Below are 56,704 nucleotides of genomic sequence, written 5' to 3'. Positions count from 1 at the left end.
AATATCCTCACTGACCTGGTGTACCGCCTGATCGACCCCCGCATCCGCGCAGGTGCCCGATGAGCACGATGGAGTCTTCGCTCGCGATGGCACAGAAGCCCGTTCCCAGCGTCAGCAAAGTGCCCAAGGCGGTGTCGCCGGCCCGGGCTGCGCTGCACCAGTTTATGAAGAGCCCGTCCGGCGTCGCCGGCGCGATCCTGCTCTTGTTGCTGCTCGCCGGCACCGCGCTCGGTCCGTGGCTGTATCCGGTCGACCCGCTCGATATCGTCGGGCTGCCGTTTGCCGCGCCGGCGGCCGATGCTCCGCTCGGCACCGACTATCTCGGCCGCGACGTGCTGGCCGGGTTGATCTATGGCGGCCGCGCCACGCTGACGGTGGGCGCGGTGGCGGCGCTGATTACGATCGTGATCGGCGTCACCGTCGGGGCGCTCGCCGGCTTCTTCGGCGGCTGGGTCGACGCGCTCCTGGTCAAGATCGCCGAGTTCTTTCAGGTGCTGCCGCCGCTGCTGTTCGCGATGGTGCTGGTGACGCTGTTCGGTCCGAAGCTGTCGACCATCACGCTGGCGATCGGCGCGGTGAGCTGGACCTCGGCGGCACGGCTGACGCGCGCCGAATTCATGCGGCTGCGGGATCTCGATTTCATCAAGGCCTCGCGCGCCGCCGGTGCCGGCAGTCTGCATCTGATCCTGCGGGTGGTGCTGCCCAACGCGCTGCCGCCGATCATCGTGTCGGCGACGCTGGCGATCGGCACTGCGATCCTGTTCGAGGGCGGCCTCAGCTTCCTCGGCCTTGGCGATCCCAACACCATGAGCTGGGGCCTGATGATCGGCCAGAACCGAAACTACGTGCTCGACGCCTGGTGGGCGGTGACGTTCCCGGGCGCCGCGATCTTCCTCGCCGTGCTGGCGGTCAGCCTGGTCGGCGACGGCGTCAACGATGCGGTCAATCCGCGGCTGCGGCGGAGGTGATAATGGCGCCGGTCCTGTCGGTCGAGAATCTCAGCGTCAGCATGACCAATCGCGACGGCGATCTGGTCCCGGTGCTGGAGAATCTGTCCTTCACCCTCGATAAGGCACGCACCGTCGCGCTGGTCGGCGAGTCCGGCTGCGGCAAGAGCATGACGGCGCTGGCGATCATGAGGCTGCTGCCGGAAGGCTTCGTGGTCACCGGCGGGCGTATCATGCTCGACGGCGAAGATCTGCTCACCGCGCGACCGAAGCGGATGCGCGCGCTGCGGGGTGACGCGATGTCGATGGTGTTTCAGGAGCCGATGACGGCGCTGAACCCGCTGTACACCGTCGGCGATCAGATCGCCGAGGTGCTGTATTATCACCGCCGGCTCAGCCGCAGGGACTCCGCTGAGCAGGCCGTGCAGTTCCTGAAAGCGGTGCAGATCCCGGCCGCCGAGCAGCGCGCCAAGGCGTATCCGCATCAGATGTCCGGCGGCATGCGGCAGCGGGTGATGATCGCGATGGCGCTCGCCTGCCGGCCGAAGCTCTTGATCGCCGACGAGCCGACCACTGCGCTCGATGTCACCGTGCAGGCGCAGATTTTCGACCTGCTCGCCCAGCTCCAGGACGAGACCGAAGCCGCGATCGTGTTGATCACCCACGATCTCGGTGCGGTCGCCGAACTCGCCGACGACATCGCCGTGCTCTATGCCGGTCGCTGCATCGAGACCGGACCGGCGCATGAGATCGCGGCGCGGCCGCGCCATCCCTATACGCGCGGTCTTCTCGGCTGCGTGCCGCATCTCACCGTCGGCGTCGCCAAGCCGGAGCAGTGGGTCGATCTCGGCGAAATTCCCGGCATGGTGCCGGCGCTCGGCAATCGCGGGCCGGATTGCGCGTTTCTGGCGCGCTGCGCCAACGCCTCCGAGGCATGCCGGTCGCGGCCGCAGCCGCCGCTCGGGGCGGTCGCGGCCGGGCATGCGGTGTCGTGCTGGCGTGCCGAGGAGATCGCCGCATGATGATCCACGAAGATCTGCGCCCCGCCGACGGCGATCCCTATCTGCTCGACGTCAACGACCTCGTGGTGCATTTCCGCACCGGCCGTAAGCGGCCGTGGGGTAAGCCGTCGTTCGTTCACGCCGTTGACGGCGTCAGCTTCCGCGTCAAGCGGGGCACCACCTTCGGCATCGTCGGCGAAAGCGGCTCGGGGAAATCCACCACCGCGCAGGCGATCATGCGGCTGGTGCAGGCGACCTCGGGGCAGGTGGTGTTTCGCGGCGAAGACATCATGCCGCTCACCGGCGAGCCGCTGCGCAAGGCGCGCAAGCATCTGCAGATCGTGTTTCAGGATCCGTTCTCGGCGCTCGACCCGCGTCGCCGGGCCGGCGACCAGATCCGCGAACCGCTCGATCTGCTCGAGATCGGCAGCCGCAGCGAGCGCGACGCGCGCGTGCGCAAGCTGCTCGCCGAAGTCGGCCTGCCGCCGGAAGCCGCCGATCTGTTTCCGCATCAGTTCTCCGGCGGCCAGCGCCAGCGGCTGTGCATTGCCCGCGCCTTGGCGCCGGAGCCCGAGCTGATCGTCTGCGACGAGGCGGTGTCGGCGCTCGACGTCGCGATCCAGGCGCAGATCCTCAACCTCTTGAAGAAGCTGCAGCGCGAGCGCGGCCTCACCTACATCTTCATTTCGCACGACCTCGGCGTCATCCAGCAGTTCTGCGACGAGATCGCCGTGATGTATCTTGGCAAGATCGCCGAACAGGCACCGGCCTCGGCGCTGTTCACCGAGCCGCGCCATCCCTACACGTGGTCGCTGGTGTCGGCCGCGGTGCCGCCCGGTCCGCTACGCGACGAGCTGAAGGCTAAGTATCTGGTCAAGGGCGAGCCGCCGTCCCCGGTCGATCCGCCGCCCGGCTGCCGCTTCGCGCAGCGCTGCCCGTTTGCCGAGGCGCGCTGCCGGGCGGAGTTGCCGTTCCTCGACGCCGCAGGCCATGAGCATTACGTCGCCTGTCACCGCAAGGACGAGATCGGTATCCCCGATTTCGCCCCGCGCGTGGCGAGCGGGCCGATCGGTTAGTTGCTGCCTCTTGCGTCGTCATTGCGAGCGTAGCGAAGCAATCCAGCCTTCAGTGCACTGAGCTGGATTGCTTCGGTGACTGCGCCGCCTCGCAATGACGGTATGTCAGTCCTACACCTTGGCGTCGAGCAGCGCCTTGCTCATGTCGCGGTCCGCCTTCAGTGAGGCGAGGTTGGCGGTGTAGCTGTATTTCGCGACCATCTGTCCGATGAATTCCTGCGCCAGATCGACGTTCGGCGCCGCCACCATGCCGTCCGCACTGGCGAACGGCGCTTGCGGGTCGGACACAGGCACGGTGGCGGGCGAGGTCGTGCCCAGGCTGGTCTGAGTGCCGCCAGTCGACGTGTCGGTTTGATTGACCTGCAGCGGCTTGTAAGCCTGCGGCGCACCGGCCGGGACGGTGCCGTCGGCGCCCGGCAGCGCGCCGGTCGATTGTTGATTGGCGATGTTGCTGGCCGACACTTCCAGCCGGCGGGTCGCTGCTTTCAGGCCGGAGACGGCAATCGACGAGATGCTGGACATGGACGCGCTCGTTGCGGCGGACAGGTGCGGGCAGAAGACGCCCGCACCTTGCAACGATCCGTGCACAGCTTGGGTGCAATTTGAATGATCCGGCTAAAGCTTTCTTAATCCTGCCGTGCGTCACGCGGATTGCGTCAGGCCGGCTGCGTCGCCGGCTGCTGCGGGCGCCGCCGCAGCTTGCGCCGGGTCCACAGCCAGACGCCGGTGATCAGCAGCCCGAGCAGCACCACCGAGGTGATGACGTTGAGCGTGCCGGACAGCCAGGTCGACCAATTGCCTTCGTGCAGCAGCCGCGGCCAGTTGCGCGGCAGCGGCGTGACGCCATCCGGCGCGAAGGTATAGGCGCGCAGCTCGCCATCTTCGTAGATCCGCGCCATCATCCGTCCGCCGCGATTGGCGATCATCGCCAGGTGCGACACGTCGTGCGATTGCGCGATCTGCTGCACCGCGTCGGACAGCTTGATGGTCATGCGGGCCGGCGGCGGGCCGCTGGAGAACGTCAGGCCGAACGCCATGCACAGGGCGGTGAGGGGGCTGAGCAGCAACAGCGGCAGCGTGAACCAAGCCGCGCCCTTGTGCCAGCCTGCGAGGCTGTTGCGCAGCCGCGGTAGCCCCATCAGTACGCCGATCGTCATCAGCACCGTCATGGCGATGGTCGAGGCGATCACCAGCCATTCGTAGCCGAGCAGGCGCTCATGGGTGCGCCGCGCCCATAGCAGCAGGTCGCCGGTGGCGTCGCTGGCGGCTGCGGCTGCGCCGGTTGCGAGGTCGATCGGTGGTGCATTGACCCCGAGCAGGCGCATTTGCTGGCCGGTGGCATTGATCGTGAGCCCGCGCGCCTGGCCTTGCGGATCGTAGCGTTCGATCAGGCCCGTGAGGCGGGCGGCATCGAGCGTTCCGGCCGGCAAGCCGCGGCCTTGCAGCATCGGCTCGACTGACAAAATGAGTCCGGTGACGATGATGGCGAGCAGCGGCAGCGCGAACACCAGACTGGTCCAGCGATGCAGTTTGAGGAGCAATGCATTATTCATGATGGAACTTCACGGTTGCGATCAGCGGCGAGAAACATGCGGATGCCGTCGTTGATCAGGCTTAAACGTCGCCGGCGGCGTTTGGCATCGGCTCTCCTGCCTTCGTCCGTCTCTTCAGGACTGGCGGAAAGCCTCGATGTGGCGGCGAGTGCTCCGACCTGCTCATGAGGCGGATGGAGCGCAGCGTGTTGTAGGCCCCTGAACCTATCGATTCGCTGACAGATTCTGCAGAGCATCAAGCCCTTGGGGCTGCTCGAATTCTCGTGCCAAGGCCGCATGGTCGCTTCTTGACCCGATTGATGCCGGCAGCAGTGGACCGATCGAGCGAAGTGATTCGGGGCACGCAGCCCTCGTGATGTTCTTGTCCGGGAAATGCCGAATCACTGGCGCATTGCGGACTAGGCGGTCGCCAGCGATGCTCTTCCTTCGTTGTCAGGCCGTCCTGCCCGAATGCGCGCGGGCGGGCGTGTATCGCGTTGCTGCCGCTCCGGCGAGATCGCGATGGCAGATTCGAATGTTCTCCGGAACGGCCGGTCTGTCCGGCAAATCACCAACTCGCGCAGACCGATGAGCGACGGTAACATCGTCACAAGCAGTCGGTCGTGACGGGCCGCGCTGGAAGTTGAGCCGCCGTGACCGGCGTGTCGCCGACGCGCGTTGTGGTGACGATCGCGCTGTGCCGACGTCATCCTTAGTAGCGGTTGCTCTGTCCTTAAGCGTGCTGAAACTTGCGCCTGTTGAAATTCCGAGGCGTTGATAACATGCTGCAGTTGCAAACCGTCTGGTGACAATTCCAACAGGTATGGAGGTAGTATGCGCTCCTCATCGATGATCTTGCTCGGTGCCATCGCGTTCGTTGCCGCGCTGTCGGTGGTGAACCAGGTCGGTGTGCCTCATCCGGCCCTGATCGAACCCGCCGTCGCCGCCACGCCGGTCGCGCCGCCGGTCAGTGCTTTCCGCACCGTGACGTCGTCGACCTGCTCGTCCAACGGCTGCCCGACCTCGTGCGAGGCGGATGAAGCGCTGATCTCCGCGATCTGCATCGGTCCGAGCAGCGCCAAGTTCAGCGACAACCTTTCTCTGGAGAACGGGCAGATGACCGCGAGCTGCGGCCCGAGCTCCTCCACCATCGTGGTGTCCTGCGCCCGCAAGTAACGCAGGCAGTTCGCTTCTGGGAGCCGGCGGCTGATCCAAGCACCCGCGGGCTCCCGTCAGTCTCAAAGGTTCTCTCCGATGCAAAACTGGTTCATCGCACTCGCCGTCGCAGTGCTGCTGCTCATCGGCTTCGCCGCCGGACCGATGTCCGTCGTCGTCGCCTTCCTGGCATTCTGGGTCACGCTGTATCTGGTGTGGGCCCGCGACCTCGGCTTCAAGGACACCTGGTCGCGCTACGGTCTGCAGCGCGTGAAGCCGCCGTTCTGGGCGGCGGAGAACAAGGTCTGGTTCTTCCCGATCTTCGACGACCGCGCCAAGGTGGTGAAGGCCGCCGCGGTGCCGCTGCTGATCATCGCACTCAGCCTGATGCTGCCGACCTCGGTGGTGCGGATCGGCACGCTGTTGGTGCTGGCCTGGTACTGCCTGGAGATCTACCGGTCGCAGAAGGGCATGGATCAGCTCGACCGCGCGCGCTTCAACTAATTCGGCGCAGCGCCGTTTCGGCGGCGCGCGCTCACGACGACATCGGCAACGGCGGGCGTGGCCAGCTCCACGCCCGCCGTTCGCGTGTCGGCGGTTAGGCATCTTTAAATGCTCCGCAGTTAGTACTGGACGGCGCTGCAGATTTTGCGATCATTGTCGCGCGTGAATGGCGTGCACAGGGCTCCGGCCGTGCGGCCATCTGGTGCTTAGGTAGCCGGTGAGCCTCGAGGAGATCGCGATGGCAGACAAGAACTCGTCCGACGTCATCTTGAACGTGATGACCAAGAACCTCGAGCAGGCGCGCGGCGCGATGACCAACTACCTCGAGTTCATCAGCAAGAGCATGTCGGTGGTGCCGATGGGCCAGAGCAGCCAGGCCACCACGCTGAAGGGCTACGTCGACCGCAACGTCCAGGCGACGTTCGATTTCTCGCAGGCGCTGCTGCATGCCAAGGACTTTCAGGACGTGGTCCGGATCCAGACCGAATTCCTGCAGACGCAATTCCGTGTTCTCACCGACCAGGCCAAGGACGTCGTCGAGATGACCAAGCCGACCGTCATCGTTCCGAACGACGGCTAGAAGGTTTTGTCCGCCACCGCCGGTCTGCCAGCGGTGTAGCGGTCGTCATCTGCGACGACCGCTACGGGAACGGTTGCGCACACATCGCATTGATGCAGCTGAACTCGCTCAGCTCTGATTTTGGATACCAAGCATGTTGAAGATCGTCGGTCCGCTTCTTTGCCTCACCCTGATCGCCGGCGCCGCGCAGGCGCAGGAGCGCCGCCCCGACCCTGGCTGCGGCCGGGATGTGTCGCGTCTGTGCCGGGCGGTGATGAACGAGTCCGACGGGGCGATCCTGAACTGCCTGCAGCAGCATCGCGCCAAACTCAGCGCCAAATGCGCCAAGGTGCTGACTGACAACGGTCAGTAATAGGCCGATTCAATCCGTCATCCGTCCTGCCCGTGCCTCGCGGCCACCCGCGTCTTGAGGCTTCGCCAGGAGCTAACTCCAGAAAAGCCAAGGCCGGAATGGCAAAGACACCCCCGACCGTGACGCCGGCCGAGATCGCCCCTATGTCGAACCGCCGCTAACGCCGGCGACCGGCAGTACCTCGGTCGCGGTGGTGCGATCGGGCGATTCCTCTTTCCAGCGCACCGAGCCGAACGGCCGCTCCAGCATGCGCCGCACCCGCACCGGCTCCGGTCCGCGATGAAACGCGATCGCGCGCCGGTGCAGCGCGCGGTCGTCCTGGGTCGAACGGCTGCGCTGGCGCAGATAATCGAGCCAGGTCGGGCAGTGGTAGCGCTCGGTCCATAATTCCGGATCTGCGACGTCGCGGGCGATCGACCAGCCATAGGCGCCGTTGCGCTGGCGGCTGAGCTGCACTTCCTGCATCACGTTATGAAACGCGCGCGCTTCGTCAGCGTCGACCCGGTAGTCGATTTCGATCACCACCGGACCGCTGCGCGATGTCAGAGCCAGTTTCACTTCCGGATCGGCCAGCAGTTCGGCATCCTCGGTGCGGGTGCCGACCGGCGGCATCGGCAGCAGGAAGGCGAGCACTGGAGAAGCCAGCATCGCCAGCCCCGACAGCAGCATCGATGGCGCGACGCCGGACAGATCAGCGACATGGCCCCAGCCCCAGCTGCCGATCGCGATGCCGCCGGAGATCGACGCCTGGAACGCCGCAAGCGAGCGCCCCGCCACCCAGCGCGGCGCCGACAGTTGAACGCCGATGTTGAACAGCGCGATCGCCAGCATCCACACCGCGCCCGCGATCACCAGCGCGGCGGCGGTGAGCAGCGGCGAGCGGCTGATCGCAATCACCGCCATCGCCACGCCCATGATCATCGCGCACAGCCGGACCGCGGCTTCGCTGCTCAAGCGCTGCCGCGCAATGCCGACATTAAGTGCGCCGATCACTGCGCCGATGCCGAACGCGCCGAGCAGCAGCCCGTAGGTCTCGGCGCCGCTGTGCAGTAGGTCGCGTGCCACCAGAGGCATCAGGGCCAGCACCGAGCTGCCGGCGATGCCGGTCACCAGCGTGCGGGTCAGCACGATGCGGATCGCCGGCGAGTTGGTGATGTAACGCACGCCGGAGACGATCGCGCGGTTCAGCCGCTCCGGCGGCAGTCGTGGTGGCTCGCTGTCCCGCCGCCACAGCAGCAGCACGATCAATAGCGGCAGATACAGCACCGCATTGGCGGCGAACGCCGCCACCGCGCCGGCAGCCGCCACCACGATGCCGCCGACCGCCGGGCCGAAGCTGCGCGCGATGTTGTAGCTGATGCCGTTCAGCGCCACTGCGGCCGGCAGGGTTTCGGCCGGCACCTGCTCGGACACCGAGGCCTGCCAGGACGGCCCGAACAGCGCCATGCCGGTGCCGATCACGAAGCAGAACAGCAACAGGGTGTTGGGTGTCACCAGCCCGAGATGCGCCAGCGCCGCCAGCGTCGTCGCGCCGGCGAGGCCGATGCCGAGCGCGGCCAGCGCCACCAGGCGGCGGTCGTACATGTCGGCGATCGCGCCGGCCGGCATTGCCACCAGCATGATCGGCAGCATCAGGGCGGTCTGCACCAGCGCCACCTTGTCGGCGGACGCGGTCATCTGCGTCATCGCCCAGGCGGCGCCGACACCGTTGATCATCAGGCCGAGGTTGGACAGCAGGCTTGCCAGCCAGATCCGCCGGAACAGTGCGTGCCGCAGCGGCGCCGCGATCCCGTCGCCGGAAAACAGCCCGCGCTTCGCCGTGCCCGCCATCTGGGTCTGACCCTCCGCCGTCCTCACCGCCCCGCCGATTCAACGGCGCTGGAAACAGTGATGCCTGCGAAGCGCTCGCACTGTCCAGAGCCAACGTGGCGCAGCTCTCAGGCCAGGGTGCGGCTCACAGGTGCCGGCTTAGATCGGTGATGCTCGGCGCATCGCCATTCAGGGGATTTTGCGGGTCGCGGCTGTAGCGCAGCGTCTCGAACCGCATCGCGCGGGCGTCGATCATCACCAGCCGGCCGACCAAGCCTTCGCCGAAGCCGACGATCTCGCGGATCGCCTCCAGCGCCATCATCGAGCCGAGCACGCCGGCGAGGGCGCCCATCACCCCGGCCTCCTCGCAACTCGGCACGGTGCCGGCCGGCGGCGGTTCGGGAAACAGGCAGCGATAGGTCGGGTTGGGTTCGCCCGCGGCGTTGCGCTCGTGGGCGCGAATCGTGGTCAGCGATCCGTCGAACTGGCCGAGCGCCGCGGTGATCAGCGGCTTCTTGGCCAGATAGCAGGCGTCCGACACCAGATAGCGCGTGGCGAAATTGTCGGAGCCATCGAGCACCAGATCGCAGCCGCCAATCAGCGCCAGCGCATTGGAGCCGTCGAGCCGCACCCGGTGCTGCACCACGCGGACGTTGGGATTGAGCGCGAGGATCCGGCTGGCCGCACTGTCGGCCTTGCGGGCGCCGATGTCAGGCGTGGCGTGAATCACCTGGCGCTGCAGATTCGACAGCGTGACGATGTCGTCGTCGACGATGTCGAGCGTGCCGATGCCGGCGGCGGCCAGATACATCAGCACCGGCGCGCCGAGTCCGCCTGCGCCGACCACCAGCACCCGCGCACCCTTCAGCGCCGCCTGTCCGGGGCCGCCGACATCGCGCAACACGATGTGGCGGGCGTAGCGTTCCAGTTCCTCGGCACTCAGCATGATCGGATGGTATCCTTCACTTCCACGGCCAAACCGGCACCGTCATCTTGAAGACGCGCATCCGGCTCACCCTTTCCTGCGGTCGAAGGTGCGATTTCCGGCGGGCGAGACATTGTGCGCGGTGCCGCGCGTCGAACCGGCGCAGCGTTGGCGCCGACCAAGCGGTTGTGGTTATTTGCGCATGGCGCAACGTTGCTCGGGAATTGTCATGAGATCGATGCTGGCTGCAACCCTGATCGTCGCCGGTGCCGCCACTCTGGCGGCGCATGGCGCACATGCCGCGCCAAAGCAAACCGCGGCCGCACCGCCGGCAGCGCAGACGCCTGCGGAGACGGCTAAAACGCTGGCGCAGGGCGAGCGCCAGGCGATCCAATCCGATCTCGCCTGGACCGGTGACTACAACGGCCTGATCAACGGCGAGGTGTCCGATCGGATGATCGCCGCGATCAAGCAATTCCAGACCAATCAGGGGCACAAGCCGACCGGTGTGCTCAATCCGCAGGAGCGCGGTCAGCTCGCCGAGGCCGCGCGCAGGCTGCAGGCCAGCGTCGGCTGGAAGCTGGTTTCCGATCCGGTCACCGGCGCGCGGGTCGGCGTACCGACCCGGCTGGTGCCGCAACAGGCCTCCGACGCCAACGGCACGCGCTGGAGTTCCGCCACCGGGACGATCCAGGTCGCGTTGTCGCGGCGTAAGGAAGCGGACGTCTCGATCGCCAAGCTCGCCGAGCAGGAGAAGAAAGAGCCTGGCCGCAAGATCGAATACAGCGCGATCAAGCCGGACTTCTTCGTGCTGTCGGGCACCCAGAACCAGAAGAAGTTCTATATCCGCGGCAGCTTCAAGGATGCAGAGGTCCGCATCCTCACCGTGCTGTACGACCAGGCCACCGAAGGCACGATGCAGCCGGTCGTGGTCGCCATGTCGAGCGCCTACAATCCGTTTCCGGGCGGCGTCCAGGCCGGCCCACCGCCGCGCAAGAAGGTCGAATATTCGACAGGCACGATCGTCGGCGCCGATGGCGCGATCCTGGCCGATCGCGAGGCGGTCGAGGGCTGTCTGTCGATCGTTGTTGCGGGTTACGGTCCTGCCGATCTTGCCGATCGCAGCAAGGAGCACGAGCTGGCGCTGCTGCGGATCTACGGCGCGTCCGAACTCAAGCCGCTGCCGATCGGCGGTGGCGCAGCCAAGTCAGGAGCGGTCGAGATCACCGGTGTCGCCGATCCGCAGAGCCAGGCCGGCGGCGCAGCCGTCACCACCGTCAAGGCGCAGCTCACCGCTGCCGGCACCACCGGCGGTTTGGTAGTAACGCCGCCGCCGAGCCTCGGGTTTTCCGGTGCACCGGCACGCGATGCAGAGGGACGGTTCGCGGGGCTGACGACGCTGCGTCTGCCACTTGTCGCAGGAGCGGCGGATGGCGCTGCGGCACAGGCGACGCTGATCACCGCCGACACCGTCCGCAGCTATCTCACCGGCGTCGGCGTGAAGCCGGTCGAAGGTACCACCAAGGATCCCAAAGCGAGCGTCGTCCGCGTGATCTGCGTACGGAAGTAAGCGTCGTGCAGCTCGGATTGCCCAGCAAATTAGGGTTGGTCGGATCGACGCGTCTCATTATCTTCGGCTGATATTTATGAGATTGCTGAAAGCAGAATTCCGTGAAGCCGATCGTCTATTGCGGCGAGGAGATGCCGATTGGTCATCTCGCGCCAATGAGAATTGCGTGCCCCTGCGCGCCGATGAATCGAGAATTGCTGATCGACGTTGGCTTCGCCAATCATTGCTATACTGAGAAGTTTATCCAGGGCATCCACTCGCCCGACCAGATTGTCCTGACTGAAGCGAAAGATCGACACAGAGTGTTCTGTCCGATCCGGTACAAGCTTTCTTTCAAACTCCCAGAGCTGATCGAGGCTCTGCCACGCAGCAAGGTTCACCAGACTTCACAACGTCGCAATTACGTGTACGTCGTTCGGCTCGAACTGGAGAAGCGCCCTTATGAGATCTATTTCATGCTCCAAAGGGCCGCGAACTACGCCGAGGCCGATTTGCGCCTGACGGTCGAAAGTGCCTACCTCGCTGAAGCAGGCTCGAGCTTCAGCAGACGTCCGAACAGCATTCGTTTCGTGATCTTGGCGCACAAGATTTTGGCCAACCAGCCAGTGAAGTTTGCACCGCGTTGAAAAGAAAAAGGCCTCCCCGAAAGGAGGCCTCGTTTCGGTTTCCACTTTGGCCTTTCGGCCTATCTCGCTCACGCGTGGACCAAGAGAACTTGGCGGGGAAGCGCTTTTCCAACCGATCTATCGCTTCATATGCATACAATACCGTACAAGATACTTAGTTTCAACGACAACAGTTTCAAGTCTCGAATGGGCTTGGTCTATATCAAGGCCTTGATCTAGCTAGATTATTCCGATTGGAGTCCATTTAGCCGATGCCGACTACTTCTGGCACTTCGGGCACCAGAACGTCGACCGGCCGTTCTGCACGAAGCGCTGCACCGTGCCGCCGCAGGTCGGGCACGGCTCGCCTTCGCGGTCGTACACCTTGAATGCGTGCTGGAAGTAACCGAGCTCACCGCTGGTCTGGCGGTGGTCGCGGAGCGATGAGCCGCCGGCCTTGATCGCTTCGCCCAGCACCTCGCGGATCGCCTCGGTCAGCCGCACCGCGTGGTCGGTCGGCTCCTCCTTGCGATTGGCCAGGGTCGAGGCTTTGCGCTTCGGCGACAGATGCGAGCGAAACAGCGCCTCGCAGACATAGATGTTGCCGAGCCCGGCAACCACGCGCTGATCGAGCAGGGCCGCCTTCAGGCTGGTCTGCTTGCCGGCGCAGGCTTTCGCCAGCAGGCTGGCGTCGAATGCGTTGCCGAGCGGCTCCGGGCCGAGGCCCTTCAGGTGGGGCTCGGTGTCGATCTCGCTGCGCGGAAACACCTTCATGAAGCCGAACCGGCGCGGGTCGTTGAACACGATGCGGGCGCCGGACGCCATGTCGAACACGACGTGATCGTGGGTACGGTTCTCGCTGCGTGGATAGTGGAACTCGCCCGGCATGGTCTCGCCGTCGGCCTCAATCACCCGGAACGAGCCGGACATCCCGAGATGCATCAGCAGCACGTCGCCGCTCGACAGGTCCGCCAGCAGATATTTGGCACGCCGGCCGAGCCCGGTGACGATCTGGCCGGTGAGCCGGGCGACGAAGTCCTTCTGCAGCGGAAACCGCAGGTTCTCCCGGTGCGCCACCGCGCGGTCGATTCGAAAGCCCTCCATCGCCGGCTGCAGCCCGCGGCGGACGGTTTCGACTTCGGGGAGTTCGGGCATCGGCTCGCTCGGAAGGGCTTTAAGCCACTCGATTGGCTTGAATTTCAGGCATGGCGGCGACAACCCGGCGATTGCGGCCGGCGCCGTCCGTCGTTGCATTCTACATTTGGCGTCAGCCAGTTAAGGCATTCAGGTGATAGCGCCTCCGCACCAAGCGCGCTATATGGTCCGCCGCGGACCGCCGTTTTCGTGTTTCGGGCGGCAATCGGCCTGAAAAACCGTCCGCGCGCAGGAGTTGAAGGCATGACTGAGCCGGGCGAGACCACGCATTTCGGCTATCGCGACGTTCCGCTGGACGAGAAGCAGACGCTGGTCAACGACGTGTTTCACAGCGTCGCCGGCCGCTATGACCTGATGAACGATCTGATGTCGGGCGGCATGCACCGGTTGTGGAAGGACGTGATGATCACGACCCTCAACCCGCCGCGTGACGACACCCCGTTCCGGCTGCTCGACGTCGCCGGCGGCACCGGCGATATCTCGTTCCGTGCCGCCAAGGCCTCGGGCGCTGGCTTTCACTCCACCGTCTGTGACATCAACACCGACATGCTCGAAGTCGGCCGCCAGCGCGCGGTCGAGCGCAATCTCGACGACAAGGTCGATTTCGTCGAGGGCAATGCCGAGAGCCTGCAGTTCGACGACCGCAGCTTCGACGCTTACACCATCGCGTTCGGTATCCGGAACGTGCCGCGGATTGATCTGGCGCTGAAGGAAGCCTATCGGGTGCTGAAGCCGGGCAGCCGCTTCCTGTGTCTGGAGTTCTCGTCAGTCGACGTGCCGGGCCTGTCCAAGCTGTACGATCTGTTCTCGTTCAAGGTGATCCCGGAGATCGGCCGCGTCGTCACCGGCGACGCCGACAGCTATCAGTATCTGGTCGAATCGATCCGCAAATTTCCCAAGCCGTATGATTTCGCCGAGATGATGCGCGACGCTGGCTTTGCGCGCGCCAACTGGCAGGTGATGAGCGGCGGCATCGTCGCGCTGCATTCGGGCTGGCGTTTGTGATCGCAGCACTTACTCATGTGGCGCGGCTCGGCCGCGCCGCCTTCGTGTTCGCGCGCGAGGGCGTGTTCGGCGTGGTCGATCCGGCGTTGATTCCGCCTGCAGGTCAGGTGCCGATCCGGCTGGCGCGGCTGATCGAGCGGCGCGGCGCCAAGTCCGGCCCGCGGCTGTCGCGGGCGCTGACGCGGCTCGGCCCGGCGTACTTGAAGCTCGGCCAATTCCTCGCCACCCGGCCCGATGTGGTCGGCGTCGCGATGGCGCGCGATCTCGAAGCGCTGCAGGACCGGCTGCCGCCATTCTCGCAGGACGAAGCCAACGAGGTGATCGCGACCTCGCTGGAGCGGCCGCTGCGCGATCTGTTCGTCAGCCTCAGCCCGCCGGTGGCGGCCGCTTCGATCGCCCAGGTGCATCGCGGCGAGATCGAGGTCGACGGCGTCCGCAAGCAGGTCGCCGTGAAGGTGCTGCGGCCCAACGTGTCAGCGCGGTTCAAGCGCGACCTGTCGGATTTCTTCTATGTGGCCGACAAGGCCGAGCTGTATTCCGCCGAGGCGCGGCGGCTGCGGCTGGTCGAAGTCATCAACACGATGTCGCGCTCGGTCGCGATGGAGATGGATCTGCGGCTGGAAGCGGCCGCGGCGTCCGAGATGGCCGAGAACACCAAGGACGATCCGGACTTCCGCGTCCCTACCGTCGATTGGGATCGCACCAGCCACAACGTGCTGACGATGGAGTGGATCGACGGCATCCCGCTGAACGATCACGCCCGTCTGAAGGACGCCAACGTCGATACCATCGAGCTCGGCCGCAAGGTGATCCAGAGCTTCCTGCGCCACGCGCTGCGCGACGGCTTCTTCCACGCCGATATGCATCCGGGCAACCTGTTCCTGGATCGCGACGGCAAGCTGGTGGCGGTCGATTTCGGCATCATGGGGCGGCTGCTGCCGAAGGAGCGGCGTTTTCTTGCCGAGATCCTGCTCGGCTTCATCACCCGCAACTATCGCCGCGTCGCCGAGGTGCATTTCGAGGCCGGCTACGTGCCGGCGCATCACTCGGTCGAGAATTTCGCGCAGGCGATCCGTGCGATCGGCGAGCCGATCCACAATCGCACCGCTGAAGAAATCTCGATGGCCAAGCTGCTGACGCTGCTGCTCGAGGTCACCGGCCTGTTCGACATGCGGACCCGGCCGGAGTTGATCCTGCTGCAGAAGACCATGGTGGTGGTCGAAGGCGTGGCCCGGTCGTTCGATCCCAAGCTCGACATCTGGAAGGTTGCCGATCCGGTGGTGCGCGAATGGATCCAGCGCAATTTGGGCCCGATCGGCAAGGTCGAGGGCGCGCTCGCCGGCGCCGGCGAGCTCGGCCACACCCTGACCAGCCTGCCGACCATCGTGTCGCGCGCCGTCACCGTGCTGAATCAGCTCGAGGTCATGACCAAGGACGGCCTGGTGCTGGCGCCGGAGACCATCGCTGCGATCGGCCGCACCGAGCGCGGCCGCACCCGGGGCCGGACGGTGGCGCTCTGGGTGATCGCCGCGACCTTCATCGGCGTTCTGATCGCACTGTCGCGGATGATCTGATCGCATTGCATTCATGTCTTGAATGCAATGCCTGCGTCCGCTAGCTTTTCGTCATGGCCAATCTGACGATCCGCAAGCTCGATGACGTCCTCAAAGCCGAACTCCGTCAACGAGCGGCTGCCAATGGCCGCTCGATGGAAGACGAAGTCCGGGTAATCCTGCGCGACGCCTGCCACAAGCGGCTCGGCTTCGCAGAGCCTTCGTCGGCCGACCTTTCCGTACCCTCGGTCCCGACGCCGGAAGATCCGCCGGAAGGCGCTCGCGCCCAGCCGCAGCAGGGCGGCGCGCGGGTGACGCTGATCGTCGGCGGCGGCATTGCGGCCTATAAGGCGATGGACCTGATCCGCCGGCTGAAGGATCGCGGTGCCGACGTCCGTGTGGTGCTGACCAAGGCGGCCCAGCAGTTCGTCACCCCGTTGACCGCGAGCGCGCTGTCGCATCAGCGCTGCTACACCGATCTGTTCGACCCCTCGAGCGAGTTCGATGCCGGGCACATCCGGCTTGCCCGCGACTGTGACCTGATCGTCGTCGCGCCGGCGACCGCCGACCTGATGGCCAAGATCGCCGGCGGTCATGCCGATGACCTTGCGACCGCGATTCTGCTCGCCACCAATCGCCAGATTCTGCTGGCGCCGGCGATGAACCCGCTGATGTGGAATAACGCCGCGACACGGCGCAACGTCGCCCAGCTCAAGCAGGACGGCGTCGCGATGGTCGGCCCCAATGCCGGCGAGATGGCCGAGCGCGGCGAGGCTGGCGTCGGCCGGATGGCGGAGCCGATCGAGATCGCCGCCGCCGCCGAAGCGCTGTGGCGACCGCAGCCGCCGAAGCCGCTGCTCGGCAAGCGGGTGCTGATCACCGCAGGCCCGACCCACGAGCCGATCGATCCGGTGCGCTACATCGCCAACCGCTCGTCCGGCAAGCAGGGCTACGCGATCGCAGCCGCGGCGGCCGCCGCCGGCGCCGAGGTGTCGCTGATTTCCGGTCCGGTCGAGCTACGGGCGCCGGCAGGTGTCGACCTCACCCGCGTGGAGTCGGCGCGCGAGATGCTTGCTGCCGTTCAATCGGCGCTGCCGGCGGATGTGGCGATCTTCGCCGCCGCCGTCGCAGACTGGCGCGTTGCCAGTGAAGGAATACAGAAGCTCAAGAAGGGCGCCGGCGGGCCGCCGCCGCTGCGGCTCACCGAGAACCCCGACATCCTGGCCACGATCTCGAAGCTGACTGAAGGCCGGCCGCCGCTGGTGATCGGCTTTGCGGCTGAGACCGAAAACCTGATCGACAACGCCACCGCCAAGCTGGCCCGCAAGGGCTGCGACTGGATCGTCGCCAATGACGTCTCGCCGGCCACCGGCGTGATGGGCGGTGATCGCAACACCGTGCATCTGCTGATGCGCCACGATGTCGCCACCGATCTCGAATCGTGGCCGCTGATGACCAAGGACGAAGTCGCGACCGCGCTGGTGGCGCGGATCGCTCAAGCAATGGCAGTTCCCGCATGACCCAAAAGATCACCGTTTCGATTCGCCATCTGCCGCACGGCGAAGGCTTGCCGCTGCCGGAGTATCAGACCGCGCATGCCGCCGGGCTCGACCTGACCGCCGCCGTCCCACAGGACGCGCCGCTCACCCTTCAGCCGGGCCGCTACGTGTTGGTGCCGACCGGACTCACCATCGCGCTTCCGGAGAACTACGAGGCTCAGGTGCGGCCGCGTTCGGGCCTTGCCGCCAAGCACGGTGTCACCGTGCTGAACGCGCCGGGCACGATCGACGCCGATTATCGCGGCGAGATCGGAGTGCTGCTGATCAATCACGGCACCGAGCCGTTCACGATCCGCCGCGGCGAACGCATCGCTCAAATAGTGATCGCTCCCGTCGGCCGCGCTCAGTTTGTGGCGGTCGAGGTGCTGCCGGAAACCGGCCGCGGCGCCGGTGGTTTCGGCTCGACCGGCCGCTGAGTGGCGGCACCGCGTTGAGGTGTTAGTTCCGCGACTCAACTAGATTTAGTGTCAAGCACGGCCGGAATCGGCGCGGGAAAATATAAATCGTCCGTTTGCGGACGGTCATGAGTCCGTTCACGGTCTGGACTCTTACCCCCCGAGTCGCGATGGCGATAATGTCCTCCGATTCGGCTACGGCGCGGCTTGTCAGTTGCGCCGTGCGGTTTGGGGCAATCGATGTCAGGCGTATTGGGGTCCATACGTCGGACCAGTCTGTCGTGCACCTCCCTGGTGCATGGTTTGGCTGGGACGGCCGTGATGGTCGCGTCCTCGCCGGCGCGAGCCGCAGACGATCACCTGGCCGCCATCACGTCGTCGCTGCTGCTGGACCTCAACCGCCACGAGATGATGACGTTGATCATCGCGCTCGCGGCGCTGGGCTTCTCGGTGATGTCTGCGATCATGCTGGTGCGGACGCGGCAGCGCGCGCTCGCGCGCGAAGCGGGGCTGCGCGCCGACCTGCAGGGGCTGCAGGCGGAGTCCGATCGCTTTCAGGCGCTGCTGTTCGCCGAGCCGCAGGTGCTGATCTCCTGGGCCGCCGGTGACAGCCGGCCGCAGATCAGCGGCGACACCGCGCTGTTCCTGCCGCCGGAGACCCAGACCCGCCAGCCGCAACGCGTGCTCGCGTTCGGAACCTGGCTGCCGCCGGAGCCGGCGCTGCAGATGGATCACGCCGTCGACGCGCTGCTCGACAAGGGCGAAGGCTTCCTGTTGCAGCTCGTCACCTCGACCGGCCGCTCGATCGAGGCGATGGGGCGCGCCGTCGGCGGTCAGGCCGTCGTCCGCATCCGCGAACTCAGCGGCGTGCGCCGCGAACTTGCCGATATGAGCCGGCGCTTCAAGGCGCTGCAGGACGAAACCGAGATGCTGCGCGGCTTCGCCACCGCCGCGCCGTGGCCGATCTGGACCCGCCGCTCCGACGGTACGCTCAGCTTCGCCAACGCCGCCTATGCGCGGGCGACCGATGCCAGCGACGCCGCGGACGCAATCGGCCGCAATCTCGAATTGCTCGATTCTTCCGATCGTGCCGCGCTGGCGCGGGCGCTCAGCGACGGCTACGAATACTCCGGCCGGCTACCGATCGTGGTCGGCGGCGAGCGCCGTTACTTCGACGTCCGCGCCCTGAAGGTGACCGGCGGCAGCGCCGGCATCGCGGTCGACGCCAGCGAAACGGCCGCGCTCGGCGCCGCGCTGGAGCGGATGGCCGATGCACACCGGCGCACGCTCGATCAGCTGTCCTCCGGCGTCGCGGTGTTCGACGCTCAGCGCAGGCTGTCGTTTTACAACGACTCCTATCGCAAGCTGTGGGACCTCGACCGCATCTTCCTCGATAGCCATCCCGACGACTCCACCGTGCTCGATCGGCTACGCGCCGAGCGCAAGCTGCCGGAGGAGCGCGACTTCAAGGCGTGGAAGAACAAGCTGCACGAAGCCTATCGGGCGGTCGAAGCCGAGAAGGACGTCTGGTACCTGCCTGACGGCCGCGCGGTCAGCATCGTCACCACGCCCAATCCGGAAGGCGGCGTCACCTATCTGTTCGACGACGTCACCGAAAGCCTCGATCTCAAGCGCCGCTATGGCGGCTTGATCGACGTTCAGCGCGAAACGCTCGACAATCTTTCGGAAGCCGTCGCGGTGTTCGGCTCCAACGGCTGCGCGCAGCTGTTCAACCCGCCGTTCGCGCGGATGTGGAATCTGTCGGCCGAGGCGCTGCAGAGCCAGCCGCACATCGAGGCGATCGAAGAGTGGTGCCGGCCGCTGTTCGACGACGAGGTGTTCTGGCAGGCGCTGCGCGGCGCCATCACCGGCATCGACGATCGCCGCCATGTCCTGCTCAAGCTCGAGCGCAAGGACGGCAGCGTGCTGGCCTGCAAGACCATGCCGCTGCCCGACGGCGCCACGATGCTGACGTTCCAGGACATCACCGACACCGAGAATGTCGAGCGGGCGCTGCGCGAGCGCAACGAGGCGCTGGAGACGGCCGATCGCATCAAGATCGATTTCGTCCACCACGTCTCGTACGAACTGCGCTCGCCGCTGACCACGATCATTGGCTTCGCGCACTTCCTGAGCGATCCCTCGACCGGGCCGCTGACCGAGAAGCAGGCCGAGTACGTGAACTACATCACGACCTCGACCAATGCGCTGATGGCGATCATCAACAACATCCTCGATCTCGCCAGCATCGACGCAGGCGCGATGACGCTTAATCTCGGGCCGATCGACATCCGCAAGGTGATCGATGCGGCCGCCGAGGGCATTCAGGACCGGCTGGCGCGCGATCAGATCGCGCTGCAGGTCGATATCGATCCGGCGATCGACAGTTTTGTCGGCGATGAGCGGCGGGTCGTGCAGGTGCTGTACAATCTGCTTGCCAACGCGGTCGATTTCTCGCCCCCGCAAGGGACGGTGCGGCTGACGGTGCGCCGGGGCGAGACCCGTGTGGCGTTCACCGTGACCGACTCCGGTCCCGGCATCGCGCCGGCGTTCAAAGAGAAGATGTTCGATCTGTTCGAGAGCGATCCGCAGGGCTCGCGGCATCGCGGCGCCGGGCTCGGCCTGTCGCTGGTGCGCTCGTTCGTCGAGCTGCACGGCGGCAAGGTCCAGGTCGAGTCGGCGATTGGCCGCGGCACGTCGGTGACCTGTGAGTTTCCGATCGAGCTGGCCGCTCGACGCCACGCGGCCGAATGAGCGCGGTGGCGACATTCTCGGTCGCGCTCGCCAACGAGACGGCGACCGCGCGGCTGATGGCCGAGGTGGCGCTGCTGATCGGCCCCGGCGATGTCGTGACTTTGTCGGGCGATCTCGGCGCCGGCAAGACAGCCGCGGCGCGGGCGATGATCCGTTATCTCGCGGACGACGACGCGCTCGAAGTCCCGAGCCCGACCTTCACGCTGGTGCAGACCTACGATCTGCCGCCTTATCCGCTGCTGCATGCGGATCTGTATCGGGTCGAGGATCCGGCCGAGCTGGAAGAAATCGGGCTGTCGCCGCTGCCGGACGGCACCGTGGCGCTGATCGAATGGCCCGAGCGCGCCGGCGCGGCGCTGCCGGAAGACCGCATCGATATCGCGCTCAGTCATCGTCCGGCCCTGGGCCCGTCGGCGCGCGCCGCGGAAATCACCGGCCACGGCAAAGCCGTGAAGCAGGTCGAGCGGCTCGCGGCGCTGCGCAGCTTCATCGAGACCGCCGGCTACGCCGATGCCGAGCGCCGGCACATGCCGGGCGATGCCTCGACGCGGTCCTACGCGCGGCTGCAGCGCGGCGCCGAGAGCGTGATCCTGATGAACGCGCCGCGCCGTCCGGACGGTCCGGCGCTCTATGCCGGCAAGAGTTACAGCGCCGCGGTGCATCTGGCCGAAGACGTCCGGCCGTTCGTTGCGATCGGGCAGGGCCTGCGCGAACGCGGCTTCTCGGCGCCTGCGATCCATCACGCCGATCTCGATGCCGGATTCCTGATCACCGAGGATCTCGGCCGAGTAAGTTTCGTCGAGGGCGATCCGCCGGCGCCGGTGGTGGCGCGCTATCAGGCGGCCACCGACATGCTGGCGGCGCTGCACGCCAAGCCGCTGCCCGATCACCTGCCGCTGTCGACGCGCGAGAGCTACGCGGTGCCGATGTTCGACGAAGCCGCGATGATGATCGAGGTCGGCCTGATGCCCGAGTGGTATCTGCCGGATCGCGGCGCGCCGCCGTCTGAAGCGTTGCGGGCCGAATTCGTCGCGCTGTGGCGCAAGCTGCTCGCCGGCATCGCGGCCGCGCCGCGGACTTGGGTGCTGCGCGATTATCACTCGCCGAATCTGATCTGGCTGGAGGATCGTCCCGGCATCGAGCGCGTCGGGGTGATCGACTTCCAGGACACCGTGCTGGGCCCGGCCGCCTACGACGTGGTGTCGCTGCTGCAGGACGCCCGCATCGACGTGCCGGAAGCGACGGAATTGTCGCTGCTCGGCCGCTACGTCAAAGCCCGGCTCGCCGCCGATCCGGAGTTCGACGCTCCCGGTTTCGCGCGGCTCTACGCGGTGATGTCGGCGCAGCGGAACACGCGGCTATTGGGAACTTTCGCCCGGCTCAACCGGCGCGACGGCAAGCCGCAATATTTGAAGCATCAGCCGCGGGTGTGGGCGTATCTGGCCCGCTCGCTGGCGCATCCGGCACTTGCCGAGGTCCGGGCCTGGTACCGGGACCACGTGCCGCCACCGCTCTGATTCGGCGGATTTCCTTTACGCATCTTTAGAATCGGCCCCGTAGTGTTCCGGGGTCGCCGAGGCATGGCCCGGCGCCGCCAAGACCGAACCGCAGGACTTCGAGATGGTTGCCGAACGCAATAAGGACGGCCGCGTCGTTTTCGATCGTGGGTTGCGCGCACAGATGATGGCGATCGACGGCACTTGGCGCCGTCCCTGCCTGATCGAAGACGTCTCCGAGTTGGGTGCCAAGCTCACAGTCGAGGGAACGGTCGAAGGTCTCAACCTCAAGGAATTCTTCCTGCTGCTGTCGTCGACCGGACTGGCCTATCGCCGCTGCGAGCTGAGCTGGATCAACGGCGACCAGATCGGCGTCACCTTCCTGCGTCTGGACCGGAAGAAGAAGCGCGCCGCGCAAGTCGAAAACGCCTGAGCGGCGTCTCGTTGCCTTAATGCTCCCGCGCCGAACCGCGCGCCGTCGTATCGTCGTCATGATCGCCGACTACCCAATGACCGCCTCCGATAGACCGTTCGGAGCCGCGTGATACAATCGATTCGCGCCGCCCGGCGCGTTCCGAGTCGGAGACCATGACCGTTCGTCCCAACAAAGCCATGGTGCTGGCCGCCGGCCTAGGCCTGCGGATGCGCCCGCTCACCGATCATATGCCGAAGCCGCTGGTGCGCGTCGCCGGCCGTCCGTTGCTCGACCACGTGCTCGACCGGCTGGCCGAAGTGGATGTCGCCGAAGCCGTCGTCAACGTCCACTATCTGCCGGATCAGATCATCGATCACGTCGCCGGGCGGACCAGCCCGCGGGTGATCATTTCGGACGAGCGCGATCAGGTGCTCGGCACCGGCGGTGCGGTGGTCAAGGCGCTGCCGCTGCTCGGCGATGCGCCGTTCTATCATCTCAACGCCGACACGATGTGGATCGACGGTGTGCGGCCGAATCTGGCGCGGCTCGCCGAAGCGTTCGATCCGGCCCGGATGGACATCCTGCTGCTGATGGCGCCGACCGCGAACAGCATCGGCTACGCGGGCAAGGGCGACTTCGCGATGAGCCCCGACGGCAGCCTGCACAAGCGCAAAGAGACCGAAGTGGTGCCGTTCGTCTATGCCGGCGCCGCGATCATGTCGCCGGCGATCTTCAAGGACGCGCCGCAGGGCGAGTTCTCGCTGACCAAGATGTTCGATCGCGCCGGCCAGCAGCATCGCCTGCACGGGCTGCGACTCGACGGCTTGTGGATGCATGTCGGTACGCCCGACGCGGTGCCTGCGGCCGAACGAGCGTATCTCGCTAGCGTCGCCTGAAAGGTCGGCCCGCGCCGGCCACCTCCTTTCGCCGGATTTGCCGTGCCATGATGGCGGAGGCGAATCAGGACATCGATGCACCTTTTCAGCGTTCCATCTTCGGCGCCGTTCTTGCGCACGACCATCGCGGCGCTGGTCGACGGCCGGCTGGTCGACGGCTTCGAGGCACGCACCGCGCCGGAGCGGCTGGCCGACGCCACGCTGTATCTGCCGACGCGCCGCGCCGGCCGGATGGCGCGCGAGATCTTCTTGGACGTGCTCGGTGCCGATGCCGTGCTGCTGCCGCGGATCGTCGCGCTTGGCGATATCGATGAAGATGAGCTGGCGTTTTCGCAGGCCGCATCCGGCCTAGCCGATCTCGAGATTCCGCCAGCGCTCGACGGGCTGCCGCGCCGGCTGTTGCTGGCGCAGCTGATCGCGAGCTGGGCGGCGCGGTTGAAGCCGGACGATCCAACGCAGGCGCCGCTGGTGGTCGGCGGGCCGGCCTCGGCGCTGGCGCTTGCCGACGATCTGGCGCGTCTGATCGACGACATGTCGACCCGCGGCGTCGACTGGTCGGCACTCGAGACATTGGTGCCCGATGCGTTCGATCGCTACTGGAGCCTGACGCTCGATTTCCTCAAGATCGCCGGCCACGCCTGGCCGCAATATCTGCAAGAGACCGACCGGATCGAACCCGCAGCTCGCCGCGACCGGCTGATCGATGCCGAGGCGCAGCGGCTGGCGACCCAGCGCAGCGGCCCGGTGATCGCCGCCGGCTCGACCGGCTCGATGCCGGCGACCGCGAAGCTGCTCACCGCGATCGCGCGATTGCCGCACGGCGCGGTGGTACTGCCCGGCCTCGATGTCGATCTCGACGATGCGGCGTGGGATCTGATCGGCGGCAGCCGCAACCGGCAGGGCAAGCTCGTGACGCCGCCGTCGCCGAACCATCCGCAATACGCCATGCATGGCCTGCTCGACCGGATGGGCGTGACACGTCGGGATGTGCAGCAGCTCGGCACGCCCGCTCGACACGGCCGCGAACTCCTCGCCTCCGAGGCGCTGCGGCCGTCGTCGGCGACGGCGGTGTGGCACGACCGCCTGAAGGATGCCGAGGTCGATCGCCTGATCGGCGAAGGCACTGATGGACTGACGCTGATCGAAGCGCCGAATTCGGAAGCCGAGGCGTTGGCGATTGCGGTGGTGCTGCGCGAGGCGCGTGAGCAGGGCAAGACCGCAGCGCTGGTCACGCCGGACCGCGCGCTGGCGCGCCGCGTGGTCGCCGCGCTCGGCCGCTGGCATCTGCCGGTCGACGATTCCGGCGGCGACTCGCTGATGGACACGCAGCCCGGCATCTTCGCGCGGCTCGCGGCTGAGACTGCGCTCGAAGGCTGCGAACCGGCGACGCTGCTGGCGCTGCTCAAGCATCCGTTGTTGCGGCTCGGCCGCACCGATCATGGCTGGCGTAGCGCGATCGAGACGCTTGAACTGGCGCTGCTGCGCGGGCCACGGCCGCCCGCCGGCTGCGACGGGCTTACCAAGGAATTTGCGATCTTCCGGGACGAGCTTGCCAAGCTGAAGCGCGGCGAGGCCAGCGCGCTGCATCCGTCCGAGCCGCGCACGCGATTGTCCGAACCGAGCCTCGATGAAGCGCAACAACTGATCGCCGAGCTCAAGGCCGCGCTCGCGCCGCTGGAGACGTTCGGACCGAGCCCGCTCGACCTGTGCGAGATCGGCGCGCGGCATCGCGACGTCTTGAAGGCGTTGACGGCCGATCATGACGGCATCGTCGAAGCGTTCGAAGGCCCGCAAGGCTCGGCACTGCTGCGGGCATTCGACGATCTCGCCGCAGTCGGACCGGCGAGCGGCGTATTGGTCGCGGCGCGCGACTATGGCGAAGTGTTCGAGACCGCGTTCGGTGATCGCGTGGTCCGCCGTCCCGAACGTGCCGAAGCGCCGATCCGCATTTACGGTCCGCTGGAAGCGCGGCTGACGCAGCAGGATCGGGTTGTGCTCGGCGGCCTGGTCGAGGGTGTCTGGCCGCCGGCGCCGCGGATCGATCCGTGGCTGAGCCGGCCGATGCGGCATGAACTTGGGCTCGATCTGCCGGAGCGCCGCATCGGCCTGTCGGCACACGACTTCGCGCAGGCGCTCGGCGCCGACGAGGTGTTCATCACTCACGCCGCCAAGGTCGGCGGTGCGCCCGCAGTGGCGTCGCGCTTCCTGCACCGGCTCGAAGCGGTCGCCGGCGAGGATCGCTGGAAGGCGATGAGGGCGCGCGGGCAGACCTATCTGGACTACACGCACGAACTCGATCGCCCTGAGAGCGTGGCGCCGATCGCGCAGCCTGCACCGAGGCCGCCGCGGATCGCACGGCCGCTGAAGCTGCCGGTGACGGCGATCGAGGATTGGCTGCGCGATCCGTACACGATCTACGCCAAATACATTCTGCGCCTGTCGCCGCTCGATCCGGTCGACATGCCGTTGTCGGGCGCCGATCGCGGCTCCGCGATCCATGCGGCGCTCGGCGAGTTCACCGAACGCTACCAGGACGCTCTACCGGACGATCCGGTGACGGCATTGCGCCAAATCGGCCAGAAACATTTTGCGCCGCTGATGGACCATGCCGAGGCGCGCGCACTGTGGTGGCCGCGCTTCCTGCGGATCGCCACCTGGTTTGCCGCGTGGGAGCGGCAGCGCCGCACCGGCGTCGTGCATGTGCAGGCGGAGCGCCGCGGCACGCTGATGATCCCGCTTGGTGGCGAGCGCAATTTCGAACTGTCGGCGCGCGCCGACCGCATCGAACGTCGCGATGACGGCAGCTACGCGATCCTCGACTACAAGACCGGCCATCCGCCGACCGGCAAGCAGGTGCGGATGGGGCTGTCGCCGCAGCTCACACTGGAAGCGGCGATCCTGCGCGACGGCGGTTTTGCGGATATTCCGGCGAGCGCCTCAGTCGGCGAACTCACTTACGTCAAGCTCAGCGGCAACACGCCGCCGGGCGATGAGCGCGTGCTCGAACTGAAAATCGAGCGCAAGGACGAGCCGCAGCACCCCGACGATGCCGCCGATGAAGCGCGGGCCAAGCTGGAAGGATTAGTCCGCCGCTTCGAGGACGAGAAGCAGCCCTATCGCTCGCTGGTGCTGTCGATGTGGTCGCAGCGCTACGGCACCTATGATGATCTGGCGCGGATCAAGGAATGGTCGGCGGCCGGCGGTCGCGGAGACGCGTCGTCATGAGCCGTGTCATTCCCAACGAAGCCCGTGCCCGGCAGGAGATCGCCTCCGATCCGTCGGCGTCGGTGTTCGTCTCCGCCAATGCCGGCTCGGGCAAGACCCATGTGCTGGTGCAGCGCGTGATCCGGCTGCTGCTCGACGGCGTCTCGCCGGAGCGCATCCTGTGTATCACCTTCACCAAGGCGGCCGCCGCCAACATGGCTGAGCGGGTGTTCACCACGCTCGGCCACTGGGTGAAGCTTGACGACGACGCGCTGGCCGACGCGATCCGCGCCACCGGCGTCAAAACGGTCGGTCCTTCGCTATTGGCACAGGCGCGAAAACTATTTGCCTGCGCGTTGGAGACGCCCGGCGGGCTGAAGGTGCAGACCATCCACGCGTTGTGTACGCGGTTGCTGCAGCAGTTTCCGTTCGAGGCCAACGTGCCGGCGCGGTTCAGCGTGCTCGACGATCGCGATCAGGCCGAACTGATGCAGCGCGCCAGCCTCGACGTGCTGCTGCGCGCTGCCGCGGCGCCGGCGAGCGACGCCGGGCGGGCACTGGCGTTTGCGATGACGAGCGCCGCCGACGTCACCTTCCGCGATGTGGTGCAGGAAGCCTGCATGAGCCGCGACCGCTTCATGGCGTGGGTGGCGCAGGCCGGCAGCGTCGACCGCGCGATGGCGCAATTGTCCGCGACCCTTGGCGTTGCGCCGGACGATAGCTGCGAAGCGGCCGATCGCGACATTGTCGATGGCCCGAACCTGCCGCGATCGGAATGGGCTGCGGTTGCGGCGACCTTCGAAGGCGGCAGCGCCAACGATCAGGCGCAGGGCAGGCGGTTCCGCGCCGCGCTGGCGCTGGCCGATGCGGCGCAGATCGAGGCCTATCTCCAGGTGTTCTTCACCAAGGATAGCGGCCTGCGCAAAAGCCTGATTACCAAAAAGCTCGGCGACGGCGCGCCCGGCCTCGCCGAAAGGTTGCAGCGCGAAGGCGCCCGGCTTGCCGGGTTGCTCGAACGACGCCGCGCATTGGCATTGCGCGAACGCACGCGGGCGCTGCTGGTGATCGCCGCACAGGTCGCGGGCAACATTGCACGCGAGAAGCGCGAACGTGGTCTGCTCGATTACGACGACCTGATCGACAAGACGCTGGCGATGCTCGACAGCGGTGCGGCCGGGTGGGTGCATTTCAAGCTCGACCGCGGCGTCGATCACGTGCTGATCGACGAGGCGCAGGATACGTCGCCGAAGCAGTGGAAGATTGTCGCCCGGCTGATCGATGAATTCACTGCCGGGGAGGGCGCGCGCGACGGCGTCCGGCGCACCATCTTCGCGGTCGGTGACGAGAAGCAGTCGATCTTCTCGTTTCAGGGCGCGGTGCCGAAGGAGTTTGCCGAGTGGCGCGATCTGCTGCAGCGGCGGTTCACCGGCGCCGGCCTGACCTTCGAGAAGGTATCGTTCAACTACTCGTTCCGCTCCGGCGCCGCGATCCTGCAATCGGTCGATCACGTATTTCGTGACCCGGCGATCTACCGCAGCATCCACGCCGACTCGACCTACCCGCTGCATCAGTCGCTCGCCGATGCCGGGCCGAGCCTGATCGATCTGTGGCCGCTCGAAGTGCCGGACGATCGCCAGCAGATCGAAGGCTGGCAGGCGCCGTTCGATGCGGTGTCCGAAACCAGTCTCGAGGTCCGGCTTGCCGACAAGGTGCGGGCCGAGATCGGCGCATTGATCGCGCGCGGCACCCAGACCGGTCCGATGGGCCGCCGCCGGCCGCTGAGCTATGGCGATGTGCTGATCCTGGTGCGGCGGCGCGGTTCGGCGTTCGATGCGGTGATCCAGGCGCTGAAGCGCGGCGGCATCCCGGTCGCCGGCGCCGACCGGCTGAAGCTGACCGAGCACATCGCGATCATCGACCTGATGAACCTCGCCGACGCGCTGCTGCTGCCGCAGGATGATCTGGCACTGGCGGTGGTGCTGAAGAGCCCGCTGTTCGGGCTCGATGACGACGACCTGTTCAAGCTGGCCTGGCAGCGCAAGGGCTCGCTCCGCGCCGCGCTCGCCGATCATGCCGCGGGCGATCCGAAGTTTGCGGCCGTGCAGCGCCGGCTGGAGAACTATGCGGCGCGGGCGCAGGCCGAAACACCGTTCGGATTTTATGCTTGGCTGCTCGGCGGCGATGGCAGCGACAGCGGCCGCGCCCGAATCCTGCGCCGGCTCGGGCCGGAGGCCAACGATGCACTCGACGAGTTTCTCGAACTGGCGCTGAGTTTCGAGCAGAAGCGCGCGCCGTCGCTGCAAGGCTTTGTGGCGTGGCTGCGGGAGGCCGACACCGAGATCAAGCGCGACATGGAGATCTCCCGCGACGAAGTCCGGGTGATGACGGTGCACGGCGCCAAGGGGTTGGAAGCGCCGGTGGTGTTCCTGATCGACACCACCTCGTCGCCGGCCGACACTCAGCGGCTCAACCTGATCCGGCTGCCCGGCGGCAACGCCGCGCCGGGCTCGGTCGCCGCGATGGTTTGGGCGGGCCGCAAGGCCGACGATCCGAGCGTCGTCGAGCAGGCGCGCAGCGCGATGATCGAGGAGACCGAGGACGAGTATCGCCGGCTGCTTTATGTCGCGATGACCCGCGCGGCCGATCGGCTGATTGTCGGCGGCTGCATGCCGGGCAATCGCAACGAGGTGCGGCCGCATTCCTGGTACGACCTGATCAGCAAGGGGCTGGAATCCTCCGGGCTGGTGATGCAGCCGGTCCCGCCGGACGGCGTGATCAAGCGCTACTGCCGCCCCGAGGACGTGATCGAGGAAGCCGGCTCCGCGATGCCGAGCCACGAGACCGCGGCACCGTCTCTGCCCGAGTGGCTGCGCCGGCCGGCGCCCGGCCTGCCGTCCGCCGAACAGGTGTTGCGGCCTTCGGATGCCGACGATGATGATCGGCGCCGGTTGCGGCCAGGGGAATCCGACGCCAGTCGCAGCCGCGCGCTGCAGCGCGGCACCTTGGTGCACCGGCTGCTGCAATCGCTGCCGGAGATCGCCGCGGCCGATCGCTCCGCCGCCGCTGGACGTTTCCTCGCCCGCAACGCGGCGGACTGGAGCGAGGAGGAGCGCGGCGCGCTTGCCGCCCAGGTGCTCGGGCTGATTGCCGATGCCAGGTTTGCGGCGGTGTTCGGTCCAGGCAGCCGCGCCGAGGTGCCGATTGTCGGCCGGCTGCAGCGGCGGGTCGGGCCGGTGCTGGTATCCGGCCAGATCGACCGCCTGGTGGTGACCGAAACCGAGGTCCTGATCGTCGATTACAAGACCAACCACGCGCCGCCGCGGGTCGAGGCCGAGGCGCCGCGCAGTTACGTCCGCCAGCTCGCCCGCTACCGAGCGGTGCTCGGCGCAATCTATCCACAGCGCACCGTCCGGGCCGCGCTGCTCTGGACCGAAGTGGCTGAAATCATGGAGATTTCGGCCTCTGCGCTGGACGCGGAGCAGGCCGATCTGACGGTGCCGTGAGCCGTGCTTGACCGCGCCGCGGCGCGTTCCTACGTTCACCCGTCATCACGGCGCGATTCCCGCCGCCGCTCTTCATCCGGTTTCACGAGGTATCCTATGGCCGTTGGTAAGGTGTCAGACGCCGATTTCGAAAACGAGGTTCTCAACGCCCAGGGGCCTGTGGTGGTGGACTTCTGGGCCGAGTGGTGTGGCCCGTGCCGCATGATCGCGCCGGCGCTCGACGAAATCGCCGGGGCGATGGGCGACAAGGTCAAGATCGTGAAGCTCAACGTCGACGAGAGCCCGGTCACCGCCTCGAAGTACGGCGTGATGTCGATCCCGACGCTGATGATCTTCAAGGGCGGCGAGATGGCCTCGCGCCAGGTCGGCGCCGCGCCGAAGGCCAAGCTGCAGCAGTGGATCAGTGCAGCGGTCTGAACTCAGGCGCGCCACGAACGTTCTGAAACGGCCGGCATTCCGCCGGCCGTTTTGCGTTTCGGCCTCTCGTCATTGCGAGGAGCGAAGCGATGAAGCAATCCAGCCCGTGCTCGGCGCACTGGATTGCTTCGCTACGCTCGCAATGACGGGGATGGGGCGATTAGCAACCAGTGGGTTCGTATCGTGGCTGAGCGGAAATCATCCATCACCAAGACCTGCGCCGCGCCGCTTGCGCCGATGGAGGCGCGGTCGGTCGATGCGATTCCGAGCGGGCCGCAATGGCAGTACGAGCCGAAATGGGACGGTTTCCGCTGCCTGATGGTACGGAGCGGCGATGCTATCGCGCTGTGGTCGAAATCGGGGGAAGACCTCACCCGCTACTTCCCCGAATTAGTTGCGGCGGCGCTGCAGCTCAAGGCGGAGCGCTTCGTGCTCGACGGCGAGATCGTCGTGCCGCAGCGGCGGACATTCTCGTTTGATGCGCTGCTGCAGCGGATACACCCCGCCGCAAGTCGCGTGAACAAGCTCTCGGTCGAGACGCCGGCGCTGCTGTTGGTGTTCGATCTGCTCGCGAGCCCGCGCGACAACGCGCTGGCGGCGCAGCCGCTGACGCAGCGGCGCGAGGCGCTCGAAGTCTTTGCGAAGACGCAGTTCAAGGGCCATCCGACGTTCCGGCTGTCGCCCGCCACGACGAGTGACAAGCGGGCAGCGAAGTGGCTGGCGCAGGCCGGCGGCGGCTCCGACGGTGTGATCGCCAAGCGGCGCGACCTCGCGTACCAGTCCGGCAATCGCGACGGCATGCAGAAGATCAAGAAGTTTCGCAGCGCTGATTGCGTGGTCGGCGGCTTCCGCTACGCCAGCGCGCCGCTGGGTGGCCGCAAGGTAGTCGGCTCGCTGTTGCTCGGTCTCTATGACAAAGCCGGCCTGCTGCATCACGTCGGCTTCACCTCGGCGCTGAAGCGGGCCGAGAAGCCGGCCTTAACCGACAAGCTGGAGAAGCTGCCCGGCGAGGGCTTCACCGGCAATGCGCCGGGCGGACCCAGCCGATGGTCGACGGCGCGCTCGGCTGAGTGGCAGCCACTGCGGCCGAAGCTGGTTGTCGAAGTCTGCTACGATCATTTCAGCGGCGAACGCTTCCGCCACGGCACCAGCCTGCTGCGCTGGCGCCCCGACAAGGCGCCGCGGCAATGCACGATGGACCAGCTCGCGCAGAAGCAAGTCGATCCGATCAAGCTGCTGGCGTGAGCCGAACGATTAGTTCGGCGGTGTGCCGTTGAGGCTCAGCACATGGCCGGCGAGATACAATGATCCGGTGATCAGGATCCGCGGCGGGAGTTCATAGGCCAGCGACGCGATGCGGCGCAGCGCGGCCGGGATGTCGTCGGCCAGTTCGACCCGCAGGCCGAGTGCGCGGCCGGCGTCGGCGAGGCGCTCCGGCGGCATTGCGCCGTCGCGGTTCGGGATCGGCACCACGATCAGGTGCCGCGTCAGCCCGGCGAAGTTGGCGAGAAACGCGGCTGCGTCTTTGTTGGCCATCATCCCGGCGATCAGCACCAGCGGCCGCGACACGCGCTCTTCGAGATCGCCCAGCGCCGCCGCAGCGACGCGTCCGCCGTCGGCATTGTGGCCGCCGTCGAGCCATAGCTCGCAGCCAGCCGGTGCCTCGTCGAGCAGTTTGCCGGATGTGATCCGCTGCATCCGCGCCGGCCAGTCGGCCGCCAGCAGCCCGGCCTGATAGGCGTCTTGCGGAATCGTGAAGCGCGATTGCGCGCGTAGCGTCGCGATCGCGAGGCCGGCATTGTCGATCTGGTGCCGGCCGAACAGTTTGGGCGCGGTGAGATCGAGCAGGCCGCGTTCGTCCTGATAGGCGAGCCGGCCGTGTTCGAGCTGGACGTGCCATTGCTGGCCGCAGGCGAACAGCGGAGCGCGCAGCCGCTTCGCCTCGCCCTCGATCACCTCCATCGCCTCGTCGCGCTGCTCGGCGACGATCACCGGCGCGCCGCGCCGCAGGATGCCGGCCTTCTCGGCGGCGATATCGGCGACGGTCGGGCCGAGAAACTCGGTGTGGTCGATGCCGATCGGCGTCAGCACGCAGGCGAGCGGATGTTCGATCACATTGGTGGCGTCGAGCCGGCCGCCGAGCCCGACTTCGAGCAGGGTGACATCGGCGGGATGCTGCGCGAACAGCCACAAGGCCGCGGCGGTTTCGATCTCGAACAGCGTGATCGGCGCGCCGGCATTGACGCGTTCGCAATACGCCAGCGCGGCGATCAGCTCATCATCGCGGACCAGCCGGCCGGCGATCCGCATGGTCTCGTTGACGCGGACCAGATGCGGTGAGGTGTAGGCGTGGACCTTGAGGCCGGCGGCTTCCAGGATCGCGCGCAGAAATGCGACGGTCGAGCCCTTGCCGTTGGTGCCGGCGACATGGATCACCGGCGGCAGCTGACGTTCGGGATGGCCGAGCGCAGCGAGCAGCCGCTCGATCCGCCCGAGCGTAAGGTCGATCGCGACCGGATGCAGCCGCGCCAGGCGCGCACGCAATTCGCCGAGCGAAGCCGGCGGCGCGGTGCCTTCGCTCACGCCTGCGGCGCGGCCGGCTGGGCCGGCGGCTCGGTCGGTGCCGGAGCGGCGGGCTGCTCGGAGGCAGTGGTCTCCAGCTCGGCCTTCGCGGCGGCTTCGGCCGGAGCCTCGACCGCGGTGGTAACGGTCAGGGCCGGCGACTTGGTCAGAAGCCGGCACAGCCGCGCCAGGGTCGGGCGCAGGTCGTGGCGATGCACCACCATGTCGACCATGCCGTGGTCTTTGAGATATTCGGCGCGCTGGAAGCCATCGGGCAGCTTCTCGCGGATGGTCTGCTCGATCACGCGGGCGCCGGCGAAGCCGATCAGCGCGCCCGGTTCGGCGATGTGGATGTCGCCGAGCATCGCGTAGGAGGCGGTGACGCCGCCGGTGGTCGGGTTGGTCAGCACCACGATGTAGGGCAGCTTGGCTTCGCGCAGCATCTGCACCGCGACGGTGGTGCGTGGCATCTGCATCAACGACAGGATGCCTTCCTGCATCCGCGCGCCGCCGGAGGCCGCGAACATGATGAAGGGCGCGTGTTTTTCGACCGCCAGCTCCATGCCGCGGATGATCGCTTCACCCGCCGCCATGCCGAGCGAACCGCCCATGAAGTCGAAGTCCTGCACCGCGACCACGACGGGCGAGGTTTCGAGCTTGCCGAAGCCGACGCGCACGGCGTCATGGGCGCCGGTCTTGGTGCGGGCGTCCTTGATGCGGTCGGCGTATTTGCGCTCGTCGCGGAATTTCAGCGGATCGGCCACCACTTCGGGCAGCGCGACGTCGTACCAGGTTTCGTTGTCGAAGATCGACCGCAGACGCGCCAACGCGCCCATCCGCATGTGATAGTTGGAGCCGGGAATGACGAACTGGTTCTGCTCGACGTCTTTGTAGAACACGAGCTGCCCGGTATCCGGACATTTGATCCAGAGGTTCTCCGGAGTCTCGCGCCGCAGAATGTTGCGGATCTTCGGACGGACGACGTTGGTCAACCAGTTCATGACGTGCTCCGCGCGTCGCCGGACAGGGCGCCGCCTGGGTTCATGGCGTTGTCAGGATATGGCGGCGGGGCACGGCCCCGTCCAGACCACCGTCCTGCTTCGATTGCTGCTATTCCGCAGCCTGTTTCGCACCGCGAACGCCGGCCGCAAGCGAGGCGACCAGATCCGCCACCGCACCGACCGTGGCCTTGGTGGCGCGGCCTTCGGCGTCGAGGCTGCCCTTGAGCGCATCGATCAGCGCCGAGCCGACCACCGCGCCGTTCGCCTGCGCGGCGATCGCTTGGGCGGCTTCCGGCGTGCGGATGCCGAAGCCGACGCAGACCGGCAGGTTGGTGTGACGCTTGATCCGCTGCACCGCGGCGCCGACCGCCGAGGCATCCGCCGAGGCCGATCCGGTGATGCCGGTGATCGAGACGTAATAGACGAAGCCCGAAGTGTTGGCGAGCACCGCCGGCAACCGCTTTTCGTCGGTGGTCGGGGTGGCGAGGCGGATGAAGTTGAGCCCGGCCTTCATGGCCGGCAGGCACAGTTCCTCATCCTCTTCCGGCGGCAGGTCGACGATGATTAGGCCGTCGACGCCGGCCTGCTTGGCGTCGGCCAGGAAGGCATCGACGCCGTAGATGTAGATCGGGTTGTAGTACCCCATCAGCACCAGCGGGGTGACGTTGTCGGTGGCGCGGAAGTCGCGGACCAGCCCCAGCGTCTTCTTCAGCGTGGTGCCGGTCTTCAGGGCGCGCAGGCCGGCGGCCTGGATCGCCGGACCGTCCGCCATCGGGTCGGTGAACGGCATGCCGATCTCGATCACGTCGGCGCCTGCGGCCGGCAGTGCCTTGAGGATCTGCAGCGAGGTGTCGAGATCGGGGTCGCCCGCCATCACGAAGGTGACGAGTGCGGGGCGGCCCTGCTGCTTCAGCTCACCGAAGCGGGTGTCGATGCGGGTGGTCATCAGAATTTGCCCCCGAGATGTTCGGCGACCGACGCGAGGTCCTTGTCGCCGCGGCCGGACATGTTGACGACCATCAGGTGATCCTTCGGCAGCTTGGGTGCGAGGTCGGCGACCTTGGCGAGCGCGTGGCTCGGCTCCAGCGCCGGGATGATGCCCTCGAGCCGGCAGCACAGCTTGAACGCGTCGAGCGCTTCGGTGTCGGTGGCGGACAGGAAGTTGACGCGGCCGACATCGTGCAGCCAGGAGTGCTCAGGGCCGACGCCCGGATAATCGAGGCCGGCGGAGATCGAATGCGCTTCCTCGATCTGGCCGTCCGCATCCATCAGCAGATAGGTGCGGTTGCCGTGCAGCACGCCCGGCTTGCCGCCGGCGATCGATGCCGCGTGCAGCTTGTCCAGACCGTGGCCGGCGGCTTCGACGCCGTAGATCGCGACGCCCGGATCGTCGAGGAACGGATGGAAAAGTCCCATCGCGTTGGAGCCGCCGCCGATGCAGGCGACCAGCGAGTCGGGCAGGCGGCCTTCGGCCTGCATGATCTGCTCGCGGACTTCCTGACCGATCACCGCCTGGAAGTCGCGCACGATCATCGGATAGGGGTGCGGGCCGGCGACCGTGCCGATGCAATAGAAGGTGTTGTGGACGTTGGTGACCCAGTCACGCAGCGCCTCGTTCATCGCGTCCTTCAGCGTGTTGGCGCCGGAGGTGACGGGGCGGACTTCGGCGCCGAGCGCCTTCATCCGCAGCACGTTGGGCTGCTGGCGTTCGACGTCGACCGCACCCATGAACACCACGCATTCGAGACCGAACTTGGCGCACATCGTCGCGGTGGCGACGCCGTGCATGCCGGCGCCGGTTTCGGCGATCACCCGCGGCTTGCCCATGCGCTTGGCCAGCATGATCTGGCCGAGCACGTTGTTCACCTTGTGGGCGCCGGTGTGGTTGAGGTCTTCGCGCTTGAAGTAGATCTTGGCGCCGCCGAAATGCTCGGTCAGCCGCTCGGCGAAATACAGCGCCGAGGGACGTCCGACATAGTGCTTGAGATGGCCGTCCATCTCGGCGCGAAACGCCGGATCGACCTTGGCTTCCGCGTAGGCCTTTTCCAGATCGAGGATCAGCGGCATCAGCGTCTCGGCGACGAAGCGGCCGCCATAGATGCCGAAATGCCCGCGCTCGTCGGGGCCGGACCGGAAGGAATTCGGCAAAGCTTGGTTCATGTCAGCTCTTGGGTTAGGCCGCGCGTGCGGCGCGGATGAAGTCGCGGATCAGGTCCGGGTCCTTTTCGCCGGGGGAGGTTTCAACCCCCGACGATACGTCGACGCCCTGCGCGCGCGTCACCCGCAGCGCTTCGGCGACGTTGCCGGCGTTGATCCCACCGGAGACCAGGAACGGCAGTTTGAGATTGACGCCGTCGAGCAGCTTCCAGTCGAACGTTGCACCGAGCCCGCCGGGGCGGGTGGCGTCCTTCGGCGGCCGTGCGTCGAACAGGATGCGGTCGGCCACCGCCGCGTAGTCCGGCAGCACCGAAAGATCTTCCGGGCCCGCCAGCGCGATCGCCTTCATCACCGGCAGACCGTAGATGCGCTTGATCGAACGCACCCGCTCCGGGCTCTCGCTGCCGTGGAATTGCAGCCAGTTCGGTCGAAGCTGCTCGACGATGGCGTCAAGCAACTCGTCGTCGGCATCGACGGTGAGCGCGACCTTGGCGGCGCGGCTGCGGACTTGACGGCCGAGCGCATCGGCGAAGTCGATATCGAGGTGACGCGGCGAAGCGGGAAAGAACACAAAGCCGACCATATCGGCGCCGGCTTCGACCGCTGCTTCCAGCGTGTCGGCGGTCGTCAGACCGCAGATTTTCACAATTGTGGACATGGCTTTGCGCTGAATCTGGGTTGCCGGCGCGCCAGGGCGCCGCAGAGAATGCGCAGTCTTACAACGTCGCGCGGGACTTGTCGCGCCCGGCGCCGCTGGAACCGCTCTCGAGCAGCAGCCGGCGCGGCTCGCTCTGCGCCGGCGTGGCGATGCTGGCACGCAGGCTGGCGAGCTGGTTCTGGGCTTCGATCGCTTCGGCCTGATGCCGGCGGGCGGAGCGTCGCCAGCGCCGTTGTCCGAACCAGGTGGCGATACCGCCGAGGATCACGCCAACGATAGCGGTAACGATGATCACGACGAACAGCGGCAGCCGGATGTGACCGAGCGGGTTGCTGGGGTCCAGCGGATCGAACGAGACGTCGACCATATGGCGGTTGGCGACCGCGAACACCACGAGGATCAAACCGAGCGGGATCAGCACCAGGGCCGTCAGGAATTTCTGCATGTCATTCGCTCGCCTGGCTCGGCAATGGGGCGTCGCGCTACGCGGTATCGCTGGTTTCAGCGTCGTCGCCGCCGTCGCGGTTCAGGCGCTCACGCATTTCCTTGCCGGTCTTGAAAAACGGCACGGTCTTCTGCTCGACCGGCACATGAGCCCCGGTGCGCGGATTGCGCCCGGCGCGTGCCGGACGATGCTTCACCGAGAATGCGCCAAAGCCGCGAAGCTCGACCCGATCCCCACGCGCCAACGCTTCGACGATCTCATCGAGGATCGCGTTGACGATGTTCTCGACGTCCCGCTGATACAGGTGCGGGTTGTGCTCGGCGATACGCTGAACGAGTTCGGATTTGATCATCGAGGATGTGGTCCGTGCGTGCGGACCGCCATTTCCGTGAAAATGCCGTGAACTGTCAAGACGCTAAATCGGACAGACGCCCCGGCGAAGGGCGTCCGATGGGCGTCATTGAACCCGCTTTCAGGGTCAAAATACCGCACAGGCTGCACGCCCCGCGGGCAGAGATCACTGACCCGCGGACGGCGCCCACAGCGCCAGCATGCCGTCGAGGCCGAGCCGCTCGACCGACTGCATCGCGCCGGTCTGTTCGACGCGACGCGCGATCACGCCGAGGCCCGCAGCGTCGAACGCAACGGAGGCTGCGGCGCGCAGGAAGGTGAGGTCGCCGAACTGCGGTGAGAGCTTGTAGTCGCGCACCGGCAGGCCCGATTTGACGTTCTTCGCCTTCTCCAGCCACGCGATCGCGGTCTTCTCGTCGCCGAGTTCGTCGATCAGTTTGAGCCCTACGGCCTGGCGTCCGGTGAACACCCGGCCGTCGGCGACGACGTTGAGCTGATCGTCAGTCATCTTGCGGCTCTGCTGCACCATGCCGCGGAACCACGCGTAGGAATCCTTCACCAGCGCCTCGATGGCGGCGCGTGCCTCAGGACTGGTCGGCTCGAAACCGTTCGGCGCAGCCTTCAGCGGCGACGATTTTACTTCCTCGACCTTGACGCCGACGGTCTTCAGCAGCTCGGACACGTTCGGATATTGGAACAGCACGCCGATCGAACCGACCAACGAAGTCTGCTGTGCGACGATGTGCTCGGAGGCCAGCGCGGCGATATAGCCGCCCGAGGCGGCGAGCCCTTCGACCACCACGACCATCGGCTTCTTCGCCTTCAGCCGCGCCAGCGCGTCGTGCAATTCCTCGGAGCCCGCGGTGGTGCCGCCGGGCGAATTGATGTGGACGATCACGGCCGAGTAGGACGACTTGCCGAGCCGGTCGAGCGCTTCGACACGCTCGTCATTGCTGCGGATCAGACCCTCGATCTTGATGCGGGCGATCGAGCCGGTCGAGGTGAGCGCGCCGCGCCCTGCCGGCGACACCATCGCACCGATCGCCACCACGGCGACGATCGCGACCAGCACAGCCGCCACGCGCCAGAACGTCAGCTTCCTTCGCATCCGGCGGCGATCGACGATCACATCGGAATCAAGCGACATCAGCGGTTCTCCGGTCGGCGGCTATCGTTTCGGTTGTCGGATGGGATCGTTGCCGTCCCATGAGCGAAATACATCAATTACAATCCAATATGAAGAAAACATGGTTCGTGCGGCGGCCTGCCCGCACCGCTGCGACCACCGGCGCCGGCCGTCGCAAGGCGGGTCACGCGCAACGAAAAAGGGCCCCGGCAATGCCGGAGCCCTGGATGTCGTGAGGTAAGCCTGAGGCTTACTTGTCGCGCTGCTTGAGCGCGGTGCCGAGAATGTCGCCCAGCGTCGCGCCCGAATCGGACGAGCCGTACTGCGCGATGGCTTCCTTCTCCTCGGCCACTTCCAGCGCCTTGATCGACACCTGGACCTTGCGGGCCTTCTTGTCGAACTGGATGACGCGGGCGTCGACCTTCTCACCAACCGCGAAGCGGTCGCTGCGCTGGTCGTTGCGGTCGCGTGCCAGCTCCGAGCGCTTGATGAAGGTGTTGAAGTCGGTGCCGACGATCTGCACGTCGATGCCGCTTTCCTTCACGTCGAGCACTTCGCAGGTCACGACAGCACCCTTCTTGACGTCGCCCGGCTCGGCGAAGGGGTCGCCTTCGAGCTGCTTGACGCCGAGCGAGATGCGCTCCTTTTCGACGTCCACGTCGAGCACCACGGCCTTGACCATGTCGCCCTTCTTGAAGTTGTCGATCACCTGCTCGCCCGGCAGCTTCCAGTCGAGGTCCGAGAGGTGGACCATGCCGTCGACGTCGCCGTCGAGACCCAGGAACAGACCGAACTCGGTCTTGTTCTTGACCTCGCCTTCGACGGTCGAACCGACCGGATGCTTCTCGACGAACACTTCCCACGGATTGCGCATGGTCTGCTTGAGACCGAGCGAGATACGGCGCTTGACCGAATCCACCTCGAGCACCTGCACTTCGACTTCCTGAGAGGTCGAAACGATCTTGCCGGGGTGCATGTTCTTCTTGGTCCACGACATCTCGGAGACGTGGATCAGGCCTTCGATGCCCGGCTCGAGCTCGACGAACGCACCGTAGTCGGTGATGTTGGTCACGCGGCCGGTGAAGCGCGCGTTCAGCGGGTACTTGGCCTCGATGCCCTGCCACGGATCGTCCAGCAGCTGCTTCATGCCGAGCGAGATGCGGTGGGTCTCGTGGTTGATCTTGATGATCTTGACCTTGACGGTCTGGCCGATCGTCAGCACCTCGGTCGGGTGATTGACCCGGCGCCAGGCGATATCGGTCACGTGCAGCAGGCCGTCGATGCCGCCGAGGTCAACGAACGCACCGTAATCGGTGATGTTCTTGACGACGCCGTCGATCACCTGACCCTCTTCGAGGTTCTGCACCAGCTCCTGGCGCTGCTCGGCGCGGGTCTCTTCCAGCACGGTCCGGCGCGACACGACGATGTTGCCACGGCGGCGATCCATCTTGAGGATCTGGAACGGCTGCGAGTTGTTCATCAGCGGCGCAACGTCGCGGATCGGACGGATGTCGACCTGCGAGCGCGGCAGGAACGCCACGGCGCCGTCGAGGTCGACCGTGAAGCCGCCCTTGACCTGATTGAAGATGACGCCGAACACCTTCTCGTTGTTCTGGAAGGCCTTCTCGAGCTTGCCCCAGCTCTCTTCGCGGCGCGCCTTGTCGCGCGACAGCACGGCTTCGCCGAGCGCATTCTCGATCCGATCGAGGAACACCTCGACGGTATCGCCGACCTTGATCTCGTTGTCGCGGCCCGGACCTGCGAATTCGCGCAGCGGCACGCGGCCTTCGGTCTTCAGGCCGACGTCAATGACGGCCATGTCCTTCTCGATCGCGACGACCTTGCCCTTGATAACAGAGCTTTCCTGCAGGTTGCCGCCGGCGAAGGACTCGTCGAGCATCGCGGCGAAATCGTCGCGGGTCGGGTTGTAAGTGTCAGTCGAAGCCATTTGTTCTCCAGATGCGGATGTCGCCGGCAGTTCGGTTGAGGGCCGTCTCGCGCGCACAGTGTCAGGGGTCCGCGAACCTGACGACCACCCAGCACATCAGTGCGGAGCGGGCCGGCAGCATGCCTGCACGGTCGAGACGTTGATCCGCGGTGAAGCGGATCGCAGATTGGGGCATTCCAGCAGAACGTCCGGCGGCAAAAGAAGCGACGAATCCGAGATGGATCTCGCGGTCTTCATCCGGCCATCGCGGCGGTGGCGGCGGAGCGGGCGAACCTCCAATGACGGCGTCGGTTTGGTCGATTAGACCCGACGCCGGCCCGCTCGAACGGCCTCGACAATGTCGATGGCGGCCCGGACGCCGCCTTCTATATCCAAATAGGAATTATCGAGCAAGACTGCATCCGGTGCTTGCTTGAGCGGCGCTGCCGAGCGGCTCTTGTCGCGTTCGTCGCGCTTGATGATGTCGGCCAGGATCTCCGCCTCGTCGGCGGGCTCGCCGCGGGACTGGGCTTCCAGGAAGCGGCGGTGGGCGCGAACCTCGGGCGAGGCGACCACGAAGATCTTCACCTCGGCGTCGGGACAGATCACCGTGCCGATGTCGCGGCCATCCAGCACGGCGCCGGGAGGCGCGGCGGCGAAAGCCTGCTGGAACTCGACCAGGGCGGCGCGGACTTGCGGATGGGCCGACACCACCGAGGCGGCTTCGCCGACCGCGTGGCTCTTCAGCGCCGGATCGTCGAACCGCGCCGGGTCGAGCGTGTGCGCGACCTCGGCGGCGCGCGCCTCGTCGGTGAGGTTGGCGCCGGCGTCCAACATCGCCTTGGCGACCGCGCGGTAGATCACGCCGGTATCAAGGTGCCTGAGGCCATAATGTGCGGCCAGCCGCTTGGCGAGCGTGCCTTTGCCCGATGCAGCCGGTCCGTCGATTGCGATGATCATTCTCTTGTGCATTCCAATTGGCTTGGTGAGCCTTTACGGCGGCGGGGCGTCCCGACGAGGCCCGCGGTGGTTTGCAGCCGTGAACGACTGGGTATAAACCCGCGATCCGCCGAAGCCAGCCTCGTTGGCGATTTCCTATCAATCTCTGCCCGGACCCTGCCTGGATGGCCACGCCCGCTTTCGTCAAACGGATTACGCGATCGGATGCGGTCCTGTCGCTCGGCGTCAACTTCTCCAAGATCTATTTTAAGTTCGTGATGTGGACCGGTCGATACGACCGGCAGGCCGCTCCGATCCCGGAGCCTTACATCCTGGCGATGTGGCACGGGCGGCTGATCATGGCGCCGATGCTGCAGACCAAAAGCAAGCCGCTGGTCGCGCTGATCAGCGGGCATCGCGACGGTAAGATCATCTCCCGGGTCGGGGCCGCGTTCGGGATTCAGACGGCGGTCGGTTCGTCCTCGCGCGGCGGCATGCGGGCGGCGCGCGAAATGATGCGGCTCGGAAAATCCGGCCACAGCCTGTTCGTCACGCCAGATGGCCCGCGCGGTCCGCGGATGCGCATCAACAGCGAGGGTGTTCTCGATATGGCGCGGCTGACCGGGCTGCCGATCCTGCCGGTCTCGGTCAGCCTGTCGCGTCACAAGCTGCTCCGGAGCTGGGATCGGCTGATGCTGCCCGGGCTTTTTGCCAAGGTCGCGATCCGGTTCGGCGAGCCGATCACCGTCGAGGCGGGCTCGCCGACCGCAGAGATCGCGGAGCGGCTGCAGGCGGCTCTGACCGCCGCCCAGAACGAAACCGACCGGATCGTCGGCCTTCAGCCGGTCGAAGCGGCCTGAGGCTCAGCCGAATTCGGCACCGAGCCGCTGCATCATCGGAACGAAGTCCGGGAAGCTGGTGGCGATGAAGGCGGTGTCGTCGACCGTCACCGGCTTGTCCGAGGCGAGGCCCATCGCGAGCGCCGACATCGCGATACGATGATCCATGTGGGTGGCGACGACGCCGCCGCCCGGCACATGGCCCTTGCCTTCGACGATCAGATCGTCGCCTGCGATCTCTACCGCGACGCCGTTGACCCGCAACATCGCCGCCGTCGCTTCCAGCCGGTCGCTTTCCTTGACCCGCAGCTCGTGCAGGCCGCGCATCACGGTGGTGCCCTCGGCGAACGCAGCGGCGACCGCCAGCACCAGATACTCGTCGATCATCGACGGCGCCCGCTCCGGCGGCACCTCGACGCCCTTCAGCTTCGATCCGCGCACACGGAAACGGGCCATCGGCTCGCCGGCATCGCCGCGGACGTCGCTGTCCTCGATCGAGGCGCCCATTTCCCGCAGCGTCGTGATCAGCCCGGTGCGCAGCGGGTTGGTCATCACGTCGGTCAGTTCGATGTCGGAGCCGGGCACCACCAATGCCGCCACCATCGGGAAGGCGGCCGACGATGGATCGGCCGGCACCACCACCGGGGCGCCGCGCAATTCGGGTTGGCCGGTTAATGAAATCTTACGGCCATGGGCACCTTCGGGTTCGGTGACGATCGTGGCGCCGAAATGCTGCAGCATCAGCTCGGTATGGTCACGGCTGGCTTCGGCCTCGATCACCGTCGTGACGCCGGGCGCCGACAGGCCGGCGAGCAGCACCGCGGATTTGATCTGCGCCGACGGCACCGGGGTGCGGTACAGAATCGGCAGCGGATCGCGGGCGCCCTGCAGGGCCAGCGGCAATCGGCCGCCCTCGCTGCTCGATACCACTTTTGCGCCCATCAGCTCCAGGGGATCGACGATTCGCCGCATCGGCCGGCTGCGCAGCGACGCATCGCCGTCGAACGTCGCCAGGATCGGCGATCCGGCGACCGCACCCATCGCCAAACGGCAGCCGGTGCCCGAATTGCCGAAATCCAGCGGGGCTTCCGGTGTGGCGAAACCGGCGACGCCGACGCCATGCACGCGCCATTCGCAGTCGCCGGTGCGCTCGACCTTGGCGCCGAGCGCGCGCATCGCCTTGGCGGTGTTGAGAACGTCCTCGCCCTCGAGCAGGCCGGAGATTCGCGTCTCGCCGACCGCCAGCGCGCCGAGAATCAGCGCCCGGTGCGAAATCGACTTGTCGCCCGGGACGCGCGCGGTGCCGCGCAATGCGCCGCTCTTGCGCGCCTGCAGCGGCGTCGGCTGGTTCGAATCAGTCAAGATTGTGGTCCCTCGCGGCTGCGGGTGATTCGGCCTGGCATTGCGGCCGTCCTCGCGGCCTTCGGCATAAACCGCTATTGACAGCGGCGTGCCAACTAGCCAAGTGAAGCACCGTTTTTCAAGAAATCCCAAGGTTGCACAAGTGGCGAAATCCGATCTCGGAACCAAACGCATTTGCCCGACGACGGGCAAAAAGTTCTACGATCTGAACAAGAATCCCGTGATCTCGCCCTACACCGGCGAGGTGGTGCCGATTGCACCGGTTACGGCGCCGCGCAGCCGTGCGGATCAGCGCGCCCCTGTTGGCGCGGATACGGAAGCCCCCGAGGCGATGGAAGCCGAAGAGCTGGTGTCGCTGGAAGAGGCCGATGCCGAGGAGAACACCGGCAAGGTCAAGGCCGTGGTGCCGGAATCCGAGGACGACATCGAAATCGACGAAGCCATCGACGACGATGACGACGATTCGACCTTCATCGCCGATGAAGAAGAAGAGGATGAAGACGTCACAGACATCATTGGTGACGTTTCTGGCGATGAGGAGACTTGAGATCGTCGCCGATATGTGATCAACGATTGCCGCGCGGCCGATTTTGATTTGCGCCGCGCACCCAGGGTAAGGGGCCATAGCTCAGCTGGGAGAGCGCTTGCATGGCATGCAAGAGGTCGGCGGTTCGATCCCGCCTGGCTCCACCATCCTTCCCTCAGGCTTTCAAAGCTTTTGTCTCGCTCAGGCGCACACCCAGCGCCCGCCGCTCAGGTGCGCAGCACTGAAGCCTCTCATGCGCTGCGAACGAAGCCGACGCCCGCCGGGCATTTGCCAAGACGGTGTTGGGGGCGATAAGTTCTCCGCTCCTGCAAAGCTTCGGTAAGAAAGCCCTTATGACCTCTGCATCGATGCCCGGCGCGATCGCCGGATTGCGTGTAATCGATCTGACCCGCGTGCTTGGCGGGCCCTACTGCACCCAAATCCTCGCCGACCACGGCGCCAACGTCATCAAGCTCGAACCGCCGGCCGGCGACGAGGTGCGCGACTGGGGGCCTCCGTTCCATGACGAGGACGCGGCGTATTTTCTCGGCGTGAATCGCAACAAGCGTTCGATCGGCCTCGATCTCGCCTCGCCCGGCGGGCGCGAGGTGCTGTTGAAGATGCTCGAAGACGCCGACGTGCTGATCGAGAACTTCAAGCCCGGCACGCTCGACAAATGGGGCCTCTCCAACGAGGTGATTCGCGAGAAGTTTCCGCGGCTGGTGCATTGCCGGATTTCGGGCTTCGGCGCCGACGGCCCGCGCGGCGGCAACCCCGGCTATGACGCCATCATCCAGGCGATGACCGGCATGATCGCCGCGACCGGCTCGCCGGAGAGCGGACCGGTGCGAATCGGTGTGCCGCTGGTCGACATCACCACCGGCCTGTATGCGACCATTGGTATCCTGATGGCGCTGGCGGAGCGTGAGCGCTCCGGTAAGGGCCAGTTCGTGGAGACCACGCTTTACGAAACCGGTCTCGCGATCATGCATCCGCATACCGCGAACTACTTCCTGCATGGCAAGCCGCCGGCGCTGACCGGCAACGAGCACCCGAACCTGGTGCCGTATTCAACCTTCAACGCCCGCGACGGCCAGATCTTCACCGGCGTCGGCAATGACGGCACGTTCCGCAAGCTGTGCAAGGAAATCGGCAAGCCAGAGCTCGGTACCGATCCGCGCTTCGCGCGCAACAAGGACCGCATCGCCAACCGCGCTGCGCTCCGCGCCGAACTCGAGGCGGTATTCAGCCAGCACGATGCGGTGCCGCTGTGCGACCGGCTGCTCAATGCCGGCTTGCCCGCAGGCCCGGTGCAGTCGATCGACAAGGCGCTGACCAGTCCCCACACCGCCTACCGCGGCGATGTGATCGAGAAGGATTGGTACAAGGGCGTTGCCTCGCCGATCCGGTTCGAGCGCACCAAGGCCAGCCTGCGTGGCCTGCCGCCGACGTTCAGCCAGCACGCCAACGAAGTGCTCGGCGAGTTCGGCTATTCGGCGGACGACATCGCCAAGCTGAAGGCCGACGGTATCGTCAGCGGCCCCGAGCGCAAACGCTGATGAGGACGGCGCCGGCCGCGATGCCGGCGCCGTTCATTCTGCTCTCGCTACGCACCCAGCTTCGATTACCGCAGTGCAGGAACTCTTGCACTGCATCATAAGCTGTTGCGACGACAGCGCCGCCGCCGCTTCCTCCCCGGCGGTGCCTCGCTTATACGGTCATGTGTCTGTCATCGCGCACTGCTACGCGCGCCCACCACGACAGCACGTGCCCAACCGGGAGGTTTTCATGGCATTTCGATCCTTTGGCCTGACCGCGGCCGCCGCGACGGCGATCGCCGCGACGCTGGCGATGGCTGCGCCGGCATATGCGGTCACCGAAATTCAGTGGTGGCACGCGATGACCGGCGGCAACAACGACGTCATCGTCAAGCTGGCCAATGACTTCAATGCCGCGCAGAGTGACTACAAGGTGGTGCCGACCTACAAGGGTGGCTACGCCGATACCATGAACGCCGGCATCGCCGCGTTCCGCGCCGGCAACGCGCCGCACATCCTGCAGGTGTTCGAAGTCGGCACCGCCACCATGATGGCGGCGACCGGCGCCGTGAAGCCGGTCTACAAACTGATGCAGGAAACCGGCGAGCCGTTCGATCCGAAGGCGTATCTACCGGCGATCACCGGCTACTACTCGACCTCCAAGGGCGAGATGCTGTCGTTCCCGTTCAACTCGTCCTCGATGGTGATGTGGGTCAATCTCGACGCGCTGAAGAAGGCCGACATCGCCGAGATCCCGAAGACTTGGCCCGAGGTGTTCGAAGACGCCAAGAAGCTGAAGGCTGCCGGCTACGCCACCTGCGGCTTCTCCACCGCCTGGGTCACCTGGGCCAATCTCGAGCAGCTCTCGGCCTGGCACAACGTGCCGCTGGCCAGCAAGGCCAACGGTCTCGACGGTTTCGATACCAAGCTCGAATTCAACGGCCCGGTTCAGCTCAAGCATCTGCAGAAGCTGATCGAGCTGCAGAAGGACAAGACCTACGACTATTCCGGCCGCACCAACACCGGCGAGGGCCGCTTCACCTCGGGTGAGTGCCCGCTGTTCCTGACCTCGTCGGGCTTCTTCGGCAACGTCAAGTCGCAGGCCAAGTTCAACTGGACCAACGCGCCGATGCCCTACTATCCGGACATCAAGGGCGCGCCGCAGAATTCGATCATCGGCGGCGCTTCGCTATGGGTGATGGGCGGCAAGAACGCCGCCGAGTACAAGGGCGTCGCCAAGTTCCTGGCGTTCCTGTCCGATACCGATCGCCAGGTCGCGATCCACAAGGCCTCGGGCTACCTGCCGATCACCAAGGCGGCCTACGAAAAGGCCAAGGCGGACGGCTTCTACAAGGAGCAGCCGTATCTCGAAACCCCGATCAAGGAGCTGACCAACAAGCCGCCGACCGAGAATTCGCGCGGCCTGCGGCTCGGCAACATGGTGCAGCTCCGCGAACTGTGGGCCGAGGAAATCGAGCAGGCGCTGGCCGGGAAGAAGACCGCCCAGCAGGCGCTCGACGCCGCCGTCGAACGCGGCAACGCCATGCTGCGCCAGTTCGAAAAGACCGCGGTGAGGTAAGTGCTCCAACCCTACACTGGCTGTCATTGCCGGGCTTGACCCGGCAATCCATCCTTCGGAAGAGTGATGGATGCGCGGGTCAAGCCCGCGCATGACGGCAGGATGGGGGAGGGGAGTTAGTCATGCTCAAGCAGGCCGTCTTCCAGTCCAAGTTCCTGCCCTATCTGCTGGTGCTGCCGCAGCTCGTGGTGGTGCTGGTGTTCTTCTATTGGCCAGCCGTGCAGGCGGTGATTCAGTCGTTTCTGCTGCAGGACGCCTTCGGCCTGTCGACCGTGTTCGTCTGGTTCGACAATTATCGCGAGCTGCTCGACCAGCCCGACTACTTCGCCGCGATCATCCGGACCTTCGTCTTCTCCTTCGCGATCGCGCTGTCGTCGCTGTCGCTGGCGTTGCTGCTGGCGGTGATGGCGGACCGGCCGCTGCGCGGCTCGACGTTCTACCGCACCATGCTGATCTGGCCCTACGCGGTGGCGCCGCCGGTGGTCGGCGTGCTGTGGGTGTTCATGCTCAATCCGTCGCTCGGTGTCATCGCCCATGGGCTGCGCGCGCTCGGCGTCGATTGGAACCCGCTGCTCGATGGTGATCAGGCGGCGCTGCTGATCGTGCTCGCGGCGGCCTGGAAGCAGATCTCCTACAACTTCCTGTTCTTCCTCGCCGGGCTGCAGGCGATCCCCTCCAGCGTGATCGAGGCGGCGGCGATCGACGGCGCCCGGCCGATGCGCCGGTTCTGGACCATCATCTTCCCGCTGCTGTCGCCGACCATCTTCTTCCTGGTGATCGTCAACGTCGTGTACGCGTTCTTCGACACCTTCGGCATCATCGACACCATGACCCGCGGCGGTCCGGCGAAGGCGACCGAAACGCTGGTCTATAAAGTGTATCAGGACGGCCTGCTCGGCTCGAACCTCGGCAGTTCGGCGGCTCAATCGGTGATTCTGATGGCGATCGTGATCGCCCTGACGGCGATCCAGTTCCGCTTCGTCGAGCGCAAGGTGAATTATTGATGGTCGAGCACCGGAAGTTCGGACACCTGGTGCCGCATCTGATCCTGTGGATCGGCGTCGCGATTGTGGCCTTCCCGGTGTATCTGGCGTTCGTCGCCTCGACCCAGGACAACGCCACCATCGCCAATGGCCAGATGTCGCTGCTGCCCGGCGGCCACTTTCTGGAAACCTATTACAAGACTATCTTCGTCGGCTCCTCCGGCACCACCCGCGAGCCGGTCGCCAGCATGCTGTTCAACTCGTTCGTGATGGCGATGTCGATCGCGCTCGGCAAGATCGCGATCTCGATCATCTCCGCCTATGCGATCGTGTATTTCCGGTTTCCGTTCCGGATGACGATCTTCTGGCTGATTTTCATCACCCTGATGTTGCCGGTCGAGGTCCGGATCTATCCGACCTACAAGATCGCCGCGGACCTCAATCTGCTCGACAGTTACGCCGGGCTGGCGCTGCCGCTGATCGCGTCGGCGACCGCGACGCTGCTGTTCCGGCAATTCTTCATGACGGTGCCGGACGAACTGTTGGAAGCGTCGCGGATCGATGGGGCCGGGCCGCTGCGGTTCTTCTGGGATACGCTGCTGCCGCTGTCGCGCACCAATATGGCGGCGCTGTTCGTGATTCTGTTCATCCTCGGCTGGAATCAATATCTCTGGCCGCTGCTGATCACCACCCGCGACGACATGCAGACCATCCAGATCGGCATCCGCAAGATGATCGTCACCTCGGATGCGCTGACCGAGTGGCCAGTGGTAATGGCGACCGCCGTTCTGGCGATGCTGCCGCCGGTCGCCGTGGTGGTGCTGATGCAGAAACTGTTCGTGCGCGGACTGGTCGAGACGGAGAAGTAGCAACAGTGGCCAACGTCGTTCTCCGCTCTGTCCGCAAGACCTATCCGGGTGGTTTTGAGGCCATCAAAGGCGTCGATTTCGAAGTCGGCGACGGCCAGTTCTGCGTGCTGGTCGGGCCGAGCGGCTGCGGCAAGTCGACCCTGCTGCGAATGATCGCCGGGCTCGAAACCGTCACCGGCGGCGAGATCGGCATCGGGGACCGCGTCGTCAACGACGTCGAGCCGGCCGATCGCGATATCGCGATGGTGTTCCAGAACTACGCGCTCTACCCGCACATGACCGTGTACAACAACATGGCGTACGGCCTGCGCAACCGCGGCATGGCCAAGGCGGAAATCGACGCGCGGGTGCAGGAAGCGGCGCGCATCCTCGAACTCGGTCCGATGCTGACCCGGAAGCCGCGGCAATTGTCCGGCGGCCAGCGCCAGCGGGTCGCGATGGGCCGCGCCATCGTGCGGCATCCCAAGGTATTTCTGTTCGACGAGCCACTGTCGAACCTCGACGCCAAGCTGCGGGTCGCGATGCGGGTCGAAATCCGCAAGCTGCAGCGCCGGCTCGCCACCACGGCGATCTACGTCACCCACGACCAGCTCGAGGCAATGACGCTTGCCGACATGCTGGTGGTGATGAATGCCGGCCAGGTCGAACAGATCGGCTCGCCGCTCGACGTCTATGCCAAGCCGGCGACGACCTTTGTGGCCTCGTTCATTGGCGCACCGCCGATGAACCTGCTGACCCTGGCGGACGATCTGCGGAGCCAGCTCGGTGGCGCGCCGGCCGAGGCGGGCATTCTCGGCGTCCGCCCGGAGGACCTCGTCATCGGCCCAGGAGGGGCAGCTCACGGCGGGCTGGCGCTCGATATCACCGTCGAGGCGATCGAGCGGGTCGGGCCGGAGACGTTCGTCTACGGGGCCCGCGCAGGCCATGAGGCGCGGCCGGTGGTCGCTGGAAAGCCTGGCGAAGGGGCCGGCGGGGACATCATCGTCCGGATCCCCGGCCAGGTCGCGCCGGCGGTCGGAGAGCGCATCACGGTCGCCGCGCCGCCGCACTGCCTGCATCTGTTTTCCGCCGACGGGCGCCGCCGGATTGCCGGCTAGCCGACCGTAAGCTACTGGTGGAATTCGCTGTTCTGGCCTTCTTGAACAGTTCTTTTGCACTGCCCATATTGGTTTGGACTGGACGGCGAGGTGCCGGACGGTCGATGGGGTGCCGCAAGGACCCCCTCAAAGTCGCTTCGAGAGGACTTTGTGATGTCTCGTGTTCCTTCGTTATCTAGTCCCTTTCTGCTGGGATTCGACGAGATCGAGCGTGCGCTCGACCGCGTCGTCAAAGGCGCCGACGGGTACCCCCCGTACAACATCGAACGGTGCGAACGCAGCAACGGCGATCCCGAAAAGCTGCGCATCACACTGGCGGTGGCTGGATTCACCCGCGATCAACTCGATGTCACAGTTGAGGAAAATCAACTGGTGATCCGGGGCCGGCAGCAGGATGACAAAACTCGGCAATACATCCACCGCGGCATTGCCGCGCGTCACTTCCAGCGGACGTTCGTGCTGGCCGACGGGATGCAGGTGTTGGGTGCGGACCTGAAAAACGGGTTGTTGTCCATCGACCTGATCCGGCCTGAGCCGGAAAGGGTCATTAAGACAATCGCCATCACCGAACACGAATAATGGAACGAGTAGCGGACTCGACCGCTTAGTCTCCTAGAGGAGTCGAGACCATGACTGAAGCTGGTACTACGCTTGAAAATGTGGGCGTCACGCCGGAAGCGCTGGCGCATCTGGGCGAAGGCCACATCGCCTATGTGAAGCAGATCCGCTCCGAAGACGTACCTGGGTTGTTCCCGCAGGCGCCGCAGATCGCGCCGGGCCTCAAGCTGTTCGCGCTGCATTCGGCCGATGGCACGCCGATCATGCTGACCGACAGCCGTGAAGCGGCGATCGCGAATGCCTGGAGCCAGGAACTGCAGGCCGTCAGCGTCCACTAAGCGCTGACTGTAAGACGGTTACGCGACGCGGGGTGTCCGGTGACGGCCCCCGCGCCTGCTGAATACTCATCAGCGGCGCTGAGGCGCCCCAGCAAGCAACCGCAGCGCGTTGCATTGCTCACGTCCCCATATCGATAGTAACGCGATCTCGTGCCTTTGCCGTCGCGGCTCAGCGACGTTGGAGCTCGTACGAGTAACCGCTGCGCCTGAACCAGTTTCGGTCCGGTGCCGAGGACTCATTCTGCTGTCAGTGTAATGCCTTCGCGAAGCTCGCGGGCTGCCGGCCAGCAATATGCCGCGCTGTTAAGCCGCGGTGGCCGGCGGCAGCGCCAGCACCGAGTAGATCGCATGGGCGTCGCGGGAGGCGCGCAGCTTCTTGGCGACGTCCTGGTCACGCAACAGCCGGGCGATCCGCGCCAGCGCTTTGAGGTGGTCGGCGCCGGCACCTTCGGGCGCCAGCAGCAGGAAGATCAGGTCGACCGGCTGGCCGTCCATCGCTTCGAAATCGATCGGACGTTCCAGCCGCGCGAACAGCCCGAACAGCTTTTCCAGCTTCGGCAGCTTGCCGTGCGGAATCGCCACCCCATAGCCGACCGCGGTGGTGCCGAGCTTCTCGCGCTGCAGCAGCACTTCGAAGATCGAGCGTTCGTTCTGACCGGTGAGTTCAGCGGCGCGCGCCGCGAGTTCCTGCAGCGCCTGCTTCTTGCTGATCACCTTGAGCGCCGGGATGACGGCCTCGGGCGCGACAAGATCCGTAATCGTCATCAGGCGTTCCGGGGGTGTTGGTGCGGTCCGGGTGAAATAGGACGGCGGTGGGTTGCGTCAAGCGTTCGATCCGAGAAGCGCCGCGCGATTTCCTGATCGCGGCTAAAACGCTTCTGAAATCATGATCCTAACTTAAGTCTAGCATTCCTGCCGGCGGCCGTAAAATGCCGTCGGCGGTCCGCCGAAAAGCGGCGGACCATAGGCAGAGCGTTGCACGGGCGTCAATGCCTCGCGGAGGTTCCGCTTGCGGCTTTCCCGCGAGGCAATGCGCGGATCAGTTCGTGCCGTTCAGCACCGGCGGGTCGATCCAGCCGATATTGCCGTCGGCGCGACGATAAATGATGTTCACGCGGCCCGAGCTGCCGTGCTGGAACACCACCACGGGTGCGCCGGTGAGATCGAGCTCGACCACCGCCTCGCTCACCGACAGCCGCTTCATCGCGGTGGTGGCCTCGGCGATGATCACCGGGTTGTAGGCGTCCTCGTGATGCTCTTCGTCGCCGGGCGCTTCGATCACGTAGCTGGCCGCGTCCACCGGCGTGCCGAGCTCGGCGAGCGCGTTGGCCTCGGCGTGAGCCTTGCGGGCCGAACGATCCTTCAGGCGGCTCTTGTAGCGGCGCAGGCGCTTCTCGATCTGGACCAGCGCCTGATCGGCGCTGACATAGGCGTCGGCGGCATTCGACTCGGCTTCAAGCGTGATGCCGGAATCGAGGTGCAGCGCACAATCGGTGCGGAAGCCGAAACCGCCTTTGCTGAGCGTGAAGTGCCCCGAATAATTCCCATCGAAATACTTGCGCAGCACCTCCTCGGTGCGTTCGCTCACGCGGCTGCGCAGCGCTTCGCCGATGCTGATGCTTTTGCCGGATATCCGGATGGTCATGGCAGTGCCTCGATTCACATGTGGGGAGGTGAGTCTAGTCAGAGCAGGGCGACGCAATCAAGCTGGGGCTGTGTCGCGGGAGCGGCTCGCGGCCGCAGACGGCGTGCCCAGCATGTTCTGCTTGTCGCGACGGCGCTGCACTGAAGAGGGAATGCGCATCGCTTCGCGATATTTCGCGACGGTGCGACGCGCGATGTCGATGCCGGCCTCGCGCAGACGTTCGACGATCGTATCATCCGACAGGATTGCTGACGGATCTTCACTGTCGATCAGTTGGCGAATCTGGTGCCGCACCGCTTCGGCCGAATGCGCTTCGCCGCCGTCGGCGGAAGCGATCGACGCAGTGAAGAAATACTTAAGCTCGAAAGTGCCGCGGTTGGTCGCCATGTATTTGTTGGCGGTGACCCGCGACACCGTCGATTCGTGCATCTGAATTGCGTCGGCCACGGCTTTCAGATTCAGCGGCCGCAGATGCTTGACGCCGTGGGTGAAGAAACCGTCCTGCTGGCGCACGATCTCGGTCGCCACCTTGAGGATGGTGCGGGCGCGCTGATCGAGCGCGCGCACCAGCCAGGTGGCGTTCTGCAGACAGTCGGAGAAGTACGACTTGTCGCCGTCCTTGCGGATCGTCTTCGACAGCTCCGAATAATACGACTGGTTAACCAGCACCTTCGGCAGCGTGTCGCTGTTGAGTTCGACCAGCCAGCCGCCGTCGGGGCCGGGCCGGACGAACACGTCAGGCACAATGGTCTGCACCCGCGACGAGCCGAACTTCAGGCCCGGCTTCGGATCGAGGTGACGGATCTCGCCGATCATGTCGACGAGGTCTTCGTCGTCGACGCCGCAGATCTTGCGCAAGCTTGCAACGTCGCGCTTGGCGAGCAGGTCGAGGTGTTCGACCAGCGCCTGCATCGCCGGGTCGTAGCGATCGCGCTCCCGCAACTGGATGGCGAGGCATTCGCTCAAGTTGCGCGCGCAGATCCCGGGCGGGTCGAAGGTCTGCAGCACCTGCACGACCGCTTCGACGTCGTCCTGACTGGCGCCGAGCCGTTCGGCGGCATCGCCGAGATCGGCCGGCAGGTAGCCGGCGTCGTCGACGAGGTCGATCAGGTACTGTCCGATCAGCCGCTGCGACGGCGTCGTGACCGCAACCGCGAGCTGTTCGGCGAGATGGTCGGCCAGCGAAGTCTCGGCCGCCACGAAGGCTTCGAGATTGTAGCCTTCATCCGACGACGCTCCGCCGCCCCATTCAGTATAGGAGGCCGGCGCGCTGTCCTGCGCGGCGCGGGCCGCAGCTTCGGCGGGCTCTTCGGGAAAAACGTTCTCCATGCCGGTATCGAGCGTCTGCTCGATATCGCTCCGGCTGCCGAGATCGCGGTGCATCCATTCTTCGGTGCCTGGCTCGAACGCGCCGGCGGCCGCGGGGTCGGTGAAATCCGAAGAACCCTCGCCGCCGAAATCCTCGCCGCTGCTTGCACCGAACTCGCTGCCGCCCTCGGCGCCTTCCGCCGTGGCTTCACCGGCCACCGGCGGTTCCGCATTGTCGCCGGCGCGATCGAGCAACGGGTTCTTCTCGATCTCATCCTCGACGAAAGCCGCGAGGTCGAGATTCGACAACTGAAGCAGCTTGATCGCCTGCATCAGTTGCGGGGTCATCACCAGAGACTGGGTCTGACGAAATTCGAGACGTTGCGACAGCGCCATGGTGGCCAGAAACGGTAGTTGGTCCGTTTCTTGCTTACGCCTTTCCGGAGCGGTTGTACACGCCTTGACGGATGGGAAATTTGGAGTAGAGGCGCCGGCCCTTCTGGCGGGATGTCTTTCCGGTATCTAGGTAGTTCTGATCGCGCCTCGCGATCAGGCCGGTAGCGGTAATCATGGACCCGCCGGCTCTAAACCGCAACCGGCTTCACAGCCGGAATTCTTCGCCAAGGTAAAGCCGGCGCACATCCGGATCGTTGACGATGTCTTCGGGCGTCCCTTCGGTCAGGATCTCGCCCGCATAGACGATGTAGGCGCGATCGGTGAGGCCGAGCGTTTCGCGAACGTTGTGATCGGTGATCAGCACGCCGATGCCGCGATTGGTCAGGTGACGCACCAGGTCCTGAATGTCGCCGACCGCGATCGGGTCGATACCGGCGAACGGCTCGTCCAGCAGCATGTAGTTCGGGCGGCTGGCGAGCGCGCGGGCGATTTCGACGCGGCGGCGCTCACCGCCCGACAGCGCGATCGACGGTGATTTGCGCAGCCGCTCGATGTTGAATTCCTGCAGCAGATTGTCGAGCTGCGCTTCGCGCTTGCGCTTGTCCGGCTCGACCGCTTCCAGCACCGCGCGGATGTTCTGCTCGACGGTAAGGCCGCGGAAGATCGAGGCTTCCTGCGGCAGGTAACCGATGCCGAGCCGAGCGCGCTGATACATCGGCAGCTTGGTGACGTCGTGGCCGTCGAGTTCGATCGCGCCGTTGTCGGCCTTGATCAGCCCGGTGATCATGTAGAACACGGTGGTCTTGCCGGCGCCGTTGGGGCCGAGCAGGCCGACCGCTTCACCGCGTCGAACATAGATGCTAACGCCGCGCACGATCTTGCGGGTGCCGAAGCTCTTCTCGACGCCGTGCACCGCCAAGTAACTGGATGCCGGTGCGGCCTGCGGCGCAGCCGCCTGCGGGGCGACGGTGCGGCGCGGTGCTGCAGCCGCGGCCGGTTGTCGCGGCGGAGCCGCGTACGACTCGCTGCGTGCGATCGGCGGTGCGTCGCGCACCGGCGTAGCGAGCAGATCGCCGACGTCGTCGCTGTATCTGGTAATGTCGTTGCGCGCGCTGCCGAACCCGGGAGCTTTCGGGCGCCGACGGAACATGCCGCGAAGATCCACCATGCGCTACCGAACCTGTTCCGTGAGACGCGCCGCCGCGAGGCGTGCCGTGACGTTATGGGCGCCTGCCGCGGCCGTGCGGCCGCAGCAAAGCGACGCTTCGCCGGCGCTGTTATAGGCGGCCGCCGTCCGGTTCAACACTCGCGGTGCGTGCTGGTGATGCGGTACGGTCACTTCGGCTTGCCCGAGCTGGTCGGCGGGCCGAGCGGCAGCGGACCGCCGCCATTCGCGCCCGAGGATTGAAATAGACCCTGCACCCGGCCGCTGTCCGATTCCACGCGCGATACGCCGGTGGTCATGTCGACCAGCAGCCGGTCGCCGCGCACCACGTTGCGGGCCTGGGTCAGCACCACGTTGCCGGTCATCGTCACCAAATTGGTCTTGGTCTCGAACACCGCCTTGTCGCCGGTGACGACCTGATCCTTCTGGGTGACGACGACGTGGCCCTTGGCTTCGAGTCGCCGGATCGAGGAGGCGCCGTCCGGGCCCGGCGCGGCCGCCGGCATCGGCTTGCCCTTGGCGCCCTTCGCCGGAGTCTGATCCTGGTCGTAGAACACCACCAGCGTCTGCGACGTCATGGTGGTGTCGCCCTGCACGACTTTGACGTTGCCGGTGAAGGTCGCTTCCTTGTTCTTGTCGCGCACTTCCAGGGTGTCGGATTCGATCTGGATCGGCTTGTCGCGGTTTTGCGAGAAGCCCTGCATCGCGTTGGGCACGCCCTGCACGGCGCTCTGCGCCGCCGCCGGCACCGTGCCGGCAACCGACAGAGCAACCAGCGCGGCACTGGCCAGCGCGACCGGGCCACGAAGCCGACGAAACCAAACAGCAATGTGCATTGTCGAGATCACCTCGCGACGGCCCGCTGGCCGGGATTGGGGGCCGCCCGCGACTTGGTCGGGGCGGGCGGCGGCGCGGGCTGCGCGGCGG

Annotated in this window: 52 protein-coding genes and 1 tRNA gene (1 of these 53 cut by a window edge); 32 read left to right on the top strand and 21 right to left on the bottom strand. The window is 66.1% G+C overall.

Features of this window, described 5'->3' with window-relative positions; genetic code table 11:
- The 4 genes in view from VRZ08_RS14670 to VRZ08_RS14655 are tightly spaced (at most 2 nt apart) and all read left to right on the top strand, a layout consistent with a single transcriptional unit that may run on beyond the window.
- Positions 1-63, top strand: partial view of an ABC transporter permease gene (locus tag VRZ08_RS14670; RefSeq protein WP_414533000.1) — the end only. 918 nt of this gene lie to the left of the window's left edge; the window shows 63 of its 981 coding nt (coding positions 919-981); its start codon lies off the left edge, out of view; its stop codon occupies positions 61-63.
- Complete coding sequence (locus tag VRZ08_RS14665; protein ID WP_414532999.1) at positions 60-968, top strand: ABC transporter permease; 909 nt, start codon at positions 60-62, stop codon at positions 966-968. Before VRZ08_RS14670 ends, VRZ08_RS14665 begins: the two co-directional genes overlap by 4 nt.
- A gap of 2 nt (positions 969-970) precedes the next feature.
- The gene (locus VRZ08_RS14660) at positions 971-1,969 is read left to right on the top strand and encodes an ABC transporter ATP-binding protein (protein ID WP_414532998.1); all 999 of its coding nucleotides are present in this window, start codon (positions 971-973) and stop codon (positions 1,967-1,969) included.
- Complete coding sequence (locus VRZ08_RS14655; RefSeq protein ID WP_107353729.1) at positions 1,966-3,024, top strand: ABC transporter ATP-binding protein; 1,059 nt, start codon at positions 1,966-1,968, stop codon at positions 3,022-3,024. Before VRZ08_RS14660 ends, VRZ08_RS14655 begins: the two co-directional genes overlap by 4 nt.
- Positions 3,025-3,135: 111 nt before the next feature.
- On the opposite strand, the gene VRZ08_RS14650 is transcribed toward VRZ08_RS14655, so the two are convergent.
- A complete protein-coding gene (locus VRZ08_RS14650) occupies positions 3,136-3,546 on the bottom strand; it encodes a flagellar basal body rod protein FlgC (protein WP_414532997.1) in 411 nt (136 codons plus the stop codon).
- A gap of 134 nt (positions 3,547-3,680) precedes the next feature.
- Positions 3,681-4,577: a PepSY domain-containing protein gene (locus VRZ08_RS14645; protein WP_414532996.1), complete on the bottom strand. Its 897-nt coding sequence runs from the start codon at positions 4,575-4,577 to the stop codon at positions 3,681-3,683.
- Between the two features lie 813 nt (positions 4,578-5,390).
- On the opposite strand from VRZ08_RS14645, the gene VRZ08_RS14640 reads away from it, so the two are divergent.
- From VRZ08_RS14640 to VRZ08_RS14625, 4 genes are all read left to right on the top strand, one after another.
- Positions 5,391-5,732: a hypothetical protein gene (locus tag VRZ08_RS14640; protein WP_107353726.1), complete on the top strand. Its 342-nt coding sequence runs from the start codon at positions 5,391-5,393 to the stop codon at positions 5,730-5,732.
- Positions 5,733-5,810: 78 nt separating this feature from the next.
- Positions 5,811-6,215, top strand: a complete 405-nt coding sequence (locus VRZ08_RS14635; RefSeq protein WP_104512401.1) for a hypothetical protein — start codon at positions 5,811-5,813, stop codon at positions 6,213-6,215.
- A 238-nt stretch (positions 6,216-6,453) separates the two neighbouring features.
- A complete protein-coding gene (locus VRZ08_RS14630) occupies positions 6,454-6,795 on the top strand; it encodes a phasin family protein (protein ID WP_107342356.1) in 342 nt (113 codons plus the stop codon).
- 133 nt (positions 6,796-6,928) lie between these two features.
- Complete coding sequence (locus VRZ08_RS14625; protein ID WP_107353725.1) at positions 6,929-7,147, top strand: hypothetical protein; 219 nt, start codon at positions 6,929-6,931, stop codon at positions 7,145-7,147.
- Positions 7,148-7,288: 141 nt separating this feature from the next.
- Here the strand turns inward: VRZ08_RS14625 and VRZ08_RS14620 are convergent, their stop codons facing one another.
- Both VRZ08_RS14620 and VRZ08_RS14615 read right to left on the bottom strand, forming a co-directional pair.
- On the bottom strand, positions 7,289-8,977 hold the full coding sequence (locus VRZ08_RS14620) for an MFS transporter (RefSeq protein ID WP_414532995.1): 1,689 nt from the start codon (positions 8,975-8,977) through the stop codon (positions 7,289-7,291).
- 124 nt (positions 8,978-9,101) lie between these two features.
- On the bottom strand, positions 9,102-9,902 hold the full coding sequence (locus tag VRZ08_RS14615; protein WP_414532994.1) for a HesA/MoeB/ThiF family protein: 801 nt from the start codon (positions 9,900-9,902) through the stop codon (positions 9,102-9,104).
- Positions 9,903-10,110: 208 nt separating this feature from the next.
- On the opposite strand from VRZ08_RS14615, the gene VRZ08_RS14610 reads away from it, so the two are divergent.
- Positions 10,111-11,451 (top strand): peptidoglycan-binding protein, encoded by a 1,341-nt coding sequence (locus VRZ08_RS14610; RefSeq protein ID WP_414532993.1) that lies wholly within the window; start codon positions 10,111-10,113, stop codon positions 11,449-11,451.
- Between the two features lie 101 nt (positions 11,452-11,552).
- Complete coding sequence (locus VRZ08_RS14605; RefSeq protein WP_414532992.1) at positions 11,553-12,077, top strand: hypothetical protein; 525 nt, start codon at positions 11,553-11,555, stop codon at positions 12,075-12,077.
- 258 nt (positions 12,078-12,335) lie between these two features.
- Here the strand turns inward: VRZ08_RS14605 and mutM are convergent, their stop codons facing one another.
- Positions 12,336-13,211: a bifunctional DNA-formamidopyrimidine glycosylase/DNA-(apurinic or apyrimidinic site) lyase gene (mutM, locus tag VRZ08_RS14600; protein ID WP_414532991.1), complete on the bottom strand. Its 876-nt coding sequence runs from the start codon at positions 13,209-13,211 to the stop codon at positions 12,336-12,338.
- 243 nt (positions 13,212-13,454) lie between these two features.
- On the opposite strand from mutM, the gene ubiE reads away from it, so the two are divergent.
- The 12 genes from ubiE (at position 13,455) to VRZ08_RS14540 (ending at position 31,653) form a co-directional block, all read left to right on the top strand.
- Complete coding sequence (ubiE, locus tag VRZ08_RS14595) at positions 13,455-14,216, top strand: bifunctional demethylmenaquinone methyltransferase/2-methoxy-6-polyprenyl-1,4-benzoquinol methylase UbiE (RefSeq protein WP_011155654.1); 762 nt, start codon at positions 13,455-13,457, stop codon at positions 14,214-14,216.
- Positions 14,213-15,790 carry a 2-polyprenylphenol 6-hydroxylase gene (gene ubiB / locus VRZ08_RS14590; protein WP_346295990.1) on the top strand — a complete coding sequence of 526 codons (1,578 nt, stop codon included), beginning with the start codon at positions 14,213-14,215 and terminating at the stop codon, positions 15,788-15,790. The genes ubiE and ubiB overlap by 4 nt, the downstream gene beginning before the upstream one ends.
- A 53-nt stretch (positions 15,791-15,843) precedes the next feature.
- Positions 15,844-17,289, top strand: coding sequence for a bifunctional phosphopantothenoylcysteine decarboxylase/phosphopantothenate--cysteine ligase CoaBC (coaBC, locus tag VRZ08_RS14585; protein ID WP_414532990.1), 1,446 nt, complete (start codon positions 15,844-15,846; stop codon positions 17,287-17,289).
- Entirely contained in the window at positions 17,286-17,744 is a 459-nt protein-coding gene (dut, locus tag VRZ08_RS14580) for a dUTP diphosphatase (RefSeq protein ID WP_414532989.1), read from the top strand. Before coaBC ends, dut begins: the two co-directional genes overlap by 4 nt.
- Positions 17,745-17,963: 219 nt before the next feature.
- Complete coding sequence (locus tag VRZ08_RS14575; protein WP_414532988.1) at positions 17,964-20,477, top strand: ATP-binding protein; 2,514 nt, start codon at positions 17,964-17,966, stop codon at positions 20,475-20,477.
- Positions 20,474-21,994: a tRNA (adenosine(37)-N6)-threonylcarbamoyltransferase complex ATPase subunit type 1 TsaE gene (gene tsaE, locus VRZ08_RS14570; protein ID WP_414532987.1), complete on the top strand. Its 1,521-nt coding sequence runs from the start codon at positions 20,474-20,476 to the stop codon at positions 21,992-21,994. The genes VRZ08_RS14575 and tsaE overlap by 4 nt, the downstream gene beginning before the upstream one ends.
- Before the next feature lie 103 nt (positions 21,995-22,097).
- Entirely contained in the window at positions 22,098-22,406 is a 309-nt protein-coding gene (locus VRZ08_RS14565) for a hypothetical protein (RefSeq protein ID WP_011155648.1), read from the top strand.
- 155 nt (positions 22,407-22,561) lie between these two features.
- Positions 22,562-23,284, top strand: a complete 723-nt coding sequence (locus VRZ08_RS14560) for a nucleotidyltransferase family protein (protein WP_414532986.1) — start codon at positions 22,562-22,564, stop codon at positions 23,282-23,284.
- A gap of 75 nt (positions 23,285-23,359) precedes the next feature.
- On the top strand, positions 23,360-26,509 hold the full coding sequence (gene addB, locus VRZ08_RS14555; protein WP_414532985.1) for a double-strand break repair protein AddB: 3,150 nt from the start codon (positions 23,360-23,362) through the stop codon (positions 26,507-26,509).
- Entirely contained in the window at positions 26,506-29,991 is a 3,486-nt protein-coding gene (addA, locus tag VRZ08_RS14550; RefSeq protein ID WP_414532984.1) for a double-strand break repair helicase AddA, read from the top strand. The genes addB and addA overlap by 4 nt, the downstream gene beginning before the upstream one ends.
- A gap of 96 nt (positions 29,992-30,087) precedes the next feature.
- The gene (gene trxA / locus VRZ08_RS14545; RefSeq protein ID WP_011155644.1) at positions 30,088-30,408 is read left to right on the top strand and encodes a thioredoxin; all 321 of its coding nucleotides are present in this window, start codon (positions 30,088-30,090) and stop codon (positions 30,406-30,408) included.
- Positions 30,409-30,591: 183 nt separating this feature from the next.
- A complete protein-coding gene (locus VRZ08_RS14540) occupies positions 30,592-31,653 on the top strand; it encodes an ATP-dependent DNA ligase (protein ID WP_414532983.1) in 1,062 nt (353 codons plus the stop codon).
- Positions 31,654-31,662: 9 nt separating this feature from the next.
- Here the strand turns inward: VRZ08_RS14540 and VRZ08_RS14535 are convergent, their stop codons facing one another.
- From VRZ08_RS14535 to cmk, 10 genes are all read right to left on the bottom strand, one after another.
- The gene (locus tag VRZ08_RS14535; RefSeq protein ID WP_414532982.1) at positions 31,663-32,991 is read right to left on the bottom strand and encodes a bifunctional folylpolyglutamate synthase/dihydrofolate synthase; all 1,329 of its coding nucleotides are present in this window, start codon (positions 32,989-32,991) and stop codon (positions 31,663-31,665) included.
- Complete coding sequence (gene accD, locus VRZ08_RS14530) at positions 32,988-33,971, bottom strand: acetyl-CoA carboxylase, carboxyltransferase subunit beta (protein ID WP_414532981.1); 984 nt, start codon at positions 33,969-33,971, stop codon at positions 32,988-32,990. Before accD ends, VRZ08_RS14535 begins: the two co-directional genes overlap by 4 nt.
- 109 nt (positions 33,972-34,080) lie before the next feature.
- Positions 34,081-34,917 carry a tryptophan synthase subunit alpha gene (gene trpA, locus VRZ08_RS14525; RefSeq protein ID WP_414532980.1) on the bottom strand — a complete coding sequence of 279 codons (837 nt, stop codon included), beginning with the start codon at positions 34,915-34,917 and terminating at the stop codon, positions 34,081-34,083.
- The gene (gene trpB / locus VRZ08_RS14520; RefSeq protein WP_263990073.1) at positions 34,917-36,131 is read right to left on the bottom strand and encodes a tryptophan synthase subunit beta; all 1,215 of its coding nucleotides are present in this window, start codon (positions 36,129-36,131) and stop codon (positions 34,917-34,919) included. Before trpB ends, trpA begins: the two co-directional genes overlap by 1 nt.
- A gap of 13 nt (positions 36,132-36,144) precedes the next feature.
- A complete protein-coding gene (locus tag VRZ08_RS14515) occupies positions 36,145-36,786 on the bottom strand; it encodes a phosphoribosylanthranilate isomerase (RefSeq protein WP_414532979.1) in 642 nt (213 codons plus the stop codon).
- Positions 36,787-36,844: 58 nt separating this feature from the next.
- On the bottom strand, positions 36,845-37,231 hold the full coding sequence (locus tag VRZ08_RS14510) for a lipopolysaccharide assembly protein LapA domain-containing protein (protein ID WP_107353706.1): 387 nt from the start codon (positions 37,229-37,231) through the stop codon (positions 36,845-36,847).
- A 37-nt stretch (positions 37,232-37,268) separates the two neighbouring features.
- On the bottom strand, positions 37,269-37,583 hold the full coding sequence (locus tag VRZ08_RS14505; protein ID WP_107342337.1) for an integration host factor subunit beta: 315 nt from the start codon (positions 37,581-37,583) through the stop codon (positions 37,269-37,271).
- A gap of 165 nt (positions 37,584-37,748) precedes the next feature.
- Positions 37,749-38,729, bottom strand: coding sequence for a signal peptide peptidase SppA (sppA, locus tag VRZ08_RS14500; protein ID WP_264053781.1), 981 nt, complete (start codon positions 38,727-38,729; stop codon positions 37,749-37,751).
- A gap of 229 nt (positions 38,730-38,958) precedes the next feature.
- Positions 38,959-40,656, bottom strand: coding sequence for a 30S ribosomal protein S1 (rpsA, locus tag VRZ08_RS14495; RefSeq protein ID WP_011155635.1), 1,698 nt, complete (start codon positions 40,654-40,656; stop codon positions 38,959-38,961).
- Positions 40,657-40,956: 300 nt separating this feature from the next.
- Positions 40,957-41,595 (bottom strand): (d)CMP kinase, encoded by a 639-nt coding sequence (gene cmk, locus VRZ08_RS14490; protein ID WP_414532978.1) that lies wholly within the window; start codon positions 41,593-41,595, stop codon positions 40,957-40,959.
- A gap of 164 nt (positions 41,596-41,759) precedes the next feature.
- Here cmk and VRZ08_RS14485 point away from each other — a divergent pair, with 164 nt between their 5' ends.
- Positions 41,760-42,434 (top strand): lysophospholipid acyltransferase family protein, encoded by a 675-nt coding sequence (locus VRZ08_RS14485; RefSeq protein WP_013499910.1) that lies wholly within the window; start codon positions 41,760-41,762, stop codon positions 42,432-42,434.
- A gap of 3 nt (positions 42,435-42,437) precedes the next feature.
- On the opposite strand, the gene aroA is transcribed toward VRZ08_RS14485, so the two are convergent.
- Positions 42,438-43,775 carry a 3-phosphoshikimate 1-carboxyvinyltransferase gene (gene aroA / locus VRZ08_RS14480; RefSeq protein ID WP_414532977.1) on the bottom strand — a complete coding sequence of 446 codons (1,338 nt, stop codon included), beginning with the start codon at positions 43,773-43,775 and terminating at the stop codon, positions 42,438-42,440.
- A gap of 142 nt (positions 43,776-43,917) precedes the next feature.
- Between aroA and VRZ08_RS14475 the strand changes: the two genes are divergently transcribed.
- From VRZ08_RS14475 to VRZ08_RS14435, 9 genes are all read left to right on the top strand, one after another.
- Positions 43,918-44,322: a TIGR02300 family protein gene (locus VRZ08_RS14475; RefSeq protein WP_107353702.1), complete on the top strand. Its 405-nt coding sequence runs from the start codon at positions 43,918-43,920 to the stop codon at positions 44,320-44,322.
- 70 nt (positions 44,323-44,392) lie between these two features.
- Positions 44,393-44,468: transfer RNA gene (locus tag VRZ08_RS14470), tRNA-Ala, on the top strand.
- 186 nt (positions 44,469-44,654) lie between these two features.
- A complete protein-coding gene (locus VRZ08_RS14465; RefSeq protein WP_414532976.1) occupies positions 44,655-45,860 on the top strand; it encodes a CaiB/BaiF CoA transferase family protein in 1,206 nt (401 codons plus the stop codon).
- Between the two features lie 229 nt (positions 45,861-46,089).
- Complete coding sequence (gene ugpB, locus VRZ08_RS14460; RefSeq protein WP_414532975.1) at positions 46,090-47,418, top strand: sn-glycerol-3-phosphate ABC transporter substrate-binding protein UgpB; 1,329 nt, start codon at positions 46,090-46,092, stop codon at positions 47,416-47,418.
- 122 nt (positions 47,419-47,540) lie between these two features.
- Positions 47,541-48,422: a sn-glycerol-3-phosphate ABC transporter permease UgpA gene (gene ugpA / locus VRZ08_RS14455; RefSeq protein WP_264053776.1), complete on the top strand. Its 882-nt coding sequence runs from the start codon at positions 47,541-47,543 to the stop codon at positions 48,420-48,422.
- Positions 48,422-49,270, top strand: coding sequence for a sn-glycerol-3-phosphate ABC transporter permease UgpE (gene ugpE, locus VRZ08_RS14450; RefSeq protein ID WP_414532974.1), 849 nt, complete (start codon positions 48,422-48,424; stop codon positions 49,268-49,270). Before ugpA ends, ugpE begins: the two co-directional genes overlap by 1 nt.
- 5 nt (positions 49,271-49,275) lie before the next feature.
- Positions 49,276-50,367, top strand: a complete 1,092-nt coding sequence (locus tag VRZ08_RS14445; RefSeq protein ID WP_414532973.1) for a sn-glycerol-3-phosphate import ATP-binding protein UgpC — start codon at positions 49,276-49,278, stop codon at positions 50,365-50,367.
- Between the two features lie 153 nt (positions 50,368-50,520).
- Entirely contained in the window at positions 50,521-50,946 is a 426-nt protein-coding gene (locus VRZ08_RS14440) for an Hsp20 family protein (RefSeq protein ID WP_011155625.1), read from the top strand.
- Positions 50,947-50,996: 50 nt separating this feature from the next.
- A complete protein-coding gene (locus tag VRZ08_RS14435; protein ID WP_107342327.1) occupies positions 50,997-51,263 on the top strand; it encodes a DUF1150 family protein in 267 nt (88 codons plus the stop codon).
- Between the two features lie 303 nt (positions 51,264-51,566).
- On the opposite strand, the gene ptsN is transcribed toward VRZ08_RS14435, so the two are convergent.
- The 5 genes from ptsN to VRZ08_RS14410 all read right to left on the bottom strand — a co-directional run bounded on the left by ptsN (position 51,567) and on the right by VRZ08_RS14410 (position 56,613).
- Positions 51,567-52,028 carry a PTS IIA-like nitrogen regulatory protein PtsN gene (gene ptsN / locus VRZ08_RS14430; protein ID WP_107342326.1) on the bottom strand — a complete coding sequence of 154 codons (462 nt, stop codon included), beginning with the start codon at positions 52,026-52,028 and terminating at the stop codon, positions 51,567-51,569.
- A gap of 274 nt (positions 52,029-52,302) precedes the next feature.
- On the bottom strand, positions 52,303-52,908 hold the full coding sequence (gene hpf / locus VRZ08_RS14425) for a ribosome hibernation-promoting factor, HPF/YfiA family (RefSeq protein ID WP_414532972.1): 606 nt from the start codon (positions 52,906-52,908) through the stop codon (positions 52,303-52,305).
- Between the two features lie 57 nt (positions 52,909-52,965).
- Positions 52,966-54,612, bottom strand: coding sequence for an RNA polymerase factor sigma-54 (gene rpoN, locus VRZ08_RS14420; protein WP_346295976.1), 1,647 nt, complete (start codon positions 54,610-54,612; stop codon positions 52,966-52,968).
- 205 nt (positions 54,613-54,817) lie between these two features.
- Positions 54,818-55,780, bottom strand: coding sequence for an LPS export ABC transporter ATP-binding protein (gene lptB, locus VRZ08_RS14415; protein ID WP_414532971.1), 963 nt, complete (start codon positions 55,778-55,780; stop codon positions 54,818-54,820).
- A 167-nt stretch (positions 55,781-55,947) separates the two neighbouring features.
- Complete coding sequence (locus tag VRZ08_RS14410; protein ID WP_414533068.1) at positions 55,948-56,613, bottom strand: LptA/OstA family protein; 666 nt, start codon at positions 56,611-56,613, stop codon at positions 55,948-55,950.
- Between the last annotated feature and the right edge of the window lie 91 nt (positions 56,614-56,704).

Origin of the sequence: Rhodopseudomonas sp. G2_2311, assembly GCF_047501505.1 — a bacterium.
GTDB classification, from domain to species: Bacteria; Pseudomonadota; Alphaproteobacteria; order Rhizobiales; family Xanthobacteraceae; genus Rhodopseudomonas; species Rhodopseudomonas palustris_H.
Note: the sequence above shows the minus strand (reverse complement) of the source record. Positions and strands in the feature narration are given on the sequence as shown.

Bases quoted from the DNA above. Each gene is read 5' to 3' on its own strand.
- VRZ08_RS14665 (WP_414532999.1), top strand. From the start codon at position 60: ATGAGCACGATGGAGTCTTCGCTCGCGATGGCACAGAAGCCCGTTCCC.
- VRZ08_RS14660 (WP_414532998.1), top strand. From the start codon at position 971: ATGGCGCCGGTCCTGTCGGTCGAGAATCTCAGCGTCAGCATGACCAAT.
- VRZ08_RS14655 (WP_107353729.1), top strand. From the start codon at position 1,966: ATGATGATCCACGAAGATCTGCGCCCCGCCGACGGCGATCCCTATCTG.
- VRZ08_RS14650 (WP_414532997.1), bottom strand. From the start codon at position 3,546: ATGTCCAGCATCTCGTCGATTGCCGTCTCCGGCCTGAAAGCAGCGACC.
- VRZ08_RS14645 (WP_414532996.1), bottom strand. From the start codon at position 4,577: ATGAATAATGCATTGCTCCTCAAACTGCATCGCTGGACCAGTCTGGTG.
- VRZ08_RS14640 (WP_107353726.1), top strand. From the start codon at position 5,391: ATGCGCTCCTCATCGATGATCTTGCTCGGTGCCATCGCGTTCGTTGCC.
- VRZ08_RS14635 (WP_104512401.1), top strand. From the start codon at position 5,811: ATGCAAAACTGGTTCATCGCACTCGCCGTCGCAGTGCTGCTGCTCATC.
- VRZ08_RS14630 (WP_107342356.1), top strand. From the start codon at position 6,454: ATGGCAGACAAGAACTCGTCCGACGTCATCTTGAACGTGATGACCAAG.
- VRZ08_RS14625 (WP_107353725.1), top strand. From the start codon at position 6,929: ATGTTGAAGATCGTCGGTCCGCTTCTTTGCCTCACCCTGATCGCCGGC.
- VRZ08_RS14620 (WP_414532995.1), bottom strand. From the start codon at position 8,977: ATGGCGGGCACGGCGAAGCGCGGGCTGTTTTCCGGCGACGGGATCGCG.
- VRZ08_RS14615 (WP_414532994.1), bottom strand. From the start codon at position 9,902: ATGCTGAGTGCCGAGGAACTGGAACGCTACGCCCGCCACATCGTGTTG.
- VRZ08_RS14610 (WP_414532993.1), top strand. From the start codon at position 10,111: ATGAGATCGATGCTGGCTGCAACCCTGATCGTCGCCGGTGCCGCCACT.
- mutM (WP_414532991.1), bottom strand. From the start codon at position 13,211: ATGCCCGAACTCCCCGAAGTCGAAACCGTCCGCCGCGGGCTGCAGCCG.
- ubiE (WP_011155654.1), top strand. From the start codon at position 13,455: ATGACTGAGCCGGGCGAGACCACGCATTTCGGCTATCGCGACGTTCCG.
- coaBC (WP_414532990.1), top strand. From the start codon at position 15,844: ATGGCCAATCTGACGATCCGCAAGCTCGATGACGTCCTCAAAGCCGAA.
- dut (WP_414532989.1), top strand. From the start codon at position 17,286: ATGACCCAAAAGATCACCGTTTCGATTCGCCATCTGCCGCACGGCGAA.
- VRZ08_RS14575 (WP_414532988.1), top strand. From the start codon at position 17,964: ATGTCAGGCGTATTGGGGTCCATACGTCGGACCAGTCTGTCGTGCACC.
- tsaE (WP_414532987.1), top strand. From the start codon at position 20,474: ATGAGCGCGGTGGCGACATTCTCGGTCGCGCTCGCCAACGAGACGGCG.
- VRZ08_RS14565 (WP_011155648.1), top strand. From the start codon at position 22,098: ATGGTTGCCGAACGCAATAAGGACGGCCGCGTCGTTTTCGATCGTGGG.
- VRZ08_RS14560 (WP_414532986.1), top strand. From the start codon at position 22,562: ATGACCGTTCGTCCCAACAAAGCCATGGTGCTGGCCGCCGGCCTAGGC.
- addB (WP_414532985.1), top strand. From the start codon at position 23,360: ATGCACCTTTTCAGCGTTCCATCTTCGGCGCCGTTCTTGCGCACGACC.
- addA (WP_414532984.1), top strand. From the start codon at position 26,506: ATGAGCCGTGTCATTCCCAACGAAGCCCGTGCCCGGCAGGAGATCGCC.
- trxA (WP_011155644.1), top strand. From the start codon at position 30,088: ATGGCCGTTGGTAAGGTGTCAGACGCCGATTTCGAAAACGAGGTTCTC.
- accD (WP_414532981.1), bottom strand. From the start codon at position 33,971: ATGAACTGGTTGACCAACGTCGTCCGTCCGAAGATCCGCAACATTCTG.
- trpA (WP_414532980.1), bottom strand. From the start codon at position 34,917: ATGACCACCCGCATCGACACCCGCTTCGGTGAGCTGAAGCAGCAGGGC.
- trpB (WP_263990073.1), bottom strand. From the start codon at position 36,131: ATGAACCAAGCTTTGCCGAATTCCTTCCGGTCCGGCCCCGACGAGCGC.
- VRZ08_RS14515 (WP_414532979.1), bottom strand. From the start codon at position 36,786: ATGTCCACAATTGTGAAAATCTGCGGTCTGACGACCGCCGACACGCTG.
- VRZ08_RS14510 (WP_107353706.1), bottom strand. From the start codon at position 37,231: ATGCAGAAATTCCTGACGGCCCTGGTGCTGATCCCGCTCGGTTTGATC.
- VRZ08_RS14505 (WP_107342337.1), bottom strand. From the start codon at position 37,583: ATGATCAAATCCGAACTCGTTCAGCGTATCGCCGAGCACAACCCGCAC.
- sppA (WP_264053781.1), bottom strand. From the start codon at position 38,729: ATGTCGCTTGATTCCGATGTGATCGTCGATCGCCGCCGGATGCGAAGG.
- rpsA (WP_011155635.1), bottom strand. From the start codon at position 40,656: ATGGCTTCGACTGACACTTACAACCCGACCCGCGACGATTTCGCCGCG.
- cmk (WP_414532978.1), bottom strand. From the start codon at position 41,595: ATGATCATCGCAATCGACGGACCGGCTGCATCGGGCAAAGGCACGCTC.
- VRZ08_RS14485 (WP_013499910.1), top strand. From the start codon at position 41,760: ATGGCCACGCCCGCTTTCGTCAAACGGATTACGCGATCGGATGCGGTC.
- VRZ08_RS14465 (WP_414532976.1), top strand. From the start codon at position 44,655: ATGACCTCTGCATCGATGCCCGGCGCGATCGCCGGATTGCGTGTAATC.
- ugpB (WP_414532975.1), top strand. From the start codon at position 46,090: ATGGCATTTCGATCCTTTGGCCTGACCGCGGCCGCCGCGACGGCGATC.
- ugpA (WP_264053776.1), top strand. From the start codon at position 47,541: ATGCTCAAGCAGGCCGTCTTCCAGTCCAAGTTCCTGCCCTATCTGCTG.
- ugpE (WP_414532974.1), top strand. From the start codon at position 48,422: ATGGTCGAGCACCGGAAGTTCGGACACCTGGTGCCGCATCTGATCCTG.
- VRZ08_RS14440 (WP_011155625.1), top strand. From the start codon at position 50,521: ATGTCTCGTGTTCCTTCGTTATCTAGTCCCTTTCTGCTGGGATTCGAC.
- VRZ08_RS14435 (WP_107342327.1), top strand. From the start codon at position 50,997: ATGACTGAAGCTGGTACTACGCTTGAAAATGTGGGCGTCACGCCGGAA.
- ptsN (WP_107342326.1), bottom strand. From the start codon at position 52,028: ATGACGATTACGGATCTTGTCGCGCCCGAGGCCGTCATCCCGGCGCTC.
- hpf (WP_414532972.1), bottom strand. From the start codon at position 52,908: ATGACCATCCGGATATCCGGCAAAAGCATCAGCATCGGCGAAGCGCTG.
- rpoN (WP_346295976.1), bottom strand. From the start codon at position 54,612: ATGGCGCTGTCGCAACGTCTCGAATTTCGTCAGACCCAGTCTCTGGTG.
- lptB (WP_414532971.1), bottom strand. From the start codon at position 55,780: ATGGTGGATCTTCGCGGCATGTTCCGTCGGCGCCCGAAAGCTCCCGGG.
- VRZ08_RS14410 (WP_414533068.1), bottom strand. From the start codon at position 56,613: ATGCACATTGCTGTTTGGTTTCGTCGGCTTCGTGGCCCGGTCGCGCTG.